General features: G+C 57.7%; 57 protein-coding genes, 1 tRNA gene and 2 pseudogenes (2 of these 60 cut by a window edge). 36 read left to right on the top strand and 24 right to left on the bottom strand.

What is annotated here, in order from left to right:
* The 6 genes from KTJ78_RS03310 to KTJ78_RS03285 form a co-directional block, all read left to right on the top strand.
* Positions 1-1,165 carry the 3' portion of a glutamate-5-semialdehyde dehydrogenase gene (locus KTJ78_RS03310; protein ID WP_217132546.1) on the top strand. 92 nt of this gene lie to the left of the window's left edge, so the window shows 1,165 of its 1,257 coding nt (coding positions 93-1,257); its start codon lies off the left edge, out of view; its stop codon occupies positions 1,163-1,165.
* Between the two features lie 79 nt (positions 1,166-1,244).
* Entirely contained in the window at positions 1,245-1,451 is a 207-nt protein-coding gene (locus tag KTJ78_RS03305) for a hypothetical protein (protein ID WP_217132544.1), read from the top strand.
* Positions 1,426-2,061, top strand: a complete 636-nt coding sequence (gene nadD, locus KTJ78_RS03300; RefSeq protein WP_270911952.1) for a nicotinate-nucleotide adenylyltransferase — start codon at positions 1,426-1,428, stop codon at positions 2,059-2,061. The genes KTJ78_RS03305 and nadD overlap by 26 nt, the downstream gene beginning before the upstream one ends.
* Positions 2,058-3,317 (top strand): hypothetical protein, encoded by a 1,260-nt coding sequence (locus KTJ78_RS03295; protein WP_217132542.1) that lies wholly within the window; start codon positions 2,058-2,060, stop codon positions 3,315-3,317. Before nadD ends, KTJ78_RS03295 begins: the two co-directional genes overlap by 4 nt.
* 22 nt (positions 3,318-3,339) lie before the next feature.
* A complete protein-coding gene (gene rsfS / locus KTJ78_RS03290; protein WP_369807954.1) occupies positions 3,340-3,723 on the top strand; it encodes a ribosome silencing factor in 384 nt (127 codons plus the stop codon).
* Positions 3,724-3,775: 52 nt separating this feature from the next.
* A tRNA-Ala gene (locus KTJ78_RS03285) sits at positions 3,776-3,848 on the top strand.
* Between the two features lie 120 nt (positions 3,849-3,968).
* Here the strand turns inward: KTJ78_RS03285 and KTJ78_RS03280 are convergent.
* From KTJ78_RS03280 to KTJ78_RS03265, 5 genes and pseudogenes are all read right to left on the bottom strand, one after another.
* Positions 3,969-4,664: pseudogene (locus KTJ78_RS03280) on the bottom strand (transposase); the annotation flags it as partial.
* Between the two features lie 152 nt (positions 4,665-4,816).
* Entirely contained in the window at positions 4,817-5,110 is a 294-nt protein-coding gene (locus KTJ78_RS14040) for a transposase-like zinc-binding domain-containing protein (protein WP_440137390.1), read from the bottom strand.
* A gap of 1,070 nt (positions 5,111-6,180) precedes the next feature.
* Complete coding sequence (locus tag KTJ78_RS03275) at positions 6,181-6,963, bottom strand: SDR family NAD(P)-dependent oxidoreductase (protein WP_217132541.1); 783 nt, start codon at positions 6,961-6,963, stop codon at positions 6,181-6,183.
* 36 nt (positions 6,964-6,999) lie between these two features.
* The gene (locus tag KTJ78_RS03270; RefSeq protein WP_217132540.1) at positions 7,000-7,782 is read right to left on the bottom strand and encodes a hypothetical protein; all 783 of its coding nucleotides are present in this window, start codon (positions 7,780-7,782) and stop codon (positions 7,000-7,002) included.
* A gap of 4 nt (positions 7,783-7,786) precedes the next feature.
* A complete protein-coding gene (locus KTJ78_RS03265) occupies positions 7,787-8,410 on the bottom strand; it encodes a TetR family transcriptional regulator (RefSeq protein WP_217132539.1) in 624 nt (207 codons plus the stop codon).
* Between the two features lie 591 nt (positions 8,411-9,001).
* Here KTJ78_RS03265 and KTJ78_RS03260 point away from each other — a divergent pair.
* The 4 genes from KTJ78_RS03260 (at position 9,002) to KTJ78_RS03245 (ending at position 13,650) form a co-directional block, all read left to right on the top strand.
* A complete protein-coding gene (locus tag KTJ78_RS03260) occupies positions 9,002-10,153 on the top strand; it encodes an IS30 family transposase (RefSeq protein ID WP_254259310.1) in 1,152 nt (383 codons plus the stop codon).
* 1,639 nt (positions 10,154-11,792) lie between these two features.
* Positions 11,793-12,452 (top strand): hypothetical protein, encoded by a 660-nt coding sequence (locus KTJ78_RS03255; RefSeq protein WP_217132538.1) that lies wholly within the window; start codon positions 11,793-11,795, stop codon positions 12,450-12,452.
* 33 nt (positions 12,453-12,485) lie between these two features.
* Positions 12,486-13,055, top strand: coding sequence for a hypothetical protein (locus KTJ78_RS03250; RefSeq protein ID WP_217132537.1), 570 nt, complete (start codon positions 12,486-12,488; stop codon positions 13,053-13,055).
* Complete coding sequence (locus KTJ78_RS03245; protein ID WP_217132535.1) at positions 13,033-13,650, top strand: hypothetical protein; 618 nt, start codon at positions 13,033-13,035, stop codon at positions 13,648-13,650. Before KTJ78_RS03250 ends, KTJ78_RS03245 begins: the two co-directional genes overlap by 23 nt.
* Positions 13,651-14,667: 1,017 nt before the next feature.
* Here KTJ78_RS03245 and KTJ78_RS03240 read toward each other — a convergent pair.
* A pseudogene (locus KTJ78_RS03240) lies at positions 14,668-15,833 on the bottom strand (IS3 family transposase).
* A gap of 40 nt (positions 15,834-15,873) precedes the next feature.
* Between KTJ78_RS03240 and KTJ78_RS03235 the strand changes: the two are divergent.
* Complete coding sequence (locus KTJ78_RS03235) at positions 15,874-16,131, top strand: NHL repeat-containing protein (protein WP_217132726.1); 258 nt, start codon at positions 15,874-15,876, stop codon at positions 16,129-16,131.
* Positions 16,132-16,330: 199 nt separating this feature from the next.
* Here KTJ78_RS03235 and KTJ78_RS03230 read toward each other — a convergent pair whose 3' ends face one another.
* Positions 16,331-16,582 carry a hypothetical protein gene (locus KTJ78_RS03230; protein ID WP_217132533.1) on the bottom strand — a complete coding sequence of 84 codons (252 nt, stop codon included), beginning with the start codon at positions 16,580-16,582 and terminating at the stop codon, positions 16,331-16,333.
* Positions 16,583-16,762: 180 nt separating this feature from the next.
* Here KTJ78_RS03230 and KTJ78_RS03225 point away from each other — a divergent pair, with 180 nt between their 5' ends.
* Positions 16,763-17,752, top strand: coding sequence for a hypothetical protein (locus KTJ78_RS03225; protein WP_217132531.1), 990 nt, complete (start codon positions 16,763-16,765; stop codon positions 17,750-17,752).
* Between the two features lie 162 nt (positions 17,753-17,914).
* Positions 17,915-18,316 (top strand): hypothetical protein, encoded by a 402-nt coding sequence (locus tag KTJ78_RS03220; protein WP_217132530.1) that lies wholly within the window; start codon positions 17,915-17,917, stop codon positions 18,314-18,316.
* Positions 18,317-18,328: 12 nt separating this feature from the next.
* On the opposite strand, the gene KTJ78_RS03215 is transcribed toward KTJ78_RS03220, so the two are convergent.
* Complete coding sequence (locus KTJ78_RS03215) at positions 18,329-18,826, bottom strand: hypothetical protein (RefSeq protein ID WP_217132527.1); 498 nt, start codon at positions 18,824-18,826, stop codon at positions 18,329-18,331.
* Positions 18,827-18,844: 18 nt separating this feature from the next.
* On the bottom strand, positions 18,845-19,087 hold the full coding sequence (locus KTJ78_RS03210; RefSeq protein WP_217132525.1) for a hypothetical protein: 243 nt from the start codon (positions 19,085-19,087) through the stop codon (positions 18,845-18,847).
* Positions 19,088-19,295: 208 nt separating this feature from the next.
* Here KTJ78_RS03210 and KTJ78_RS03205 point away from each other — a divergent pair, with 208 nt between their 5' ends.
* The 6 genes from KTJ78_RS03205 (at position 19,296) to KTJ78_RS03180 (ending at position 28,359) form a co-directional block, all read left to right on the top strand.
* Positions 19,296-20,741, top strand: a complete 1,446-nt coding sequence (locus KTJ78_RS03205; protein WP_217132523.1) for an Eco57I restriction-modification methylase domain-containing protein — start codon at positions 19,296-19,298, stop codon at positions 20,739-20,741.
* Positions 20,738-21,679, top strand: coding sequence for a BsuBI/PstI family type II restriction endonuclease (locus KTJ78_RS03200; RefSeq protein ID WP_217132521.1), 942 nt, complete (start codon positions 20,738-20,740; stop codon positions 21,677-21,679). Before KTJ78_RS03205 ends, KTJ78_RS03200 begins: the two co-directional genes overlap by 4 nt.
* Before the next feature lie 238 nt (positions 21,680-21,917).
* Positions 21,918-23,534 carry an ATP-dependent nuclease gene (locus KTJ78_RS03195; RefSeq protein WP_217132519.1) on the top strand — a complete coding sequence of 539 codons (1,617 nt, stop codon included), beginning with the start codon at positions 21,918-21,920 and terminating at the stop codon, positions 23,532-23,534.
* Between the two features lie 2 nt (positions 23,535-23,536).
* Entirely contained in the window at positions 23,537-25,219 is a 1,683-nt protein-coding gene (locus tag KTJ78_RS13850; protein ID WP_217132517.1) for a UvrD-helicase domain-containing protein, read from the top strand.
* 723 nt (positions 25,220-25,942) lie between these two features.
* Positions 25,943-27,721 carry an ATP-dependent nuclease gene (locus KTJ78_RS03185; RefSeq protein ID WP_217132515.1) on the top strand — a complete coding sequence of 593 codons (1,779 nt, stop codon included), beginning with the start codon at positions 25,943-25,945 and terminating at the stop codon, positions 27,719-27,721.
* A 38-nt stretch (positions 27,722-27,759) separates the two neighbouring features.
* Positions 27,760-28,359, top strand: coding sequence for a hypothetical protein (locus tag KTJ78_RS03180; protein WP_217132513.1), 600 nt, complete (start codon positions 27,760-27,762; stop codon positions 28,357-28,359).
* Here the strand turns inward: KTJ78_RS03180 and KTJ78_RS03175 are convergent.
* A complete protein-coding gene (locus KTJ78_RS03175) occupies positions 28,356-28,787 on the bottom strand; it encodes a hypothetical protein (protein ID WP_217132511.1) in 432 nt (143 codons plus the stop codon). The genes KTJ78_RS03180 and KTJ78_RS03175 overlap by 4 nt on opposite strands.
* 160 nt (positions 28,788-28,947) lie before the next feature.
* The gene (locus KTJ78_RS03170; protein WP_217132509.1) at positions 28,948-29,304 is read right to left on the bottom strand and encodes a hypothetical protein; all 357 of its coding nucleotides are present in this window, start codon (positions 29,302-29,304) and stop codon (positions 28,948-28,950) included.
* 347 nt (positions 29,305-29,651) lie between these two features.
* On the opposite strand from KTJ78_RS03170, the gene KTJ78_RS03165 reads away from it, so the two are divergent.
* The gene (locus KTJ78_RS03165; protein ID WP_217132508.1) at positions 29,652-30,182 is read left to right on the top strand and encodes a hypothetical protein; all 531 of its coding nucleotides are present in this window, start codon (positions 29,652-29,654) and stop codon (positions 30,180-30,182) included.
* A 27-nt stretch (positions 30,183-30,209) separates the two neighbouring features.
* Here the strand turns inward: KTJ78_RS03165 and KTJ78_RS03160 are convergent, their stop codons facing one another.
* Positions 30,210-30,719 carry a hypothetical protein gene (locus tag KTJ78_RS03160; RefSeq protein ID WP_217132507.1) on the bottom strand — a complete coding sequence of 170 codons (510 nt, stop codon included), beginning with the start codon at positions 30,717-30,719 and terminating at the stop codon, positions 30,210-30,212.
* Between the two features lie 338 nt (positions 30,720-31,057).
* On the opposite strand from KTJ78_RS03160, the gene KTJ78_RS03155 reads away from it, so the two are divergent.
* A complete protein-coding gene (locus KTJ78_RS03155) occupies positions 31,058-31,387 on the top strand; it encodes a hypothetical protein (RefSeq protein ID WP_217132506.1) in 330 nt (109 codons plus the stop codon).
* 45 nt (positions 31,388-31,432) lie between these two features.
* Here the strand turns inward: KTJ78_RS03155 and KTJ78_RS13495 are convergent, their stop codons facing one another.
* The gene (locus KTJ78_RS13495) at positions 31,433-31,900 is read right to left on the bottom strand and encodes a GNAT family N-acetyltransferase (protein ID WP_217132505.1); all 468 of its coding nucleotides are present in this window, start codon (positions 31,898-31,900) and stop codon (positions 31,433-31,435) included.
* A gap of 341 nt (positions 31,901-32,241) precedes the next feature.
* On the opposite strand from KTJ78_RS13495, the gene galE reads away from it, so the two are divergent.
* Positions 32,242-33,246 carry a UDP-glucose 4-epimerase GalE gene (galE, locus tag KTJ78_RS03145; protein WP_254259309.1) on the top strand — a complete coding sequence of 335 codons (1,005 nt, stop codon included), beginning with the start codon at positions 32,242-32,244 and terminating at the stop codon, positions 33,244-33,246.
* A gap of 119 nt (positions 33,247-33,365) precedes the next feature.
* The gene (locus KTJ78_RS03140) at positions 33,366-34,658 is read left to right on the top strand and encodes a CoA transferase (protein ID WP_217132504.1); all 1,293 of its coding nucleotides are present in this window, start codon (positions 33,366-33,368) and stop codon (positions 34,656-34,658) included.
* Between the two features lie 11 nt (positions 34,659-34,669).
* Here KTJ78_RS03140 and KTJ78_RS03135 read toward each other — a convergent pair whose 3' ends face one another.
* Complete coding sequence (locus KTJ78_RS03135; RefSeq protein WP_217132503.1) at positions 34,670-35,149, bottom strand: hypothetical protein; 480 nt, start codon at positions 35,147-35,149, stop codon at positions 34,670-34,672.
* Between the two features lie 314 nt (positions 35,150-35,463).
* Between KTJ78_RS03135 and KTJ78_RS03130 the strand changes: the two genes are divergently transcribed.
* From KTJ78_RS03130 to KTJ78_RS03105, 6 genes are all read left to right on the top strand, one after another.
* Positions 35,464-35,709, top strand: coding sequence for a PLD nuclease N-terminal domain-containing protein (locus tag KTJ78_RS03130; protein ID WP_369807953.1), 246 nt, complete (start codon positions 35,464-35,466; stop codon positions 35,707-35,709).
* Positions 35,710-35,797: 88 nt separating this feature from the next.
* A complete protein-coding gene (locus KTJ78_RS03125; protein ID WP_217132499.1) occupies positions 35,798-36,181 on the top strand; it encodes a PadR family transcriptional regulator in 384 nt (127 codons plus the stop codon).
* Positions 36,178-36,915: a hypothetical protein gene (locus tag KTJ78_RS03120; protein ID WP_217132498.1), complete on the top strand. Its 738-nt coding sequence runs from the start codon at positions 36,178-36,180 to the stop codon at positions 36,913-36,915. Before KTJ78_RS03125 ends, KTJ78_RS03120 begins: the two co-directional genes overlap by 4 nt.
* Positions 36,916-36,967: 52 nt before the next feature.
* The gene (locus tag KTJ78_RS03115) at positions 36,968-37,525 is read left to right on the top strand and encodes a TetR/AcrR family transcriptional regulator (protein WP_217132496.1); all 558 of its coding nucleotides are present in this window, start codon (positions 36,968-36,970) and stop codon (positions 37,523-37,525) included.
* A complete protein-coding gene (locus tag KTJ78_RS03110; protein ID WP_217132492.1) occupies positions 37,522-37,881 on the top strand; it encodes a DMT family transporter in 360 nt (119 codons plus the stop codon). Before KTJ78_RS03115 ends, KTJ78_RS03110 begins: the two co-directional genes overlap by 4 nt.
* Positions 37,878-38,192 (top strand): DMT family transporter, encoded by a 315-nt coding sequence (locus tag KTJ78_RS03105; protein WP_217132490.1) that lies wholly within the window; start codon positions 37,878-37,880, stop codon positions 38,190-38,192. Before KTJ78_RS03110 ends, KTJ78_RS03105 begins: the two co-directional genes overlap by 4 nt.
* Before the next feature lie 17 nt (positions 38,193-38,209).
* On the opposite strand, the gene KTJ78_RS03100 is transcribed toward KTJ78_RS03105, so the two are convergent.
* The 6 genes from KTJ78_RS03100 to KTJ78_RS03075 form a co-directional block, all read right to left on the bottom strand.
* Positions 38,210-40,303 (bottom strand): iron ABC transporter permease, encoded by a 2,094-nt coding sequence (locus KTJ78_RS03100; RefSeq protein ID WP_217132488.1) that lies wholly within the window; start codon positions 40,301-40,303, stop codon positions 38,210-38,212.
* Positions 40,300-41,358, bottom strand: coding sequence for an iron-siderophore ABC transporter substrate-binding protein (locus KTJ78_RS03095; RefSeq protein WP_217132487.1), 1,059 nt, complete (start codon positions 41,356-41,358; stop codon positions 40,300-40,302). Before KTJ78_RS03095 ends, KTJ78_RS03100 begins: the two co-directional genes overlap by 4 nt.
* A gap of 43 nt (positions 41,359-41,401) precedes the next feature.
* Positions 41,402-42,190 (bottom strand): ABC transporter ATP-binding protein, encoded by a 789-nt coding sequence (locus KTJ78_RS03090; protein WP_217132486.1) that lies wholly within the window; start codon positions 42,188-42,190, stop codon positions 41,402-41,404.
* 229 nt (positions 42,191-42,419) lie between these two features.
* Complete coding sequence (locus tag KTJ78_RS03085) at positions 42,420-43,253, bottom strand: helix-turn-helix transcriptional regulator (RefSeq protein ID WP_217132485.1); 834 nt, start codon at positions 43,251-43,253, stop codon at positions 42,420-42,422.
* Positions 43,250-44,134 carry a serine hydrolase domain-containing protein gene (locus tag KTJ78_RS03080; RefSeq protein ID WP_369807952.1) on the bottom strand — a complete coding sequence of 295 codons (885 nt, stop codon included), beginning with the start codon at positions 44,132-44,134 and terminating at the stop codon, positions 43,250-43,252. The genes KTJ78_RS03085 and KTJ78_RS03080 overlap by 4 nt, the downstream gene beginning before the upstream one ends.
* Before the next feature lie 60 nt (positions 44,135-44,194).
* Complete coding sequence (locus KTJ78_RS03075) at positions 44,195-45,241, bottom strand: Glu/Leu/Phe/Val dehydrogenase family protein (protein WP_217132484.1); 1,047 nt, start codon at positions 45,239-45,241, stop codon at positions 44,195-44,197.
* Between the two features lie 138 nt (positions 45,242-45,379).
* Between KTJ78_RS03075 and KTJ78_RS03070 the strand changes: the two genes are divergently transcribed.
* Positions 45,380-45,832: an Lrp/AsnC family transcriptional regulator gene (locus KTJ78_RS03070; RefSeq protein WP_217132483.1), complete on the top strand. Its 453-nt coding sequence runs from the start codon at positions 45,380-45,382 to the stop codon at positions 45,830-45,832.
* Here the strand turns inward: KTJ78_RS03070 and KTJ78_RS03065 are convergent.
* On the bottom strand, positions 45,801-46,307 hold the full coding sequence (locus tag KTJ78_RS03065; protein ID WP_217132482.1) for a winged helix-turn-helix transcriptional regulator: 507 nt from the start codon (positions 46,305-46,307) through the stop codon (positions 45,801-45,803). The genes KTJ78_RS03070 and KTJ78_RS03065 overlap by 32 nt on opposite strands.
* A 113-nt stretch (positions 46,308-46,420) precedes the next feature.
* Between KTJ78_RS03065 and KTJ78_RS03060 the strand changes: the two genes are divergently transcribed.
* From KTJ78_RS03060 to KTJ78_RS03045, 4 genes are all read left to right on the top strand, one after another.
* Positions 46,421-46,912: a PaaI family thioesterase gene (locus KTJ78_RS03060; RefSeq protein ID WP_217132481.1), complete on the top strand. Its 492-nt coding sequence runs from the start codon at positions 46,421-46,423 to the stop codon at positions 46,910-46,912.
* Between the two features lie 193 nt (positions 46,913-47,105).
* Positions 47,106-48,701, top strand: a complete 1,596-nt coding sequence (locus KTJ78_RS03055) for an amidohydrolase (protein WP_217132480.1) — start codon at positions 47,106-47,108, stop codon at positions 48,699-48,701.
* Positions 48,702-48,736: 35 nt separating this feature from the next.
* Positions 48,737-50,077, top strand: a complete 1,341-nt coding sequence (locus KTJ78_RS03050) for an MFS transporter (RefSeq protein ID WP_217132479.1) — start codon at positions 48,737-48,739, stop codon at positions 50,075-50,077.
* A gap of 38 nt (positions 50,078-50,115) precedes the next feature.
* Positions 50,116-51,078, top strand: coding sequence for a LysR family transcriptional regulator (locus KTJ78_RS03045; RefSeq protein ID WP_217132477.1), 963 nt, complete (start codon positions 50,116-50,118; stop codon positions 51,076-51,078).
* On the opposite strand, the gene KTJ78_RS03040 is transcribed toward KTJ78_RS03045, so the two are convergent.
* Positions 51,068-51,667, bottom strand: a complete 600-nt coding sequence (locus KTJ78_RS03040) for a TetR/AcrR family transcriptional regulator (protein ID WP_217132475.1) — start codon at positions 51,665-51,667, stop codon at positions 51,068-51,070. The genes KTJ78_RS03045 and KTJ78_RS03040 overlap by 11 nt on opposite strands.
* Positions 51,668-51,822: 155 nt before the next feature.
* Between KTJ78_RS03040 and KTJ78_RS03035 the strand changes: the two genes are divergently transcribed.
* Together KTJ78_RS03035 and KTJ78_RS03030 are read left to right on the top strand one after the other, a co-directional pair.
* Positions 51,823-53,541: an amidohydrolase gene (locus KTJ78_RS03035; RefSeq protein ID WP_217132474.1), complete on the top strand. Its 1,719-nt coding sequence runs from the start codon at positions 51,823-51,825 to the stop codon at positions 53,539-53,541.
* Positions 53,542-53,574: 33 nt separating this feature from the next.
* Positions 53,575-54,981, top strand: a complete 1,407-nt coding sequence (locus KTJ78_RS03030; protein ID WP_217132473.1) for an APC family permease — start codon at positions 53,575-53,577, stop codon at positions 54,979-54,981.
* 64 nt (positions 54,982-55,045) lie between these two features.
* On the opposite strand, the gene KTJ78_RS03025 is transcribed toward KTJ78_RS03030, so the two are convergent.
* A complete protein-coding gene (locus KTJ78_RS03025) occupies positions 55,046-55,795 on the bottom strand; it encodes an LmeA family phospholipid-binding protein (protein ID WP_217132472.1) in 750 nt (249 codons plus the stop codon).
* Between the two features lie 39 nt (positions 55,796-55,834).
* Positions 55,835-56,233: the 3' end of a helix-turn-helix domain-containing protein gene (locus tag KTJ78_RS03020; protein WP_217132471.1), read on the bottom strand. 1,185 nt of this gene lie beyond the right edge of the window; the window shows 399 of its 1,584 coding nt (coding positions 1,186-1,584); its start codon lies off the right edge, out of view — the gene reads right to left on this strand; the stop codon is at positions 55,835-55,837.

Below are 56,233 nucleotides of genomic sequence, written 5' to 3'. Positions count from 1 at the left end.
TGCGCTCGAGGCAATTGCCGAGGGGCTCGAAACGTCGGTGCCAGAGATCGTCGAGGCAAACCAGCGAGATCTGCAGCGTGGCGCCGAAGAAGGCATTGCGAGTGGCCTTCTCGACCGGCTTTTGCTTGACGAGAAGCGCATTATCGCTCTCGCGAGCGCTGTGCGTGATGTGATCGCGCTTCCAGACCCCGTCGGGCAGATCGTGCGTGGCAACACCCTCGCAAACGGTGTACGCATCAGTGAGGTGCGCGTGCCTTTCGGCGTGGTCGGCGCCATTTACGAGGCGCGCCCGAACGTGACCGTCGATATTCTTGCACTCGCCCTCAAGAGCGGCAATGGAGCGGTTCTGCGTGGCGGGAGCGCGGCGGCCCAAACGAACCAGGTGCTCGTCGCCGTCATGCAGCGAGCGATTACCGGGGCAGGGCTTCCTGGCGAAGCGTTTCTCAGCATCGACGATTTCGGGCGTGAGGGCGCGAGCGCGCTCATGAAGGCGCGCGGCTACATCGACGTGCTTATCCCGCGGGGCAGCGCCGACCTCATTCAGGCGGTCGTGCGTGAGTCAACCGTTCCCGTGATCGAGACCGGCTCGGGTGTCGTGCACGTGTACGTCGACGCGAGCGCCGAGAAAGCGATGGCTCTCGACATCGTGCGCAACGCAAAGACGCATCGGCCCAGCGTGTGCAATGCGGCCGAGACGTTGCTCGTGCACGAGGCCGCCGCCGAGCGATTGCTGCCAGCCCTCCTCGAGATGCTCACTGAAGAAGGAGTTGAGATCTTGGGTGACGAGACCGCGAGGTCGCAGCACGACGGCGTGCATGCCGCGAACGCCGAGACGTGGCGCACCGAGCACCACTCGCTCGCGATGGGCGTGCGGGTCGTAGCAAGCATGGACGAGGCTATTGACCACATTGCCGCATACTCGACCCACCACACCGACGCGATCGTGACCTCAGACTTTGCCAATGCCGAACGCTTCTTGACCGAGGTTGACTCAGCGGTCGTCATGGTCAACACGTCGACCCGGTTCACCGATGGGGGAGAGTTCGGTTTTGGCGCCGAGGTTGGCATTTCGACCCAGAAGCTCCATGCGCGCGGCCCGATGGGGCTCGCCGATCTGACGAGCACGAAGTGGCTCGTGCGAGGCACCGGGCAAATTCGCCACTAACAGTGTCAACACAATCTCTCTGGCTGAAAACGGCTACACTGGGAGAGATAGACCATTTACGTCACGAGGAGAATTTTCGATGTCATTGATCACTTCAGTCGCCGCTGCCAGCGAGACTGTTCATGTCGTGAACGAACTTCCGTTCCCCGCACCAGTGTTCGGTGCGATCACGCTCACCATCTTTGTCGTACTCGGGTTCGTGACCTTCAGCTTCCGTGACGTCGCAAACCGTCACTCAGACAAGGCTGAGGCATACGCGCGTGAGCACGGCTCAGAGACGCACTAATCCCGTCGATGCAGCCCGCCCGCGCCGAATTGGCGTCATGGGCGGGACGTTCGACCCGATTCACCACGGTCACCTCGTCGCGGCAAGTGAAGTTGCAGACAGCTTCAATCTCGACGAGGTGATTTTCGTGCCCACGGGCGAACCCTGGCAGAAGCTGAGGGTCACCGAGGGCGAGCACCGCTATCTCATGACGGTGATTGCGACAGCGTCGAACCCGCAGTTTCGGGTCAACCGCGTCGATCTCGATCGCATCGGCCCGACCTACACGGTCGATACGCTGCGCGATCTCAAAGCCCTGTACCCGCAGGCAGAGCTGTTTTTCATCTCGGGAGCCGACGCGATCGCTCAGATTTTCAGCTGGAAAGACGCTGATGAGCTGTGGGACCTCGCGCACTTTATCGGTGTTTCACGACCGGGCCACGAGCTTTCTCTGCACGGTATTCCCGAAGAACACGTAAGCTTACTAGAAATACCAGCCTTGGCTATTTCATCAACAGACTGCAGAAGCAGGGTGCGCTCGGGTAAACCCGTGTGGTACCTCGTTCCTGACGGCGTGGTGCAGTACATAGCCAAGCACGATTTGTATCACAACGGGGAAGGCGACGAATGAGTGACAACGCTCCAGAACGGCCGCTCACACGCAGAGAACGCCGTCAGCTCGAGATGGAACAACTCGCGCAAGAAACCGACACCACACTTCCGGTAGACGAGACCGAAGCGGATCAGGCCGCGGTTGAAGAGGCCGCTGCCGAGGGGGCCGAGACCCCCGAAATCGAGATCGACGAGTCACTCATCGAGGTTCCCACGGTTGACGCTGAGGGTAACCAGCTGTCACGGCGCGAAATGCGTCAGCTGCGCGAAGAGGCTATTGAGGCCCTGCGCCAGGAGAAGCTCGCAGAGCTCGAGCGTGAACGCGAGGCCCAGGAGACTGCCGAGGTTGAAGCCGCTGCCGAAGCGGCAGAAACCGCAGAGGCTGAGGCGGATCCCGTCGCCGAGCCCGAGGTCGAGGAGCAGCCGGCTGCAGAGCCCGTTGCTGACGACGAGGAGCAAAGCGACTTTGAGGCACATGAGGTGCCCACTGAAGCGCTGACGCTTGAAGATCTTCAGGACATGACAGAGGGCGACGCTGTCGAGGCTGAGGCTGAGGCTGAGGCTGAGGCTGTCGAGGTCGAAGTTGAGGTCGCTGATGAAGAAGCGCCCGAGGCTGAGCAAGAGGTCATTGTCGATGAGCCAGCGGAGGCGGCTGCTGAGACGCCCGCGACCACCGCAATGCCGGCGGTTGCTGCTGACGAAGACGGCTACACGTTCCCCGACATTAAGCCGCTCGAGGTTGACCGGCCGATCTTCGATGATCCATCGCAGCGTTCGGTAACGAATGGAACGGCTACCGGCACCGGCTTTGAAGACATGATCGAGCGCGCGGTTGCTGATGAAAATGCATCGGTGCACTCGGGTACTTCTTCGCTCATTCTGCCAACGTTGCCCGGCTCTGACGGCATCTCGGGAGCCATCGGCTCAACGGGTGAGCTCTTTGTCACCGGGTCGATTGAGCTGCCGAAGTCGATCGGCGAGACTGGCGGCCACGCGAAGCTCCAAGAGTCGGTAGACGGGGCAGAGGCGGCAGAGACCGACCCAATCGACATGCTCAACCTCTCTGACATTTACGAGACGAACGAGTTTGACTCGGCCCCGGTCTCGGCTAGCAAAGCGGTGAGCGCTCGATCGATCGAGAAGACCGGCATCACCGCACCCGAGGTGAAGCACAACAACAAGAAGTCGCTCGTGTACATGAGCATCGGCGGCGGTCTCATTCTCGTGCTCATCGGCGGCGGCATTTGGGCTGCTCAGTCGGGACTTTTTGGATAATAAGACGGTAAGGAACACTGGTTTGGCATTAGCCCCCGCAACACAGCCCATGTTAGAGATCGCGGCTGAAGCTGCCGACGCGATGGGAGCAGCCGATCCGGTCGCTCTCGACGTGTCAGAGCGCTTCCCGTTTGCCGACGCCTTTCTCATCGTGACGGGCGAGGTTGAGCGTAACGTTCAGGCGATCGCCGATCGAATCGAAAAAGAGATGAACCTTGGCGGTCACCGCACGAATCGCCGTGAGGGCCGCGAAGGCGGCAGGTGGATTTTGCTCGACTTCGGCGAGCTTCTCGTGCACGTTTTCCACGCAGAGGAGCGCGATTTCTACGAGATCGAACGCCTCTGGCGCGACTGCCCAACGCTCGATTTACCCACGCCGAGCGTCGGTTTGCCAGAGCGGGCATAAGTTCGCTAAGGTAGACGATGTTGTCGGGCGAGCATTCGCCCGACTTCGTTCAGGGCCTATGGCGCAGCTGGTAGCGCACCTGCATGGCATGCAGGGGGTCAGGGGTTCGAATCCCCTTAGGTCCACCCGCTGAAAGCCCCCAACTGCCGAACGTCGGGGGCTTTCGTTATGTTTACTTGCTTATAGGCCAAAACGTGGTGATAGCTCCGGGCGTGTCAGCTTCTTCCTGCCTATCCAGTTCGTAGTCAGAGCCCTTCTGTAGCGTCGAGGCCGGTGTCGTAGAAGGTAGGAGCCGGGTCTTCTTCTGGTTCCTCGATTCTTGGTTCAGTGGCTGGGCGTTGGTGGTGAATGAATTCATGTGCCCGGTCGAGCGGTACCTCTTTCAATGTAAGGAACCATTCTGCTGCGCGTTTCATGTGTACTTTGCTCATGCCTCGATGGTTGCGCAGCACCGTTCTGATGCTGTTGTTGATACCGCCCTCGAGTGGTGAGGTTGTGCGCGCGTTGCCAAGTTCGAGGTAGGTGAATAAGACCCGTTGCCGGTTGAGTGAATGGAGCAGGTTCCATGCTTTCCTGAGCCGGTCGTGTGTGTATCCCCAACTGCCGTCGCGGTATTTGGTGCGTTCTCGGGTGAGGTGCCCGTATGCTTGCCACCACACGTTGAGTAGCTGCTGCCACTGAATGGCGTCGGGAACTGTTGCGACGTTGGAGAGTGCTCGCCCGATCTCGGCAAGATGTTTTCCGGCTTGAGTTCTGGGGTTCAGCGTGAGGTGCCGGCGTAGATTCATGCGGATATGGAAGATGCAGCGTTGGGTGCGGGTGCCTGGCCATTGTTGACGGAGAGCAGACTTGATTCCAGCCCCACCATCGCAGACAGCGACCGTCGGGGCTGGAATACGAGTGAGCAGCGCGGTCCATGCGGCTGTTGATTCTCTCGCGCACCATTGCCAGGCAAGTGCCTATAGTGACTCGGTGACCGCGATGAAGAGGCACCAGGATCCGATATAGATACCGTCCACGAGGAATGTGTGGTGGTGACAGGGCCAATGCTGGGTGTGATGTCCCAGCACCAGGCAGTGTCTCGGCGAAACTGTCATGCGGCTGATGCGCCACCGAGGTCTGTCTCTGAGAGCTTGCCAAGGAGCCAGATGAGGAAGCGTTGGAGTTGATGTTTTGCACGTACATCGGGGCGTCGTCTGGTAGTTGATGCGCCACAGCCTGGGCAGCGCCAGCGTTGTGTACCCGCGGCGGTCTTCCCGTTCTTTACGAGACTGGTTTTGCATATCAGACAGTGGGTGGTGTTCGGGGTTGTTGGCACAGTTAAGGGTGTCGGAGTATGACGATCCTTGTTTTCCCGCGTAGTGGTGGGGCTGGAACAGGATTCCATCCACACGTTTTATCCTATACCCCCCCATTATGTTAAAGGTTTTATAAACGGGTGCTCACCGAAACTCGTTATCCGTGAGGACTGACCGAGTATCTCAATGCTGAGTAACTCTGAGAATTGTACCTGTCACGTTTCTCGTCAAGAAGTGGGAAATGAAATTCCCGAGTTAGCAGTATAGTAGAAAAGGACTTTGAGGGTTTGGTTGTTCTCTGCGGCCAGTGAGGAGGTTTTGCAGTTGCCGGAGGCTGTGCAGCGACACTGAAGAGATCGTTAATAGGCCAACGTAAGGCCTTGATGCATTCTCGAGCCCACATGACGAAGACGTATTTCCCGGCCATGGCTGAAGCAACGATTGAAGCTCTCAAACAGGCCGGGTTCACAGCAACGTTGGATAGTGAGGTATCGACTCACCTTTCCTCACGAATCTATGTTGAGTCTGTTTCAAGGCTTGGTATGCATCTTCGCTACGATTGGCGTGACTATGAGCCAGTAGAGAGTGGCTACGGGTCAGCTTTTTGGTTTTCGTGACTTTGGGGCCAGTAAAGTGAGTGCCTTGTAGACCTGGATGATCCCATTGACGCTCACGGACTGGTCACATCAGGGCACTTTAAAATGTTCTAGCTCCCTTGTTTGTCAAAAGACAATAAGGCAGGTTTTAATGAGCGGTACTTCCTGCAATGAATTAGAAATGTTTCCCAACACAAGGACGAAGAGCTTAAGGCATACAGGGTCTCTGTAATAGAAACACAGAAGAATGGAACCATGTTTGCTGAGTTGGCTAAGTACTTAGCAACGAATCCATCGCAGCATCAATTACCGCCACAGTCATCTTTCAGGGTTACAGATAATGAATTAATAAAAGCACGTGAAGGTTAAACGCATGTTGTTGTACTGAAAATTTTATAACGGTTACTCAAAGGGAATTATTGAGGATAGACGGTGAAGCAGAAAGGTCAGCCCACAACCAAATTTGAGATATCGTTACAAACTCGGAAAATGCGACATTGATAATGCCGACCAATCGACCTCAAGCGCTTTTTACGAATCAAGACAGGTGAAGAAAACCCAGTCTAAAGTAGTTCTTTCACAGAATGTTTTCGCCCAGCTCGTGCACCTAGTATGCTCCCTCCAGAAACATCGAGGAACGTGCCAGTTGTTCGTTTTGATTTATCTGAGGCTAAGAAAAATATCGCGTCAGCAACAGTCTCTGGCTCAGAAACTCCCCCTAGAACCGAAAAGGTTGACATGTACTCAAGAACAGGCTTCTTGTCGAAACCAGGATGTCCATTGTCAGTGAAACCTGGTATGACTGCGTTAACGCGAATACCTCTGGGAGCCAATAATTCGGCGAGATTACGCGTCAGAGACTCAAGTGCCGCTTTACTGATCGCATATGTTATGTCGCCAGGGCTTGAAAAATGAGCAGAGGCGGAGGACACATTCACGATGCAAGCCCCGGTCGACATGTTTTCAATCAACCCTTGTGTGAGAAAAAACGGAGCTTTCGTATTCACAGCAATATAGCTATCAAAATCCGAGTACTCAGTCTCAGCAAACGATGGGCTAAGCAACTTGGCTGCGTTGTTTATCAGGGTTGATAGATGGTATGTAGGATTCTCTGAAAGAATTTTTTTTACACGATCTATTAAGTCACTAACACCCGTGTCTGTGCTTAGATCGGATGAGACAAGGTAGCAGATACCACCTGAGGCCTCGATATCTCGCGCAACCTCATTTGCTTTCGAAGTACGAGAACCATAGTGGGCAATTATCACATATCCTTTCGCGCTAAAGGTTTTAGACACTGATGCACCGATACCACCGGACGCACCAGTGATCAATGCTACCTTCACTCTTTTAGTCTCAGCATGTAGCATTTTGAACCTTTCTCAATACGGGATAAAAGAACCAGAGAATTTGGTGCACATTCTGCCATGCTGTGCAACGGACCCATGGAATTCATCGGAACTGGCGCTTAGATTAAGCCGTGAAGGATAATGTTTCTCGATAAAGCCGGAAAAATTAATAGATAAACTTTGCAACCTAGCAGAAGGAACATCGCGCCGAAGAATCTCCTCGACGAACCAGACCACAGCCATTCCTGGAAGGTGGTCCACTTCATGGTCATCCAGCATCGGATTTCCACTGAATTCGCCAAGTGAGGCATTTACCTCTACCAAGGGCTCAGCTGATATTACATCCGTTATGTGTTGCGTCCCAATTAGTGAGCTTCTAAGCCGTTTATAGACGTTCTGAGGCAGGTATCGCCCCATGATATTGCCCCCAGCAATACGTTTACCAGCCTCGAAGAGGGTCACAAAATTCTTATCGGTTTTAGAGATGCTTTGGGTACCAGTGCTCTGCTCTTTAACAGTGACTATTCCTTCTCTGGGCAAATGTCTCGCCTGAGTAACTGAGGATGTCAATTCAATCGAAGTGTTTCTCATGATGGAGGCATAGTTCAGGGGAATGCTTAATATTGAGTGCGCAAATGTGTGGGTGGCTTGTCGCTGAACTTCGATATAATCTGCAACTCCAATATCGACGGACTCCGGTACCTTAAAAAGAAAGGAAAGCGCTCCTTCCTCTTGTCCGCTTACTTCTCGTAACCATAAATTTTCACGATTCTGTTTATGTGCTGACTCGGGGGAGAGCGCTGAAAATTCTGACATGAACTCAGATTTGAGAGTGTTCAGGAGATAAAAACTGGGTTATATGTGGCCGGGCCCGTTTTATCCGATCTGGCAGTGAAACCCAGTTATCTTTCATGCCAGCCATGACCTGAGCGCCTACGAACAGTTCATTAATAACCTCTGCCAGCTCTGTGGCTGAGGCTATAGTAGTAATTGAACCATCTTCTTGTCCGGTTTGGATCATTGTCTCGGTCACAGTTTGCCACTCTTCATAGGATGTATACCCTCTATTCCGCAACTCGTCTGGTAGCGATTGAACGAGGCTGATTCCAGCTTGTACTATCGTATTTGTTGCAATAAGCGTCGCCATTCTTTCCAGGAGCGTTAAGAGCTGCTCCAAATGTGGCGTCTCGGTCTGTACAACTTCAGATAAGACCCCGGTCATTGCTTCTTGCTGGGCATCGAGAACGGCTGCTGCGATGTCGTCTTTATTGCCAAAATGAAAATAAAGAGAGCCTAAGCTAATGCCAGCTTGCTCGCTTATAAATCTGAGTTTCGCCTTATCGTATTTCATTTGCGAGAATACGATGCCCGCTGACTCGAGCAGGGTTGCCCGGGTTTCAAGACCACGCTGCTGCTTATGAAAGGATTCATGGGTTTTGTTCATTTGAGGCTCCTTACCCGGAATAATTTAAGCTTAGACACTTAAATTAGATCCTGGACCTTTGATCCTACACCTTCGTGTTCCAATAAGGCCTTTGCTGTTGACTGCTAGGCGTCAGTGTCTTGGGTGACTGTTAAGTCGATGGTTCGGAAAGTGAAGTAGTGACGATCAGATGTGTAATTTCACAACATCGGAGACGCCGAATCTCATAGCATCGGTGACATCATGTCTCAACACATCGTGCACAGATTTTACAGCCGCCACCTGGCACAGTCCGGAGTGTGATAGCTCCCTTTGAAGTATGGGTAGCTCCGTCTTCACCAGGCCTCAGGCCCAAAATCATCAACTACGGCCGGGCTCAACCCAACGCGTTATCTGTGTCCCAGCTCTGTAAATCGATGAAGATCTGCAGGAGCGTCTTCTATAAAATACGTCTCCGGTGCAGTGCATGAATCCGCGGCTGCTCTTGGCCTCCTATCTAGCGACCCCAAGCAAGCGGTCAGGAAGAACGGGTGAGAAGTCGCGGGTTCTAACGGTGGGTGCAACACCCGAGACAATACAAGGGTGGACACTGACATGAAGTTCTCGAGGAACATGCTTGCTGAGCATGTGAACACGATCTGGGATATGCGAGCTGCTGGTTTCACCGCACGCTTGATTGGTGAACGGGTTGACAAGAGCGAGGCCGCGATCTTGTCGCATATTCATTCGCAGGGCGGGGTGCGACCACGAAGAGCAGCCCGGGTGTCGTCGTTATCGTTCGAGGAGCGTATCGAGATTCAGGCGTTATGGACGGCAAAGGCTGGGATTCGTGAGATCGCGAGGAAGTTGGGGCGTGCCCCGTCAACGGTGAGTCGTGAGATTCGGCGGAACGGTTTCTTTTCTTCTGAACGGGCTCGTAGGCCGAGGTATCGGGCAACACAGGCGCAATCGCAAACGTTTCAGCGTGCCCGCAGACCGAAACCGTCGAAGCTGGTAACGAACCCGCGGTTACGGCGTTTTGTGGAGGTTGAACTATCGTTGAAGCGGTCACCGGAACAGGTTGTGGGCAGGCTACATCGCGAGTTTCCGGATCAGCCGGAGATGCGAGTGTCACACGAAACGATCTATCAAGCGATCTATCTCCTTGCCAGGGGTGGGCTCAAACGCGAGCTTGAGGTTCGGGTTCGTACTGGGAGGAAGATTCGACACAGTCATCGTTCTGGCCAGTCTAGGCAAGGCCGGATTGCTGGGATGGTGAACATTGTTGACCGTCCCGCAGAAGCACTTGATCGGGCTGTTCCTGGGCATTGGGAAGGTGACTTGATTGTCGGGAAAGATGGCAAGAGTGCTATCGGGACGGTCGTTGAACGGTATTCGAACTATCTATTCCTTGTTTGGTTAGACCCTTCGTTACCGCGGGTAGAAGCGGTCACTGAAGGGCTTATCGCGAAGATGAAAGAGTTGCCTGATGTGCTTCGTCGTACCCTCACTTGGGACCAGGGTAAAGAGATGAGTAAGCATCAAGAAGTCGCTATGGGGGCTGATATTGATGTGTTCTTTTGTGACCCGCGCTCGCCCTGGCAGCGGCCGACGAATGAGAACACGAATGGGTTGCTGCGTGAGTATTTCCCCAAGGGCACTGATCTGAGTGTGTTCAGTCAGGCAGATCTCGATTATGTTGAGTGGGAGATGAATGACCGGCCCCGGAAACGGTTAGCGTTCGCGAAGCCGGCCGAGGTCTTAGAAGAGATACTGTTGCACTGACCGCTAGAAACCGACGTTATTAGTGAGCTCGTGCATATTCGCAGAAAACTGCGCACTGATTGATGGGATTACCGGCCGCGCTCATGCATCACGAAGTGGTCCTGCAAGATCATTTCCCCGGAGAAAGGATTCTCTCTGTCGCGACTATCGCGAGGCTTTTAGTCAGTCTCGGGCAAATTGATGCGTGTCAAAGAAACGCTCCAAGTCGTCGTATATTCCGTTCGTGCGGGTGACGGGATATCGTTATGGGAGTTAAGTGTAGCTGACAGATATGACAATGGTGACTATGTACCAGCTTCATTGATGATGCATCACGTTTCGATGTGGGCACTAAAGCGTGTGCACGTAGCGAGAATAGCACCGACGCAAAGAAGGTGCTCAAACGTGCCATGGATGAGTAGGGCCGACCGAGGAACTATTGTCGGATAAATCGTATGCCTTTAACCAACTTCGCCAGGACGCGATTGGAGCGGTCGATATATTTTAGCTTCGAAGGGGCAGGCGCCGATCACGGGAATCCCTTGACACCCCAGTACCAAAGGCAAAAACGAACGATCCAATCTGGCGCTCATCAGATTCCTAGATGCAAGCGCGTCGGCAACGCTAGCACAGTTACAGAAACGCATCAGTAAGTTTCGGGGAACATTGTAATCACCGTCTCGGCGCGATAAGCATTGTCATATACTACCCTGGGCGCGGCGTGGGAGCTACTGGAGCATGCGCCAGCTGTAGAAAGGATTCCGCTCATAGTACTGGAAGTGAGAGCTACACCCTAACTTGCTAAACGGGGCATACGGCTTCGGATGCTCATCGCTCTGATCTGGTGGTTATTAAGGACGGACGTGTGACGCACAGTGAGGCAGATGTTGAAATTGTTGAGCGGTGCCAGCGCGGAGTGACCGTGAAGCTGACACGGGAGAATCATCAACTGGACTTCCAGGCATCCATGTCGAAGCTCCCAATAAGTGTTGGTTGCCGTGAGCATTTTCCTTCGAATACCTGTGGCGAGTTCCTCCTGGCTGCTCCGCGTTCGGGCGGGGTGGTGTTCTCTTTCCTGCTGCCACTTGTCACGATCCGGGTGAGCGGCCGATATGTGAATTCTCAAGCAATCCATGGGTGCATCTGTCGAACCCGGACAAGTACTGGATATGCAAATAGTACGACAATCAGGCGTTGTTCTGGGGACGTGGAGAAGATGTCCCGGGGCTCTTCACTCTTGCAAGAGGCTAATGTTGTAGCCCGCTTTGGCAGCTGTGTACGAAGTCGTGAGAGCGACCGTTTGCGAAGTGATGAGGTCCGGTGCCTCCGATGCTATGGGGTTACACACCTGATCGTTGCATACCCTCTTTTCGAAAAGTCGGCTAAATAGATAGCTACGGAAGTTACTGATTTGAAACCTCTGTGGCTTCGATTGCTGTTCGGCTGATGATGGTTGTCGTAGTGGTTGAACAGGAAAAGATCTGTGGGCGTAGGACGCATTTGTAGTAGTGGCCCGTCGCGATATCTCATGGGGTTGTAACAAATGTGTAACGAGCGGGGCGAAGGGTGGTTACGTTGTCAATATTAAGTAAGCTTTCTTAACAACCTTCGAATATAAGATATCTCGGTTTTCGGGAGTTAAATAGATGAGGTGGGATAAATGAAGATGTTTTTTGTACAGAGGGATTTCCCCTCTGCTTTCCGAATGCTCTCGCTAGCTTTTGGTTTGGTCTTAATAAGTTTGACCATAAGCGCTACGTCTGCTCAAGCGGATGATGGCTCAAGTCACCGCACAGAAGCTTCTGTTGAGTCCGTTGAAGATGCTATTAATCTCATCAATGAAGACCACGTGCGTCTACATGCTCTAGAACGTTATGGTGAACTCTCGGAATCAGGTGAAGAAGTGATGTATCACGGATACGCCCCTTACCAGCCGGAGAGCGCTAGTCAATCAGAAGGTTTTGAACCATTCGCTTACCCCTCAAACTGTGGCATGCACGTTTGGATCACACGATCTGGTCAACAGATTAAAAACCACACCGAGACAACATGTAACAGTATGAATTTCAACCGGGTTGAACACAGAATGGATATCACCGCATACCACGGTGTTTTTGGATACGCCAACATGGTTAACTCTGGAGTTTTTTACCATTATCTTGGTGACTACGGGTACAACACTCTCAGCTGGACGTGTAAAAACAGTAATGCCACAGGGTACCGAGTTCACTCCTCCGGCCATATGCGCGTGGGAACAGCAAACTACAGCACGCCGATCATTTTTGACACGTTCGGCACAACGGTCAACTGTGGTTGGTAAATAAATAGATAGAAGCTATCGAAGGAGATGGAAATGAATATCGGAAGAGGCATCAAAGTCCTCGTCGTCACTGCACTGGCTTCGGCTTTTGCAATAACTGGGGTGAATGCGGCAAATGCAACCCCTATCCATGATTTCGAGATGCCAGAGACGGTTGATGAGAGCTACTTCTCTGGAAATTCGGAAACAGGTTTAGCTGAAGCCGAGAGTGAGGGGATTGGAGCTTTTAACATAGCTACTAATCCTTACAACTGCTGGGGGAGAACTCCATATGTACATCTCAGTGGCGGCACTAAGATGTCCGGACATGCAGATATCTATGACTGCAATGCAAAACCAGCCTATCTGGAAGCAATTGTAGGTATTTACAAAGAAGGTTGGTTCAACCAGTGGCACTTCCTAGGAAGCAATATAAATTCCAAAGTAAATCAGTTCGGTATCACCACGCATTTCAAACGAAACTGTGTCGATTTCTCCTCACAGAATTATTACTCTGTCGGGTCATTCCTAGTAGATATTGGAGGGAAACATTACACCGGTAGCACAACGAGCGTTTCTAATCGATTCAACTGTAATGTTCATGCTGGTCCGCATCAACCGTAATATGAAAAAACTACCTGCAACACTGATCATCGTTCTTCTGGCGGTCAGTGTTGCAGCGTGTACGAAGTACGTCGAGCCGGAGCCAGAACAAAGTATTGAACAGTCGGATGAAGAGCTGCTCCTGAGGCCTTTAGGGCAAACTCCCGAGGAGCCACCAGTATTAACACATGCATCGAATTCTGTCGAGCCATATTCAATTGACTGGCAAAACAAATCAGTTCACACTGTTTTCAATAACGATGGGAATCTCCCTCAAACAACGGTCTCTCTTTCCCAAGGGAATGAGTTGTTTATTGAGTCCCATTTTACTCCGAGTCTCCTAGTTCTCTCCTCCTATTCAGGAACAGTGGAATCTGTAGATCCGTTGAGTACGCCTCAGTTCACTAGTGAATGTAAATATGAGCAGCTAATTAGTAATTGCCCGTTCGCCTCTCTGGATTCCGGAGGAATTAGCATACCCATAGGGTTGCCAGAGTATGGATTGGAAGCGAACTCAGTGATCTCCCTCATGCTCTTTTACCCAAAACCAAGTGAAATAAGTAATGACCAATTTATGAATACTGTTGGGTGGGTCTTTGGAGTCATCCAGGAATAGTAGCCCTACGTAAAGGACAGGCAAGAATAAGGTAGAATTATGGATGATTGCACGTACTATGCTGTTAGGTCCCCTGACACAGCAGACTGGATCAAAGACAGACTACGTACGTCTCACACCCCAGGTGTTTTTGATCTGGGTTCTCTAATCCCGTCAGGATTTGATTCTTTAGTTAGAGTGCTGCACCCTTTCACACGACATGTTCCTGTGACTGGGCGAGTACGCACAGAACTCATAGAGCAAGAAAATTCCAGGATACCAGTCAAACACCAAAATGAATACGAAGAAGTAAGGTGGTCTGAGACCTCAGAAAAGTTTGGAACCGAGTTTAGACCTGCGATGAGCGCATTTGATGTTCTAGGGTTACGTGAAGAAAGTGTCGAGGCCGCAGACGGCTGGATATATGACGTTCCGTTAGAAGGCACGCTTCAGGCTTCTTATCTCTCGAGGATCTCGAATGTTCTGAAATTGCACACACGAAAGAGGAGCAAAGGTGTTGCAGCAGTTTGGGATGGCTTAACGAGTTCATTCGACCCCAGCCGACTTTCCTCAAGTGATGTGTTGGAAGTAGCCAATCTTCCTGACAGATCATACGTCTGTTTTGCTGCGTCTGTTTTAGACTTCTGCTCTCAGCGCTGGATTGCTAAAGCGCCTTGGACAAGGCTCACACCAGGCCCAGCAGCCGAGTATGTACAGACGCCGCACCTCTTATGGCCACAGGATAGAGCATGGTTGCTTGTTACTGATGTTGGGCTAAGTTCCACTCTAATAGCCTGCACAGAATCATGTGCTCTCGACCTATTACACACACCGGGAATAGAGACGGTCGTTATCACTAGAGACACAACTCTTTCTCTCTAGGTTCACTGATGCAGCAGAGTGATACGAGAATTTATCTCCCTGAAGGTACCGCCTCCAGTAGTTACGTTTCAGAAAATATATGCCACTCTCGATAATGCTCTAGCAGGTAACAAAATAACTAAAACGGGTCTGGTGCACGTTTAGGTGACAGTTTGGTCAGGCAGCGAGTGCGACCTGTTTGTTCATGATGGTCTCGTATTCGATCGGCGCCAAACGCCCCAACCTGACCTGTCTGCGGCATCGATGGTAGGTGCGCTCGATCCACGTCACGATCGCTAATCGGAGCTCGTCCCGGGTGGCCCAAGTCTTCCGGTTCAGGACGTTCTTCTGGAGCAGGCTGAAGAACGATTCCATCGCAGCGTTGTCGCCCGCAGCACAGACGCGACCCATCGAACCGGCCATCCCACGACCCGTGAGCGCGCGCTGGAGTTTCCGGCTTCGAAACTGCGATCCACGACCCGTGTGCAGCACACACCCCGCGACATCACCGCGACGAAGCACGGCGTGTTCAACGCGGTCACCGCAAGCAAGGAGGTCATTTGCGAGTCGATGGAGTAACCCACGATCCTGTTCGACCACACGTCTTTCACCGCGCACAGGTAGAGCTTGCCTTCAACAGTCCAATGCTCGGTGATGTCCGAAAGCCATAACTCGTTCGGCGCAGCTGCTGCAAAACCTCGTTGTACCAGGTCGTCGTGCACGGGTGGCCCGGGTTTTCTTCCCTTCCCTCGTGCCTTCTTCTTCCCGAACACTGACCACCAGCCCTGGTCTCGTCAGCGCCGCCATGCAGTCCGGTCGCATATCACTTCACTGAGAGTCTTCGCTTCGTCGGCGAGGAACCGATATTCGAACTCGGGGTCTTCAAGGTGAGCGTCGTGGAGCACGTTCGCTCGATACGCCTGCGTGAGGTCACGCGCGGTCACTGTGCTGCGTAGCCAGCGGTAGTAAGGCTGGCGGGAAAGCTTCAAGACCCGGCACGACACCTGGACGGGGATCCCGTCACAGGCGAGCTCTTTCACGAGCGGGTAGAGCCTTTCCCGGCAAGTGCGCCTGCGAGAGATACGCGGCCGCACGACGGAGCACCTCGACTTCTTGTTCGAGAAGCTTGTTCCGTTTGCGAAGCTCACGCAGCTCAGCATTCTCTGAACGCGTAACACCGGGTTTCTGGCCCTGTTCGACGCGTTCTTCTCGGAGCCATTTGTCGAGCGTGCCGACGTGGATTCCGAAGTCTTTCGCGATTTGCGCGAGTGTGATCTCGGGCCGCGATCCAACGCGATCCTCACGACGTCCTCGCTAAACTCTTTGGGGTAACGAGGGGGCATAGGTTCTTCCTTCCAGGCCAGCAGAAACTAGCCACATTGAATGTCACCTAAACCTGCACCAGACCCTCCGCTTGGCATCACCGTTGACACTACAGGCAACCTCTACGTCGTAGACAGTAGCAACAATCGCATCCGCAAGATCACCCCAGACGGCATGGTTTCAACCGTTGCAGGCACGGATATGGGCGGCTTCGCTGATGGATCTGCAGATCAGGCGAAATTTGCTGGTCCGGTTGGCATCAGCATCGACACTTCGGGCAACGTTTATGTCACGGACAGCGGCAACAACCGCATCTGAAAAATCACTTTCCCACAGGTTGAAAACCAGACTCCAGGTGAAACTACCCCAACTCCAGATAACAAAGCTCCAAACGCTCCAGACACGGGTGCCGCCGCTACAAGCGCACCACTGCCACCGCTGCAGGGCTATTGGCTGTTGCTATCCTCAGCGCTTTGCCTCGCGCGAATCGCAGCCGACGTTAAGCGCAGAGCTAGACCTATATTCGCGCCACGAGGTTCAGAGCGATCAGTTCCTCTAACGCACGATGGACAACCTCAGCAGGCTGCAACAGATCCTCAAACGGATTCACGGCTTCTCCGGCTTGCTCGGCAACCAGGGTGAACAGCCCCTTCGCTATAAGGGATAGACCTCGCCGATCCATCACAGCCTGGATCGTTGCATCCTTCTCGGCGCCCGAAGAATCGCGACCAAGCCCGACCGTCGTGATCGCATCTGAGTACATCTCCATGTTCAGAGCTTAAAGCAGTGGATCCGAACTTGGACATGAGGACGCTTCTGCCATGAGCTGGCTGCGTTCATTAACACCGTCGAGAGCTACAGAGCGACTTAATAATCCGCCAAGAGATTCTGGGCGTTGACTTGCTTGCGTTCCTTAGTAAGGTTCTTGCCTAGGATTCTGGCGCTTACGATGAGCCAGGAGCAAGATTGGGCTAAGCCTCAAATCTCTATGCAAAGAGGTGCGCATCACCAAGAAGGAGCAGCCGTGGCAGAAGAAAAACGAAGCACCATCGAATTAAACGATGCACAGATTGCACTCCTGAACTGGATCAAGAACAGCTGCCCAGACGGTGTCTATCCAACCGATACTTTCTCCCACCGCATCTCAGCTAAAGCACTCCAGTCTCGTGGCCTCGTGCAGGTGAGCGGTCATGGGAAAACGTGGAAAGCTGTCCCTACAGATCGGGGCAAGGCCTGGCCAGCTTGCACCGAAGCTGACGATGCTGTCCGGGCTACGCAGCAGAAACTTGCCCAAGTGGGAGCCATACCATCTCAGCAACAAGCGAAGACGCCGAAGCAGGCTCGGAAAGCCCCGAAGAAGCCGTCTGCCGCCGAGCTCGCTGCCCGAGAACTTGTTGCTGCCGAGGAACTTATTGGGCAGCTCCTTAAAGCAGAGAATGAAGAACTCCTCAGCACAGATCTCGACATTGGCCCTCGTAAGCCCCAGCGCTACATCGCGGTTGCACTCAAAGCGAAGAACTGCCCACATGGAAAGCAGCTCACCTCGCGACGCATCGGTGGCTATGGCAGCACCGAAGAGAAGATTTACTTCACCAACTACTTCCGCGACTTCGTCACGGAACAGCCAGTCCCGGTGCCGGAAAGGGTAGGGCGTTATCACCCGGCGGTCAAAAGTAACAAACAGTGGCAGTACGTCGCTAAAGAGCATGTCCCTAGAGCTGCCCGGATCTTGCAAGCCATCGCATCAGAAGCCGAGCGCCGTGGCATTGAGATCGTTGCTCCGTCGAAGAAGCCTGACGATCGCCGCTACCGCACCGCTAACGCCGCTGAACACGGCAATCTCTGGTTCGACACCGACTATGGCTACTACGGCATTGAGATCAAGGAGGCGGCAGGAACGGGAGCAAAGAAGTTCCGAGACCTCGGCCTGAGCTGGTAGCAGATCGACCGACTGCCCTCATGGATAGGTCGCCGTGGGTGGGAGTTCATAAGCACTGGACGCCTTCAGATCACGCAGGGCATACCGCTCGGCGGTTATGGCGAAACCCCCGTTGGTGATGCTCGTGGAACCACACTCGAAGAAAGGCTCCCTGAAGCGTTTATGCGCTTCGAGACGTGGTTGCTCGAGCAAGCCGAACATGCACGACTTGAGCAGCTGGCAGAAGAGAAGAAGCAGTGCGATTGGGAAGCCGCCATGGAGAACGTCAAAGCGGAGTACTACATTGCCGAGCGGTGGAAACATTTCGTGACGCTTGCCGAGCAAGACGAACGGTTTCAGCGATTCCGAGACTTCCTTGTTCGCGCCGAGGATGCCATCTCTGACTTGCCATCGGAGCAACGCTTCGCTGCCAGCAAGTTCCTCTCCGAGGTAGAGGCGACTATGCGTCGACACGACCCACTTTCTTCACCCGAGAAGCTTGTACCGCAGATCCCTCCGTCGAAGTCAGACGATCTCAAGCCGTATCTGCACGGGTGGAGTCCGTACGGCGCACACAGCTCCTGAGATAGATGGCGGTTAGTCGCTGCCAACTTCCTCAACAGCTTTACGCTCAAGACGCTCCGTGAGAACCTTTACGATCTTGGAGTCAAAGCACGACTCATAGCGATGCTTCGTACCCTTCGCGATTTCATCCAAATACTTCGCAACGGTTTCAGCGTGCCTGACTTTGCCACCGGCTGCGAAGTAGGCCGCGAGCCAGTCGTCTTTGCTCGCAGATACTCCGGCATCTCGGAATGCGTGAATGAGACCAAGAACAGCGCCCTTATCATTGCCGCTTCCGAGACCGTTGTACTCCTCATTTACCATCATGCGTGCTGCTTCCGCGAGAAGCGGGTCCGAGGGAGTATCTTTCTCATTAGCGCCGAGGCTGGTGGATTCGAAGCCCCGAAGCATTGCGCGCAGGACACTGCTCTCCGTAGAGATGATCACGACGACCTTCTCAAAGGTTCCGTCCTCGACAACCTGTCGGATGGCCTCAACTTCGACTTCCTTGAACGGGATGAAGGCGAGCAACGTGGCGTCGAGTTTCTTTCACTCAGCGTGCCGAAGGTCTGCGTACGTTGCCCTGATCGATTTGATCCTTGGAACCTCCAGGTGCTCGGTGAGGTCATGTTCCAGTCGGTGGCTCTTGGCAGTGACGTGTTCTTCTTTCTCTGCGTAAAAGAGGTATGCGGGAGTTGCCCCGATCCAGTCTCGGATGCGCTGGCTGCCCTCCGTCTTGTAAAGACCGCCATTTACCTGATCGAAAATCGTCATGAATGCTAGTTCGGTCATACGTTAATGATCTCCTCAGCCACCGACATTCACGCGCTATATTTTAATAAAATCCCTGTTCGTGAGAAAATTAGGTTAGATGCAGAGCCAATTATTGAGTCCAGCACTGAATCAGATCTCGCCGAATTTTCTCGGTGCTGTTCTAGTTTCCGGCCGTCGCAGGAGTGCCGACGGGCAAGAAGTCGGTGGCATTCGGTACTCTGCTGATATGAGTCTCATTGACCGTGCAGAAGCACGACGAACGGCTGCACTGGCATCCATTGCTGCGGATAGCCAAGCGGCGCTTGGACAATACTTCACGCCATACCAGGCCGCGATCATTATCGCTAGCCTGCCAAAGCTGCCATCGGGAACCTCCGTTCGCATTCTTGATCCTGGCGCTGGAAGCGGCATGCTGTCGGCGGCTCTCATTGACCGTCTGCTGTCGGACCGCCCCGACTTGGTCATCCATGTGACTGCTGTCGAGGTTGACGAGACGCAGAATCCATTACTGAGCGAGACTCTTTCGGATATAGAGTCGCTTGGAAATATCACTACTGAGCTCGTGAGCTCCGACTTTCTATCGTGGGCACTTTCAACGACGCAACAGTTTGATTTGGTGATCCAGAACCCGCCGTATGCGAAGTTGCCTACGGGAAGCGAGTCACAGCGATTGCTCCGAATGGCAGGTATTGATGTTCCTAATATCTACGCCGCATTCTTGGCGCTCGGCATCCGCCTTCTCGACGACGGCGGTCAGCAGGTTGCGATTACGCCCCGCTCGTGGATGAACGGCACCTACTACGCGAATTTCCGACATGAGTTCGTGAAGCTGGCGGGGATCGATGCCATTCACACTTTCGAAAGTCGCTCAAAGGTGTTCGGAGATACTGGGGTCCTGCAAGAAGCGATTGTCGTGTCCTCTACGAAGGGGCGTCACGCTGACGCTATTTCGGTCTACACCTCACACGATCACTGCGCTGAGGCGAGTTGCCGAACGGTGCCATACACCGATGTCGTGACTGATGACTTTATCCATGTTCCAGCAACCGAAGCCGATGCAGCAGCGGTTGCCTGGATGCAGCAGAACGCCCATTGCACATTGAGCGACCTCGGCCTTACGGTCTCGACGGGAAGAGTTGTCGATTTCAGGTCACGAGACATGCTCTTTATGGAGCCAGTTGAAGGTTCCTGGCCGATGGTAAACGCGAGTCACATAAAGCAAGGCGAGGCGCATCACCCCGTCGGAACTAAGAAACCAGAGTGGTTCCACACCGACGCGGTTCGTGAGTCAAAGCTGCTAGTACCTGCTGGCACGTATGTTCTGATCAAGCGGTTCTCCGCGAAGGAAGAGCGGCGACGAGTAGTCGCCGCTGTCTGGCAATCCGCTAGGGCAGCCGCGTTCGACAATAAGCTGAACTTTGTCCATAAGAGCGGGGCAGGAATCGACCCTGACGTGGCGCGCGGCCTCACAATCTTCCTGAACTCATCTCAACTCGATAAATACTTCCGAGTATTTTCCGGCCACACCCAGGTGAATGCGACTGACCTCAGGCAGATGCGTTTCCCCTCGTTAGAACAGTTGAAGGAACTCGCAGTCATCGATAGAAATTCACAAGACGATCTGGATGCAGCAGTCGAAAGAGTTCTTGCTCGAGTAGGAGTAGCGGCATGACCCGTTTAGAAGAAGCGCGAGAGATTCTGAAAACGCTTGGCTTTGACGCTGGTCGTTCTAATGAACGTAGTGCGAGGACGCTGCTTGCGTTGGCACAGTTGTCAGAGCAGAGTTTATGGATCGATGCGGTGAATCCTCGGCTTGGAGTACGCGCCATCCTGGACTGGATTAGAGAAGAACTCGACTTCCCGGTTGCGGAGAACACTCGTGAGACATATCGCCGCCAGACGCTGCATCAGTTCCGAGATGCAGGCTTAGTCATACTCAACGAGGATGACCCTGAGCGTCCGACGAACTCGTCTCATAACAACTACAAACTGACGGATAACGCGCTCGAGGTGCTTCATTCATACGGCACCGAGGGCTTTCAGAAGAAAGTCGACTTCTACCTCGAAAAGTTGCCAGGGCTCCTCACCATGTATCGTGCCGAACGAGAGATGGCACGTATTCCCGTGGCATTGCCTGGCGGTATGGAGTTGACCCTTGGCGCAGGTGGGCAAAACGTGCTTATCAAGCAGATGATCGATGATTTCTGTGCTTACTTCATTCCCGGTGGTGAGGTGCTTTATATCGGTGATGCTGACGACAAGCTCATGCACTTCGATGAGCAGAAACTGGCCGACCTCGGAGTTTTCGTAGACACCCACGGCAAGCTTCCGGACTTGGTCGTCTACCAAGAGGAGAAGAATTGGCTCTTCCTTATGGAAGCTGCGTCGACACATGGGCCGGTTGATGCGAAGCGGCACGGTGAGCTGAGCGCTTTGTTTGCTGGGTCTACTGCTGGTCTGGTTTATGTTTCTTGTTTCCCCGACCGCGCCGTCATGAGGAGATTCCTCGCTGACCTCGCATGGGAAACCGAAGCATGGTGCGCCTCCGATCCGACTCACATGATTCACCTCAATGGTGATCGATTCCTGGGGCCACACGAAGAGGCATAAGAACAATTACGCCATTCGGACAAAGCCTGTCCACGGATTCGTAACGGTAAGAAGGTTAGGCCGCCCAGATCCGCTTCTTGAGCGTCAGCGCTAAAGAATATCGGTAGTCACCGATACGGTAGACACATAACCAAGAAATAGCTAAACGTGTAGGTACGCAAAAGAGGATACGGCACCATGCATTCTGATGCTGTTGCTAACTCCTCTTTAAGTAGCACTTCGTGCAGGAGATCATGCAATGCGACTGAGCAACATCAAGTTTGAGAATTACGGCCGACTCCAGGATCGGGAGATTGAGGTGCGCGAGCATCTCGTTCTTGTCGGCGCTAACGACGTTGGCAAGTCTTCGCTTCTGCGGATGCTTGACCTCACCCTCGGCGCAAGCATGGCGCAACTGTATGCGAACTTGAGTGTTGAGGATCTACGCAAAGACAGCGATCCGCTCATTGTGGAGGTCGAGCTCACCGACTTCGATAAGGACGAAGAAGGGGCATTCTTCCCAGACGAGATCAAAGTTGATCCCGTTTCAGACACTGCAACGCTGACGGTGCAGCTTCGGGTCGAAGCGGATGAAAAGGGCTCCGTCACGATCCAGCGATTCGCACCTTCTGGCGGCACAAACAGACAGCTTTCTCGTGAGCAAATCGCTAGGTTGGGATGGAAATTCCTCGGCGCTACTGCGCAATCTCGCGACCTACGTGAGGATCGTCGTAGCGCTGTCGACGACATGCTCGAGGCACTTGAGCTTGGTGATGAGCAGGTATCATTTACAAGTCTGGCCGCGGACTTTCAGACCCGGCTGAACGAATCTCCGCTTCTTAGCGATCTTCGCTCACAACTCGCTGGGCAGCTGTCAAAAGCACTCCCTGAAAAGGTCGATGCTGATCACTTGTCATTCGTCAGTGGCGCCTCGGCTGACGATGACCCGTTGTCTGATGTGCGACTTCAAGTGATCAAGAGTGGCGAGACTCATAACCTCTCGGAACAGTCCGACGGCACACGGGCGCTCTATGCAATTGCTCTATACGACCTGATGAGCGTTGGGGCGAATATTGTTGCGATCGACGAGCCGGAGATCCACCTGCATCCGACCTCGCAGCGAAGCCTTGCGCGGCTCCTTCGTTCGAGCGCCAGCCAGAAGATTCTGGCAACCCATTCTCCTGACATTGTGAGCGCGTTCGATCCTGGGTCAGTCGTGGTCGTGCGTCACGGTGGCGAATTGGTGCAGCCTAAGGAGGATTTCCTCTCTGATGACGAAAAAATGCGCGTGCGCTGGTGGGTACGTGATCGTCTTGAGCCGCTCACTTCAAAGAGAGTGATTGCGGTCGAAGGCATCTCTGACCGGATCATCCTTGAACGCGCTGCGGAGGTGACAGGCCGAGATCTCGATCGTCTCGGGGCGTCTGTTGTTGAGGCGGGTGGTGCCAACGAAATGGCTCCGATCGAAAAGCTCTTCGGCGAGTCTGGTTTCAACATCCGACTCTCAGTGCTTGTGGATGAAGACGCTGAGGAGTCGACGGCCAAGAAGCTCGGCTTGAAGGTTGAAGACCTTGCTTCCAATTCGGTATGGGTATCTCGGAAAGATCTTGAAGATGAATACGTTGCGGCGCTAGGTGTTGATGCGGTCTGGAACGCACTCACGACGAGTAAGCAGTTCACGAAAAACCAGCTTCAGTTCTGCGAATCTACTGGGGAAGACAAGAAGCGAACTGCGGAAGACGTTGCAGCATTCTGCCGAAGAAACGCTGACTTCAAGGTACGCGCTGCCCTGTCGATCACCAACATTCTTACGGTAGAAAGCGCAGTCAAGATCACGAGCATCGAGAACCTGCTGAGTGAAATTGTGGTGAGCTAGGCGTGATTACCCCTACCGTTGCACAAGCTCAGATCCGTGATCATGCTGAGCCTGACCTGTTGGTTGTTGCTCCTGCTGGATGCGGAAAGACCGAGGCGCTCGCGCTCCGGGTACAGGGCATGTTGGAGCGTGGGGATGTTACTGCACCACGGAAGATTCTCGTCGTAACCTTTTCTAACCGCGCGCGGGATAACATCCGCGAACGACTCAAGAGCTACGTTGGCCCGACTCAACTACGAGACCGAGTCTGGGTAGTCAATTTCCATGGCCTGTCCGCACGAATCATTCGAGCTCATGCAAACGTTATCGGACTGTCAGCAGACCTTCCGATTCCAGAGCGAGACGTTACGGGCGATGCCTGCCAAAAACGTGACCTCGACTTTAATCTCACAGGTCGGGTGAAGGAAGCCCTCCGAGACGCAAAGTTGGAGCCACGAACTGATGCAGAGGTTGATGCGTTCCTCGTTGCACAGCGCGAAACCGATGCGCTCGAAATCGAAAGGGAACGAGTGGCAAACAGCCTGCTCGCCTATGAGGATTTGCCTCGTTTGGCTGAACTCATTCTCGCTAACGACACCGTCGCACGACTTTACCGAGCGCACTTCGGTGCAGTCATCGTGGATGAGTTTCAAGACCTCACACCACAACAACTTCGAATCGTAAATCGCATCGGGTACAAGCGCACAACATTCGCCGGTGATCTCGCTCAGGGTATCTATAGCTTCACGGGAGCAAAACCTCTAGAGGTCAGTGCGGCAATCGAGACGGAATGCTCAGAAAAGATTACGTTTGCTGACTCACATCGATCATCTCCAGCAGTCCTTGCAGCCGTCAACGCTCTCGCTCCACTTACTAATGGCGTTGAACTAACCGCAGCCGCGCCCGAGTCCTGGCCCAGTGGAGGGATGCTGGGGATAGCAGCATTCGAAGATGTGCAAGCAGAAGCAAACTGGGTGGTGTCGATCGCAGAGGCAATTCTCAATCACTCGGCCACGCAGCGAATCGGCATTATGGCGCGTACTGCTGGCCGCCGTCGCTTTATTGAAGAAGTTCTGACGAAACGTGGTACCGAGTTCATGCGCTGGGATGATGGCGTACTCGATACCGATACCGCTCGAATGATGCGTGCGATGTTGAGCCAGTTCGACTTGAACGGGTATCAAAAGGCCATGGATAAGCCAGCGTTCTTACGCCAGATATCTGGGCTTGAATCGCTCCTCGAAACCGACAGCCGGAAGAACTTGGCAGACGCATTGAGCTGGTGTGGCGATCTCCTGCGGGAGGGTGTATCCCCAGCAGAAATACGTGGCCGAATCCGAGTTGGTGACGACTCAACTTTGATCACCCTGCCGGGAATTCACCTCCTTACCGGGCATGTCGGCAAGGGGCAACAATTCGATTGGGCCATGGTGGTTGGAGCAGAAGACGGAGTGCTTCCGGATTTCAGGAGCACTACTGATGAGGAGCGTGCTGAAGAAGCTCGTGTGTTCTCGGTGATGCTGTCACGTGCGCGCCATGGAGCGATTGTCAGCTATTCGGCAACAGTTCCTACATGGGCAGGGGATCTTAAAGGCAAAGCTCCATCACCGTTCTTGAAGTACCTCGAGAGGGCCAATCCGCTCGCTGGAGACGCATTGATCCAGTGGTTCAAAAACGTCGACTGGGAACAAATCGCGGCCAGGTAGGAGGCGTCCGATTTAGCAGGTGCAATCAGGGCTATCGTGTCCGTATCTTCACTCCGTGCTTGCGAAGATACTTCGACACCGTTGTGGGCGACACGTCATAGCGACTCCCGATCGTCGCCAGAGATTGGCCAAGCTCATACATCTCGACCATCTGCTTTACTACGGTCTCGGTGGGGGAGAAGGTCCTCATTTCTACCCTGTGGCGCTTGAGCACGAGGCCGACTCCGTTCCGACTGCGACCGATACGTTTCGCGATGCTTCCGGTTGATTCGCCAGCTTTGTAAGCCGTGATGATCTCTGTTGCTTCACCTTTGGTGACAATCCGGTGTTGACGCTTATGCTCGGATGCCTCATAGTAAGGGGCAGGTCGGCCAGAGACCTCATCGTTCTGGCTTGAGGGTATCGCTCGAAGGTACTCGCTTAGGCGTTGTAACTTTTCTGTCTTGCAGGAGAACAGTGCCACCAAAACGATAATGGTTATCATTATCGCAGGTATTTACTAGAGGTCAAGGCCCCCGATGGGGTCTTTTTTAGTAGTAAGTTCCGTACCGAGCTGACTGTTCTTGTTCGAATTAATTCCTCTTACCTCTGTTGGCATTTTGTTCGGTACGGCGATAGGTACGTATTTTATGAATCTCCCTGACCCCTGTCGTGATGTACCGATGGGGTTGTGCAGATAACAACATTTGACCCATTTGTGGTTCCTGTCATAATCAAGTCAGTATGAGTAATCGAATCAGTCTGAAGCAGGTCGTTCTCAGGTCGGGAGATACAGTCGAGGTCTCTGATGGGGTGACAGCGATCGTCGGACCGAACAATACTGGCAAGAGTTCATTGCTTCGTGAGGTGAGGGACTATCTATCCTCAGAGCCATATCATCTCGAAGCCTTGAGCCGAAAAGTGATCGATCGCGCAGTCCTTGTATTTGAAGGTTCGCCCGACGACTACTTCAATGACTTGGTCGCAGCATATGGGCGCAGGGAGCCGGGGCACTATAACTACGGAATGGTTATGAATCCGCACGTTGTCTTCAACGGAAGTGCTTATGTTGAGTTGACGGATTTGCAGCAGTTGTGGTCCACTGGGACTTCCTTGGGTGGTCGTCTCTCGCAATTTCAATTGCGTTATCTAAACGCGGAAGAACGGCTTGGGCTGACGAATAACGCTCCCGCCATCAACACCTATAACGAGCTTCCGAGCATGCCTCTACAGATTCTCTTTTCGAAGCGGGAACTTGAGCAAAGACTGAATGACCTTTCATCTGAAGCATTCAAGACCGGAGTAGTGGTAAATCGCTACGCAGGCGGGTCGATCAATCTTCATGCTGGGCGAGTTGCTGCTGAGGAAGGGCCGAGCCCGCAGTCGGCTGAATATCAGGCGGAGATTAACAGTCTCCCGCTTATGCATGACCAAGGAGATGGCATGCGTGCATTCGTTGGAATGGTGATGTCGATTATCACGAGTCAGACCCCATTGGTCCTAATTGATGAGCCGGAAGCCTTCTTGCATCCTCCGCAGGCACGAATGTTTGGAAGATTCCTTGCAGATTTTGCAAAGCAGGGCACTGGTGTGCAGGTAATTATCGCTACGCATAGTGAAGACGTGATTGCAGGTCTAACCTCTACGGTTAGTGGCGATACTCGCATCTCCATTGCTCGGCTTACGCGAGATCAGGATCGAAACCACGTAGCGCAGCTTCCGGCGAGTGCAGTTCGTGAGCTGTATGAAGATCCGCTTATGAAGCATTACGACATGCTCAACGGCTTGTTCTCCACTGGAGTGGTGCTCTGCGAAGCAGATTCGGACTGTACCTATTATCGAGCTACTGTCGATGAACTTCCTTCTGATGAGTACGGCTACATCCAGGAGGCCCACTTTACTCACTCAAGTGGGAAGGCTCGTATTGCACAGGCAATTAAGACGTTCAAGCAGACTGCAGTTCCGGTTGTGGCAATTTTTGACATCGACATTCTTCAGAACGACAACGAATTTTGGAGGCTTGTTGAGGTCGTTGGTGGCGACCGGTCAGTAATTGAGCCGTTGAGGAATATCGTCGTGAACGCAGTCGGCGGACGATCGGAGTCGCCAAGCAGGACCGCAGTAAAAGCGCAGATTCTTGAGATTCTTGAAGGCAAAAACGTTTCCACTCTCAGCGGTGGGGAAGTCGGTCGGATTCAGGGGATTATCTCGAGGAAGAGTGGCTGGAAAGAATTCAAAAATAGTGGACGTTCGATGCTTTCGGGTGGTGCAGCACAGGCTTTTATTAGCTTGACCGGGCAGCTCGAGACCCTAGGCGTTTTCGTACTTGAACAAGGCGAGCTGGAGCGACTCCATTCAAGTGTGGGTCAGAGTAACAAAGCCGCCTGGCTGCGAGAAGTAATTGAGGATGGCCTATATAGAGATTCACCTGCCGCTCCCTTACTGAAGCGAGTTTCTGAATATCTTGGTCAAGCGCAAACCCAAACTGTAGCTGAGGGCGAAGAAACTGCTATTGACGCTTGATGCCTTCTAATTCATAGTCATATGCATACATGCCGCGTTTGACGAATCAGGATTTCCTTAAACGTCATCACTTCCTTGTACTGCTCTGGGAAGATCAGATCCTGCGGTCACTATTCAGTGCACTTGAGCCCATGGAGCAGCTCCAGCTGCACCAGTATTACCAAACATTGAACTACGGTGACGACGCAGAAGTAGTCTCAACTCGCACCACCGTGAACCGTAACGATTCACCACTTACGCAGCAGGCTGGCCGTGCTTGGAAGCAACTGCTAGCTACCCTCGAGCGCGGCTGCGTTCAGTACTCGATTCACTATGATCCGAAAGATCTGCATCGCTGTGCACAGAAGTTATCGAAAGCGATCAGGAAGGCGATCCGGCCCAGCCCGGCGAACCAGAAGGCGAAGGCAAAAGCAAAAGCCCCAGTAGCTAAACGCAACTTCAAAGGTATGAGTCATCATTCGGTGCGACCGATCATGCGGCCCGAGATAGATATGAAGCAGCTCGCACGAGCCACACTGCTGCTTGCGCATCACCTCAAACGTGAAGAGCTTCTCGAGTCTGGTGAGATCGACGAAGAAGGCGAAGATGCGTACATACTGAAACGGATCGATTCGTTCATGGATCGGCTTCGCGACTAACGGGTTCGAATTTTCACGCCCTGCTTCCGCAGATGCAGCGACACTGTCGTGGGTGAGATGCTGTAGCGCTTCCCGATGGTGGCGAGTGATTGGCCGAGCTCATACATCTCGACCATCTGCTTCACTACGGTCTCGCTGGGGGAGAAGGTCCTCATTTCTACCCCGTGGCGCTTGAGCACGAGACCGACGCCGTTTCGGCTGCGTCCGAGCCGCTTCGCGATGCTTCCGGTCGATTCACCAGCTTGGTAAGCCGCGATTATCTCTGTTGCTTCACCTTTGGTGACAACTCGGTATTGACGCTTATGCTCGGATGCCTCATAGTAAGGGTCAGGTTGGCCAGAGACCTCATCGTTCTGGCTTGAGGGTATCGCTAAAAGATGCTCGCTTAGGTGTTGTAATTTTTCTGTCTTGCAGGAGAACAGTGCCACCAAACTAGTCTTATCAAAAGTTCTTTGAGGCTCTAACCTCGCGTGGGAACTCGCTATTGTGTTGGGAATAGCGTGACGGCAACGTTACTTCTACTCTGTCTCCACGATTGTGTGAGCGTCGACCAGCTTTTGATAAGGCTCATTCACATCGGTCCGGATTTCACCGAAGCCAAGCAAGATTCTTGCGAATATCGCCTGATTGAGTTGTTTCTTGATTTCTGGAGGTTGCTGCCTCGTAGGTGGCTTGCACATCCTGCAAAAGCTCAAGTGATTCTTGAATACGCTGTGTAGCCGAGGTTCGGACGATGATGGCGACGGCGAGTTTTCGTTCGACTTGTGTGAGTAGGATGCAGAGACGTTGTTGCTCGCGTTCAAAGAGTTCCTTCGAGATGACATTCTCGTAGTAGACACCGATGAGCTTGTCCTGCTTCTCGGTGATGTCTTCCGCTTCGCGTTCCAACTGCTCGACCTGTTCCTCCCGGAGGGCGAGCACGCGGTGCAGGGATGCGAATGCCACCTCCTGGATGCGTTGCCGGCGTTTCGGGGTAAGCGTGAGGGGCGTTTGGTGCAGACGAAGTGCTGGTAGATGCGTACACTCTTCGATTTCGTGTTCTGTGCGATCAGCCTGCGTCCGCACGCGATGCAGAACACGCTGCCCTTGAGATAGTGATCATGTACTCGCGAACGTTCCGCGTTACGGCGGGCGGTGAGCATGTCCTGCACGTCCGCCCAGGTGACCTGCTCTGGATAGGGTAAACAACCAGAAGATCTGCTCTAGGTTTCCCCGTCGAGCATTTTCCGCGAGAATCGACCCGCTTCCCATGTGGGAGCCTTCACCGCATATGAGGTTGTTATAGTACCGAGATGGGTGAGGACATGCATCTCGTAGAGACGACGATTGCGCGTCGGCCTCTCAACCGGTCGAAGGCGCTGATCGCCTTGACGCTTTCTGCCGCCGCGATCCTCGCACTGCTTGGGGCAGTGAGCCTCGCCTGGAACTTCATCGTGTACACGCCGACTGAACGCGGTTCTTGTCTCCCAGTCAACTCTCAAGAATGCAAAAGCCTCACTCAGGGGGCGATCGAAGACATAGCCCAGGTTTCATTACCTGATGATGCCCGGGTGCTTCGATCCGGTTCGAGTAAGACCCTGAAGTCTGCAAGTGCGTACGCTGTTATCGAACTTCGAGGGACCTCAGAGTTGACCTTGAATAGCAACTATCGCGAAACCAGCACGGGCGGGACCGCTCCTGGATACGTTCATGATGCCGGGCTTGCCTTCGTGGATTCTGTGGCTACGTTTACGGAGAGCGCAAACGTGATCCGCAAGGTGTTTCTCGGTAGCGGTGAAAGCGGGACTCGGTTGGCCTACATCGAGGAGTGGCGAGACTTCTGATCCGGCTAGACACCGAGCTGTCAGCGTTCAGCTTCGCATGAGGAGCCTGGTGGCCACGATCGCCAAGCTATAGGCGATCGCGGCTTGCACGAACGCTGGGACCGCGAATGCAAAGACTCCTGCGGTGATCATGCCGGGGCCATTTTCGCAATACTGACCCGGCTCACAGGGTTCAATGATGGCTCCTACGGCCCAGAGAAAAGCGAACAGCACCACCATGACCGCCGCGAGCATCGTCCCGAATAGCAAGGCCTGTACGAACCAAGGGAAGAGCCTTAGCCACGTTCCGAACACCAGGGAGACGACAAAGCCGAGTAGTAGGAACCCAGGACCGTAACTCATTGCGAGCATGAACGTGCCCGTGGGCAAGTTCCCATTCAGGATCGCAAGCAGCGATAAGAGGCACACGGTAGCGATCCCGACTCCTGTGAGCGAGAGCGTGACCCGCCAGACGATTCCCCAGCGGGTGAGAGCCGCCCAGGGATCTTCCTCGTACAGCTCGGCAACAAAGCTCTCTGGCTCATCCTCAGCTTGCATAACCACAGACTACACTGATAGCAGCTCCGCCAATCAACGAAGCACCGAAAGCGATACGCATGAATGGACGCATACTGCGGGGCGCACCGACAACATCGAGCTTCGAGCATTTTCCGCTTCTCGCGTGCCCGCTTTGAAAGTTCTCACAACCTAGCCCCGCCATCAACCGGGTGCCAAGCACGCGGCCAGCCTCGCAGGTCGCAGCATGACTTCGCCGCGCGGGGGCTTTTCCTGTGTGCTTGGCACCCGCCTGTCGGTGTGGCTTGCCTGCCCTCACATTCACCGTCAACCCGCGAAGTAGTTGAGAGGAACACGCCATTTTGGCTTCTCCAGGGTCATTGCTTGTGTTGTGGCTGTCGGCATTGGTGCGCATGCCCTCGCGGATGATCCTCGTGAACGGTTCCGCGAGCTGTGAGCGCAGCTCCTCTTCTTTGGTGATGGAGTCGCAGGCTGTCGTGCAGGAACGTGCGTCAGCCGCGCTGGTGCTCATCGTGCTCGGTGAGCTTCTGGTTCACGTTCGCGAGCCCTACCCGGAAGCGGCCTTGGTCGGCGATACGAACCCGACCGCGCGCATGGGGGAGCTGGGCCGCGTGCCGCTCTCGACCGCGCAAGGCTGGGTCGCCCGAGCAAGATGCAGGGGGGCTGGCCGCCGAGGTCGCGCCGGGTAGCCCGGCGATACCCAACGTATTACCGCCACGGTCATAATAAAACGGCTAGGTGAGACTGCGGACCCAGACGCGTGCCACGCTTTTCACGAGGTCTCCTTCATAGATGGCTGACTCTCCGGTCGGTTCATACCCAAGCGTCGTCCAGAACCCATTTGCGGTCTCGGCGTTCGTGTTCACGATGCTGATGCGGAGGCTTGATATTTCAAGCCAGCTCTTCGAAGCCTCAAGAATAGCTTTGTGCATTTGCATACCGAGTCCCTGACCATGCTGGTCGCCGTGCGTCATGAGCAGCCCGATGTGCGCAACCTCGGGTGCTGGCCAGCCGCGAATGACATCGGCAAAGGCGACAAGCTCTCGTTTGTTCCATAGCCCTAGCCCGTACTTCTGAGACTTGGAGACCCCCGGCGGAAGCGCGACAAGTGCTGAATCAGCGTCGCCCTCCCTGTGTGAGCGACCGCTGACACGCCTCGTGTAGCCATCATTTGATTCAAAGAGCCGCGCTAGCTCTCCCACGTCTTCCTAGCGAACAGCTCGAAGTGTTAGTTCTAGCATACGTTCAGTCTAATAAGTCGACGTAGGTCAATTCGGGCAATCGCTCCCTTTGTTCTGAATCTCTCGCGCTGTCGTCGCCCCTTTCTCTTCTGAACGAACGCATACTCAGTGCCTTAGTTGCCAGTACGCTCGGTTCGTGAATTGAGTCGAGGAGGTGAGTCGGGTGCATGGCGGCGTGATCCCGTTCCGGGGAACCAGGGCCGACTCGCTGCGCTATGTCGATGCCGGCCGCTCCCGTTGTATCATGACAAAGACAGGTGTTGCGTGGAGGCAGCAGACGCAGATAATGGCTGGAGGCTAGTTTGAAGGTCCTCATCACTGGTGGAGCAGGGTACATCGGTTCAACCATTGCGGCTTGTTGCTCAGACAGCGATATCACGCCCGTCATCCTTGACGATTACAGCAAAGGGCTGAGGGAATTCTCGCAGCCGTATGCGAACTACGAAGGCGACATTGCCGATGTCTCTCTGCTCCAGTGCATCGTGTCTGAGCACCCTGACATCGACGCGGTTATCCACTGTGCAGCGAAGATTGTCGTGCCCGAATCTGTGTCGGTGCCACTCGACTATTACGAGAACAACGTTGCCAAATCGATCACCCTTCTGCGTGAGCTTTCACGGCTTGGGGTGCGCCGTTTCATCTTGAGTTCGACGGCCTCCATGTATGAAGCCGGCGATGACTATATGGTCGATGAGTCTGGCGCGGTCGCTCCTCAGAGTCCGTATTCAGCCTCGAAATGGATGTTAGAGCGGGTGCTCCGTGACTTCGCAGCAACCGGGGCAATGAACTCGATTGCGTTGCGTTACTTTAACCCGATTGGGGCAGACCCGAGTATGCGGAGCGGTCTTCAAGACCCGCAGCCTACCCATGCCCTTGGCAAGATGATCGAGGCGTATCGAAGCGGCGGTGCCTTCACGGTAACCGGTGTTGCTTGGCCCACGCGAGATGGTTCAGCGCTTCGTGACTATGTGCACGTGTGGGATCTCGCACGTGCCCACGTGGCGGCGCTTCAAAAGTTTGATGAGGTCATCGCTCAGTCTGAGGTGGCCGGGTTCGACGTCATCAATCTCGGCACCGGAACAGGAACGACGGTGTTTGAGCTCGCCAACGCATTTGGTGACGCGACAGGCAAACCCTTGGAGGTGCAGACAGCTGCTCCTCGGCTTGGTGATGTTGTGGGGTGCGCGACGCTGACGGCGAAGGCGGCACGACTTCTCGCTTGGAACGCCGAGTTGAGCATTGCTGACGGGGTAAAGGACTCTCTCGCGTGGGCCGAGAAGCTTCCGGCCGTGCTTCACCGAGAATGAAGAGGCGCTCGATGAATGGAGACCTGCAGACGCCGTTAGCCCGCTTATGGCGTGAGACCGGGTCACCTGGCTTCGAGGATGATCGGGCTTTAGGCGCAGTAACGTTTACGGGACCGCGCGTGGTGCTGCCCTCGGAGTTCGACGTGACGGGGCTCGCAACGGGTGCAGTGGCGGCTGCGACACTCGCGGCCGCGCAATTGCACGCTGCGAGGCGTTCGACGGTTCTCGCTCCCGTTGCGATCGACAGCGCCGAAGCCTGTGCGGTGTTCGAAGCCGAAAAGCTGTTCACCCCGGTCGGGTGGGCTCTGCCGTCGCTTTGGGATTCACTTGCCGGCAACTATCGCGCCGCCGATCGGTGGATCAGGTTGCACACCAACTATGCTCACCACCGTGCCGTCGTGCATGACGTGCTGGCGGCAGAAGATCGTGAGGGGGTGCGGGCGGCTGTTGCAGGCCGATCCGCTGAAGAAATCGAGAGCGCGATCGTTGCGGCCGGCGGAGCAGCCGCTGTCATGCGCAGCCGAACCGAGTGGTTGGCGTCAGCTGCGGGGCAAGCCACCGTGGCCGAGCCTGTGATGATCATCGAAGAACAGGGCAGCATCGCGCCGGTCGGCTGGAAAGATGCGCAAGCAGATCTGCCGTTCAGCGGTGTACGGGTACTCGACCTCACTCGCGTGATCGCGGGGCCGGTGTGCACCAAGTTTCTTGCCTGGCACGGTGCTGATGTGCTGCGTGTCGACCCACCTGGCTTCGAAGAAGTAGCTTCTCTGTTGCCTGAAACTACGGTCGGGAAGCGCACCGCAGCTGTTGATCTTGCCACCCCTGATGGGCGTGCCACGTTTGAACAACTCGTCAAGCTCGCCGACGTTATCGTTGTTGGGTATCGGGCCGACGCGCTGGCGAAGTATGGTTACGACGATGCGCAGCTTGCCGCGCTCAATCAGGCCCTGATCATCGCCCGCATCAACGCGTATGGTTGGGAAGGGCCGTGGCGCAGCCGGAAGGGCTTTGACAGCCTCGTGCAGATGAGCTGCGGAATCGCGGCTGACGGTGCGGCTGCTCGCGGTCTCGACGAACCGATGCCGCTACCGGTACAAGCGCTTGATCATGCGACGGGCTGGCTTCTCGGGGCGACCATTGCCCGCTCACTGACCCATCAACTTATGACCTCGGCCACTACGCACATCAGAGGGTCGCTCATTGGCACCGCGAACCTCCTTTACCGCATGAACCCGCCCTCGAGCCCGCCGAAAGCTGCCAAACCTCGAGCGCTCACCCTGGAAGAGAGCCATACGGAATGGGGACGTGCACGGCGGGTAGCGATGCCCGGAACGATAGCTGGTCTACACACTCACTGGGCGCAACCCGCGGGTCGACTCGGGCGCCACGCCGCGTGCTGGCGGGATCGATAGGCGAAGCATGCTCAACGAAGCGACAGCAGCGTGACGACGGCGATGATAGCGAAGGCTATGAGCGGAAGAATGTTGAGCGCGAGAAGTGCCACACTTTTCGTTGTCTTTGTGAACTGAGGAGAACGATAAACAAAGGCAAGGGGGTAAGCGAGCAGCACAATGCAGTACATGCTCAAGGTGGTATTGAGATAGACGCTCTGAATGCTGTGAAGACCGTGCACCCAATAGGGGAGCAACAGGATCCCAACAAAGATGCTGATTTTTCCGAGAACGTCGATGGTTGCACCAGACATGAACCAGTCACCGTTTCCATTGTGAAGTGTTATTGCTGACACGGTTGCGGCGCCTAAGAGTGCGAAAGCGAGTGGCATCACGGCGATGTATGCCTCATCGGTATTGAGCAGGGGGAGCAGCGGCAAGACGAAAACGATGAGACACAGCGCTACTAGGTAGACGAACCCTTTGAGTACCTCAGCGGTGATCTTCATCAACGTCAAACGTGTCCTTTGGTCTTTGTGGTCACCTCGGCTGCAAGAAATGTTCTGTTGTGGTTAGCCACTGATTCGTGCCTAGCGTTGGACATCTGCTTCCCGCGTTCAACATTTTCAAGGAACCTACGTATGGTTGAGCCAAGTGTATTCGAGGGTCTATGCGTCTTCAAGGGGTGGGGCTCCCGCCCGGCCCGTTGCTGAGAAGCCGCTGTTTCGAACTGGGCAATCAGAATGGGCAGTAAGAAAAACGTTGCCAGCAACTCGCTCCGTGCAATACTGGCACTTGAGAGCATTACCCGCCTGAGCAATGGAGAATGGCAATGGACGCTAACCCAAACCCCCTTATGTCCACTGGATATGACGTTGTGTGGATCGCTTTCGTGGCTTGCGTGGTCGTTCTGATCGCTATTGCACTTGTCTCTATCAGAAGAAATCGCCAAAGTCTTACCTCGTGGCAAGCGTTGATCTGGGGTCTGGTCGTGATTTTTGTGCCGATCTTCGGGCCAGCCGCATGGTTGTTTGCCGGGCGCCCCGTGCGTTTGCCTGCAGCGACGGAGTAGCCGCGCGCTTTCTTCAGCTGCTTGAGCGCTGCCGTGTTGCAGTACTGCAGAGGTTGACAGCATCACTAGTTAGAGAGACCATCTAGTTATGCGCGGAAAGCCCAACGTTGACGACGCACAGTCGCCGGAATGGCCGAGTGACTGGATGCGAGCGGTTCTTGGCTTACTGACGCTCCAAGCGTTGGAGCCCGGACCGTCGTACGGGTACGCCATCATCGCCGATTTAGAAGCCAACGGTATGGGCTCGGTGAAAGGCGGCACTCTGTACCCACTCTTGACCCGCTATGAAGCGGCGGGACTCGTGGCCGTTGAATGGCGGCCAGGAACAACTGGCCCCGGGCGCAAGTACTTCTCGCTCACCCCTCTCGGGCACAATGAGCTAGAACGCATGCGTGCCGATTGGTCGCTCTTCGCTCGGCGCACCAGCGACTATCTCGACAGTACGAAGATGAGGAAAGAAGTGCGCTCATGAACGCAACGATGACTGACCAAGACTGGATCGATCTGTTGATTGTCGAGCTGCGCATGCGTCGAGTTCCCGGCCCGGTGATCGGCGACGCGGTCGCCAGTGTGTGGGAGTTTATTGCAGACTCGGGGCAGGGCGCTGAAGAGGCCTTTGGGTCGGCCCGTGAATACGCCGCCTCGCTTGAGCTCCCCACGAGAGGGGCGGGTTGTCAAGCGTTGAGAATGCTCTTCTTGCCGGCAATGGGCCTTTTGGCGTTCCTCGCCTTCGCGCTCGCAAGCAGTGCTTGGTTCGACAGAAGCCCCGTGTTGCTTTCGGTACCCCAGGCAGTTCTGATGGCTGTTCCTGTGCTGCTGGTCGTGCTCTTTTCGTTCCCGTTCTACGCCCGGGCAGTGTTTCGAAAACGCTGGCTTCTCGCAGTGCTCGCTCTCGGTATCGCTGCCACGAGTGCAACAGCGAAGCTGGTTGCGCCAGAGGCGGAAGCCGAGGCCTGGCTTGTGCTGTCGCCGCTCGCTATTCTGGTGACCTCCGGTGCGGCGATCGTCATCTTGGCCATCACCGGCACCATTGCGACGCTGCGCGGCGGTGATGAAGACGAGGTCGTCGATCCGCTTGAGGCGCAAGGTGTGCCGGCGAATGGGCGCAAGAAGAAATCATTTCCGCTCTTCGTCAACTGGATCTTCGTGTTCTTTGCGATTGGCATCTTCGGTATTTCTTGGATTGCCAGCCTCGCGACGGCGTGAGTGTGACCCGTGCGAGTGTCACACTTTACCTTCCGGTTGGTAAAGTGGAGAAATGACCGCTGATACCCCCGTACGAATCATGCAGGCCGCGAAAGAGATCGTGGCCGAGCACACGAAGCTCGAGGGCGTTGCGCTCTCGCTTGATTCGGTTGCGAAACGCGCCGGGCTTACGAAGCCTGGCTTAATGTACTACTTTCCGAACAAGCAAGCCCTGATGGTGGGACTGGTCGAATTTGCGGCCCAGCAGTGGCACGACATGCTGCGCGAGCACGCGGGAGCAGAGCCTGCAGAGCTTACGGTGTTCGCCCGGTATCGAGCCTACGTTGAGGTTGCCACGACGGCCGAGGTGTCGCGTGCAGACTACTGGATCTTTTCTGACGCGCTCTACCATCCCTCGCTATCAGGGGCGTGGCAAGAGTGGCTTGGTCCTTGGTTCACGCTTGAGGGGGCACCTGAGGGTGCACGAGGCCCACTGACCGCGGCCCGGTTCTGCGCCGACGGGGCGTGGATGTCAGAGGCGACAGGCGTCATGCAGGCTGACGACCTCGGGCCTGTTCGCGCTCACGCGCTGCAACTCATTGCGGTTGCCGAGGGGAGGCCCACTCGATGAGGGCCTGGTTGTTGCTGTCGGGATCGATTGTCTGTGAGGTGACCGGCACTCTTGCGCTGCGAGCGGCGGTTGAGAGCCCTGGCTGGGTTGTGCTGACCGCTGTCGCCTACCTGGCAGCGTTTATGCTGCTCGGCTTTGCGCTGCGGGCGGGCATGCCGATCGGGGTCGCCTATGGAGTGTGGGGTGCCGTCGGGGTGGCGTTGGTCGCGCTTCTTGGAGCGATCATGTTCGACGAGATGCTGAGCGTTCAAGCGGTCATCGGAATCGCGGTCATCATTGTCGGGGTGTTCCTGATTGAGGCCGGGTCGCGGCCTGAGCCCAGATCAGATGGCGGATCGGAGCAGGTGCTGACGTGAGCTGGTTGTGGTTAAGCACCGCTATTGCGTTTGAAGTGGTGGCAACGCTGAGCCTGCGCGCTTCGAATGGGTTTCGTCGCAAAATCTGGCTCGTGCCGGTTGTGGCGGGGTATGGTCTCGCGTTCACCGCTCTCGGTTTTGCCCTTGCCGCGGGTATGCCAGTTGCCGTCGCTTACGGTATCTGGACGGCCGTTGGTATCGCCCTGATCGCGGTTCTCGCCCGAGCGATTTGGCGTGATCCGCTCACCAAGCGAATGCTTGTCGGTATCTGTCTGGTCATCGCGGGCGTGATTCTCGTCGAACTCGGATAAGTACTTTCGAGTTTGGCTCACCCGCGCGACCTGCGCAGCAACCAGACGAAATAGGGCGCACCGACGAGCGCGACCATGAGGCCGGCGGGCAGCTGTGCCGGCGAGATGAGCGTTCTGCCGAGCGTATCTGCGACGAGTACGAGCAGCGCGCCGAGCAGCATCGCGACGGGTATCACACGGGCGTGGCGGGCACCAACGAGGGTGCGCGCGAAGTGGGGCGCGACGAGTCCCACGAAGCCAACGACGCCGACCGCGACAACCGAGACCGCTGCGAGAACCGCGGCGATAGTGAGTACCCACAGTCGCGTTCGTTCGAGGCGGATCCCGAGAAGTCTCGGGGTGTCGTCATCGACCGAGAGTAGGTCAAGCTCGCGGTGCTGCGAGGCGAAGAAGGGCACCGCGAGGGCGAGCACGGCAGCGCCGGGCAGCGCATCCCAGAACGACCTGCCGTAGGTCGTGCCCGAGAGCCAGGTGAGAATGCGCGGGGTCTGCCACGGGTCTGAACTCAGCAGCATGAATGTGGTCACGGCGGTCAGCGCGAAGCCGCAACCGATGCCAATGAGCACAAAGCGATCGGGAAGAAGGCCGCCGCGCCATGACAGCAGCGTCACGAGCGCGAAGGTTGCGAGCGCCGCGAGCACGGCCATCACGACGAGGGGCAGTCGCCCACCGCCCGCAAACCCTGTGGTCACGACGAACACGGCGCCCACGCCGGCACCTGCCGAGATGCCGAGCAGGCTGGGCTCTGCCAGCGGGTTTCGGGTGGTGCCCTGCACGATGGTTCCCGCGAGGGCCAGGGCCGCGCCGCCCACGAGCGCCGCCGCCACCCGAGCGGCTCGCTCGTCGAGGGCCCTGCGAACGAGGTCGGGGGCGCTCGACTGCGCCCACAGGCTGAGATCGCCGAGTCGCAACCACACGTTGCCCGCGAGCATGCCGACAACGATCGCAGCGATGAGCAGCGAGGCAACGATCACGAGAACCGTGACGAAGCGGCGATGGATGCGGATCGACGACGCACTCGATGCGACGCGTGCCGAACCCGCGTCGCGTAGTCGCATGGCCAGGACAATAATGATGATGCCGCCGATGAATGCGGTGGGAATTCCGGTGGGAATCGTGGTGGCGCCCTCCGGTGTGAGTGCGGCCCTCAGGAGCGCATCGGCGAGCAGAATGAGCAGGGCGCCGAGGAGGCCAGAAGCGGGAATGAGGAAGGCGTGTTTGCGCAGCGCCGCGACCCGGTTTGCGAGGAGCCGGGCGAGCACGGGGCCACCGAGGCCGACAAAGCCGATGGGGCCGGCGAGCGTGACCGAGGTGCTCGTGAGCAGAACGGCGCAGATGACCGCGGTCATGCGGGTTGATCGCACCGAGACCCCGAGCGAGGCGGCGGCGTCGTCGCCGAGGCCGAGGGCGTCGAGCCGGCGGGAAAAGAGGAGCGCGAGGGTCAGTACAACGGCGATGAGCGGTGCCGCGCGAACCGAGGCGTCGATGTTGAGCTGCGCCAGTGAGCCGTTGCCCCAGGCGAAAAGCCCCTTCGTGCTTTCCTTGAAGAGAATGAGCAGCATGGCCGTGCCGGCGCTCAGCGCCATCGAGATCGCCGAACCCGCGAGAATGAGGCGGGTGTTTGCCGAGCCTGCAGCGCTGCCGGTGAGCCCGAGCACGAGCGCGGCGGCGAGCACCCCGCCGAAGAACGCCACGCCACTCGAGGCCCAGAAGGGAACCGACACGTTGAAGGCCGCGACCGCGGCCAACGCGAAGTACGAGCCAGAGGTGATGGCGAGGGTGTCGGGCGAGGCGAGAGGGTTTCTCGTCACCGACTGCAGGAGCGCGCCAGCGACGCCGAGCGAGAAGCCGACGGCAATGCCGGCGAAGAGACGGGGGAGTCGTGAGCCGAGAAACACGGCATCGACCGAAACGCCGCCCACGTGAACCGGCTCGCCGAGGAGCCCCCTGAAGAGGTCGGCCGCGGTAAGGCCGGAGGTGCCCTGCGTCAGGTGCCAGATGCCCACCGCGGCGATGATGACGACGAGCCCCGCGAGTAGCACGAAACCGCCGGCCAGACCCCTGCGTTCAGGAGCCCGGCCGGCAGCGCCGCGGGTAAGGGTGGTTGTCACCTGCCGGTGATCACGTCGACGAAGGCGTCGATCGCCTGCTCGTTTGAGCGTGGACCGCCGGCTCCCCAGATGCCGGGAGGGAACTCGAAGGCGCGCTCGTCTTTTACTGCCGGCAGCGACTTCCAGATCGGGCTCTTTTCGAGCTCGAGCACATAGCTGTCGGGGGTTCCGTCATTGGCGAAGATGAGGTTCACGTCACCGACGCCAATGAGGCCCTCGATGTCGGTCTGCGCGAGGCCGTAGGCGGGGTCGACCCCGCCGCTTCCGTAAGAGGCGTCAACTGAGTCGGTCCATGCCCCGGTGAGCCCGAGCTCTTCGCCGAGTTCGGTGAACAGGGCTCCCTCGCCATACGGGCGAATGACGACGTTGCCTGATTCGATCCACCCGTCAAAAAAGACGAAGTCTGTGGTCGGCAACGAGGCCGTCGAGACCTCGGTCTTCGCCTTCGCGAGGTGCTCGTCAAACTCGCCGATGACCTGTTCGGCGCGCTCGGTGCGTCCGGTTGCCTCAGCGATGAGCGAGAAGACCTTCTTCATGTTGTCGATCTGACCGCTCGTGTCGGTGCCCACGGTCGCGAGAACCGGCACGTCGCCCTTTTCGAGCTTCTTGAGCAGTTCATCATCGGGGCTATTGGCCTCGATGATGATGAGGTCGGGATCGGTCGCGTAGATGGCGTCGAGATCTGGCTCGCCGCGCTCGCCGACGTTCACGACCGACTCGGGCAGGGTCTCGGCGTTGATGTAGGTCGCGAAGCCGTCGATCGAGGCCGCGCCGACCGGGGCAACGCAGAGCGTCAGCAGGTCTTCGGTTTGCTGCCACTCGAGCACGACGATTCGCTCTGCCGGCTTGTCGAGCTTGATCTCGCGACCGTGGCTGTCGGTCATTGAGACGGGGTCGGTCGAGGTTTTGGTCGTGTCTGCGGCGCAGCTCTGCGAGATTGCCGCCTTATCAGCGGTCTCTTCGGCTGCATCAATGTTGGTCGTGCCGCACGCTGAGAGCGTGAGCGCGACGATTCCCGTGACAGCGACGGCGGTAACGCGCCTGGGGGTCTTCATATGGTGTCCTTTCGACTGAGAGAAGTGGGTAACGATGATTGCTCTAGCGCGGCACGCGAGCGGCATGGCGACTGAGCGGATCGATGCGCAGCCTGCCCGCTTGCTCGTCGACCGTGACCGACACGCGAATCTCGTAGGCCGCAAAAATATGCGCCTCGGTCAGTACCTCGAGCGGGGTGCCCTCTGCGACGATACGGCCGGAGTGCAGGAGCACAAGGTCGTCAGCGACGCTCGCCGCGTGGTCGAGGTCATGCAGTACGACGCCGACCGCGACACCGTAGTCGTCGGCAAGGTCGCGAATGAGGTCGAGCGTTTCGGTCTGGTACCGCAGGTCGAGGTGGTTTGTTGGCTCGTCGAGCAGGACGACGCCGGTCTGCTGTGCGAGACACGCGGCGAGCCAGACCCGCTGCAGTTCGCCACCAGAGAGCTCGCCCGTTGCTCGGTCAGCCATATCGGTGAGGCCGGTTGCTCGGAGAGCCTCGTCGATGGCACCGCGGTCTTCTGCAGTGAATCCGGCGAACCGTCGGCGATAGGGGTGCCTGCCGAACGCGACGACCTCTCGCACGCTGAGCCCCTGCGGTGCCATACGTGACTGTGCGAACAGGGTGACCTCTTGTGCGAAGGCACGGGCAGGCATGCTCTGAATTGAGATGGCTTGTTCTTCACCGCCTCGCTCGAGAACCGTCGTGCCTGCTGCGGGAGTGTGCAGTCGCGCGAGGCTGCGGAGGAGCGTCGACTTGCCCGAGCCATTTGGGCCGATGAGTGCGGTGACGCGGCCTGGCCTCAGCGAAACCGAAACGTCATCGATGGCTTTGCGATCCCGAAAGCTCATCGTGAGTCCCTCGGCGAGGAGGGAACTCGCTGCGCGCCCGGGGCCACCGAGCGAGGGTGATGGCTCCGCTGACTGGGCAGAAAGAAATGGGGTAGTGATGAGGGGCTCCTGCGCTCAAAATGTTGGCACGAAACAGGGCCCAATGCATCATGCGTTAAGTCTGATGTGAATTAGGGCAGCCTTGCTTCACCAAGAGTAGCCGCGCTCAAATCAATGCGCAATCAAGTAATCACGACATGGAATGTGGCGAATCAGACACTGTTGAAGTGTAGGAGCCAGGGGTCGTACCCAGCACGCGCTTGAACGAAGCGATAAAGGTGCTCGGCTGAGAGAAACCGAGCCGCTCTGAAGTCTCGTTCACCGAGAAGCCTTCGCTGAGGAGTGCGACGGCGTGGTGTATGCGAAGCACCTGGCGCCACTGCAAGAAGGAGAGGCCCGTGTGCTTGCGAAAGAGTCTCGCCACGGTTCGATCACTGATGCCCACTTGCTCGGCCCACTCGGCGAGAGATTGGGTATTGGTGGGATCTTGCACGAGCGCCTCGACGATCACGGTGATATGCCCTTCGCCCGGAAGCCTGAGGCTCAGCTGGTGCGGTGAAGGCTCGACAACGTCGAACACGACGGCCTCTGCGCGCTGTCTCTCGTCGGGCGAGAGATCGGCCTGCTCGAGGTGCGTGAGCAGGCTCGCAACCAGGGGAGTGATGTGCACCGCAGCCGGCTCGGCAAAATCGAGTGGCGATCGGGCTGGTTCGAAGAGGGCGTCGATGAGTGAGGCCCCCGCCGTGACACGACCTGAGTGCACGGTGTGCGCAGGGATCCACAGCCCTTGGCCCTCGGGAATCGTGACCACGCGGTCGGGCAGCTTCACGGTCATGGTTCCGTTGCACACCCACACAAGCTCGTGCAGTCGGTGCGAGTGGGGCTCAAACTCGAGGGGTACCGGAATGAAGGCCCGTTCGACGGCAATGCTGAAAGGGGGCTCGACGCTCGTGGGCGAGTCAACCTCGTCGACGATGAAGGTGTGGGGCTCGCGAGCCCACGCCCCGCGGGAGGGTGTCGTCATGCGGCGGGCCTGACCGCGTTCACGATTCGTTCGCACATAAGGTCTGCGCCCTCGTGGTCGTCGGCCGTTACGGTGATGACCGCGTCGCCTGTGAAGAGCACGAGCTGGCCATAGGCCCCGTGGAGCCGCCACGCCGCTCCGGGGCCGTCCCAACCCGCGAGCGCGTACCGCTCGTAACCACGAGGGCCCTCGCAGGCTGTCCAGTTCGAGTGCATCGCCGTGATCCACTTCTCGTCAACAAGGCGAGTGCCCTGCCACGTGCCACCGTCGCGAATGAGCCGAGCAAAGCGCGCGAGCTCTTCGAGACGCAGATGCAGCCCGCCTCCCGCGGTCACCCAGCCGCCCGGGCAGCGATCCCAGTGCGGCTCCTGAATGCCAAGTGGCTCGAAGAGGCGTGAGTTCACCCACGTCGAGACGTCGCCGACCGCCGTTGCGAGGGCTCGCATTGCCGTGTACGTGCTCGCGTTCGAGTACTGAAAGGCTCTGCCCTGCGTCGCTCGCGAGAGGAACTCGTGTGCGAGGTCGGGCCAGTCGGTCATGAGAGTTGGCGACCACGGCAGGTCGATTCCACTCGTCATCGAGAGCAGGTGCCGTACCGTGACGTGCTCGACGCCCTCGCCGAGCGTGACGTTCGGGAAGTACTGCGACACCGGGCCGTCAACATCGAAGATTCCCTCGTCGGCAGCCATTGCGGCGGCGATGACGCAGACGGCTTTTGCGACCGACTGCACATCGCGGCGTGTGTCGTTGTGCCACAGGTGCGATGCAGTGTCGTCGCCCACGAGCACGTGCATGCCTTTCGCGCGAAAACCATCGGTCTCTGCCGCGTCGATGAGTGTGTCGAGAATGTCTTGCGCGCGGGCCATCTCATTATTATGCACGAAGAGCGTTGGAACCCTCGATCACTCATTGCCTGGCGATGCCGCCTCAGGAGTGATTGACTACGCCGTCACCACCGCCTGGAGACGCTGTTGCACGAGGCGGTCAGCGGCCTCGATCGTGGTGATGCCCGAAGCCTGAGCCTCATCGAACACCTCTGAGAGTGTTTGGCCGATGGCGTCGATGCGCTCGATTTTCTCATCGATCGACGCGTCTTCGGCGCCGAGGTAAATCACGCCGCCAGCATTCACGAGGTAGTCGGGCGCGTAGAGGATTTCGCGCGCTGCGAGCGCCTCGGCGCCTGAAGGCTCTGCGAGCTGGTTGTTTGCGGGGCCGACGACGGCGCGGGCGTTGAGCTCGCTGATGACCTTTGCGGTGAGCATTCCGCCAACGCCCGCGGGCATGAATACATCAGCCTCGACGGTGTGCGCATTATCGGGCGAGACCCACTCTGCGCCGAGTTCGTCGGCGAGTGACTTCTTCGCGGTGTTGATGTCTGACAGTGTGAGGCTTGCGCCTTCTGAAGCGAGCTGGGTCGCGAGTGCCGAGCCGACGTGGCCGAGGCCAACGATTGTGATGCGCCGGCCGTTCGCCGAAGCGTCGCCAGTGAGTCGGCGCAGTGTCTCTTGCAGTGCGGCGTGAACGCCACGAGCCGTGTATGCGCCGGGGTCGCCGAGCCCGCCTTGGCCCGCAGGCAACCCGACCACGTGCTTGGTGCGCTCAGAGACGCTTGCCATGTCGGCCGCAGTGGTGCCGACGTCTTCTGCCGTTTTGTAGAGCCCGCCGAGCTTTTCGATGATGTCGCCCAGGTCGAGGAATGCTGCGTGGCGTTCTTCGGGGCTCAGCGTCTGCCCTGGCGCGAGAGCGATAACGGCCTTGCCGCCACCCGAGCTGAGGCCTGCGAGCGCGTTCTTCGAGGTCATGCCGTCGGCGAGGCGCAGGGCGTCGGCCACGGCATCGTCACGGCTGTCGTAGCTCCACAGTCTGCAACCGCCAAGCGCGGGGCCGAGGGTCGTGCTGTGAAGGGCTACGGCGATGGTGAGACCCGAGCGGGTACCCGTCGCGACCGTGAGCTGCTCGTGATCGAACGTGGCAAAAACTGACTGCATAGTGACCTATTCCTCTTCGTTGATGGTGGTGTGCCTACCGACGATCTCAGTACCTTTTTACGTTTTGTGCAAGAGGTCAACTTCTTATTGATCATAATGATCAATCTATTCGGGGTTTGGGGCGCTATTCTGATCAGTATGAGTGAACTCGACGCCACTGATCGCCGTATTCTTGCTGCCCTCGAACATGACCCAAGGGCCACGGTTCAAGCACTCTCACAGCGCCTCGGTCTTGCGCGCGGCACGGTGCAAGCGCGAATCGAGCGGTTGCAGAACGCCGCAACGCTGCGGGCGCACTCGCTACGCATTGACCCGACTGCCCTGGGGTGGCCGATGCGGGCGAAAATCACGGTCGAGACCGATCAAGAGTTGCTGAACCATATGATCTCCGACCTCGAGCAGATTCCCGAGATTATCGAGTGCCTCGTGGTCTCCGGTGGCAGTGACCTCGCCCTCGAGGTTGTCGCCCGTGATTCAGACGACATTTACCGCATTACCCAGAAAATACTCGATTGTCGCGGAGTGATTCGTACTTCAACCTCGATTGTGTTGCGAGAACTTATTGAACGGCGGCAGCATCAGCTGCTCTAGTCTCGGCGCTACCTGATATCAGCGCTCCCGGCCCAGGTGCCGCCTTGCCTTCGTGAGCGGCGGCGATCGTATGGCCGTTCTCGCACTGCACGGCGCTTGAAAGCGGCGATCCGCAGCCTCGGTGCGTGACGGTGATCGCGGGGCCAGCCTCGTCAGCGTAGTACTTGTCGCCCCAGGTGAGCAGAGCGATGATGACGGGAAACAGGTCGCTGCCCTTGGGGGTGAGCTCGTACTCGCGGCGAGCGCGCATGCCGGGCTCCTGGTATTCGACGGCGTGGAGGATGCCGGCGGTGACGAGCTTGTGCAGGCGGTCAGCCAATACCGAGTCTGAGACCCCTAGGTGGTCTCGTATTTCATCGAAGCGATGAATGCCGTTGAATGCTTCGCGCAAGATGAGCAGCGTCCACTTCTCGCCAACCATTTCGAGTGCTCGCTTGACCGAGCAGTTTGAGGCGTCGTAGTTGAGCCACTGCATGGTGCTCCTTTGGTTGACACGTGGTAGCCGAACTGGCTAACTTTGATTATACAAGCCAGCTAGGGATGAAGCCAGCAACCGCTGGCAAGCCGGCCTTGAAACGAAGGATTGCGATGACGCACCGTGAGAAAACCATTACCTGGCAAGACCCCACCGAGGCCCTCGAAGCGATGCCTCGCCTTTCGGGTATCGACTACCTGCGCAAGATGCAGGCGGGCGAACTGCCCGGGGCGCCGATTGCCGCCCACGCTGCGATGCAGCTCACCGAGGTGGGCGAGGGAACGGTGACCTTTGTGAGCGAGCCCGATGAGTCGCACTACAACCCGATTGGTGCGGTGCACGGTGGCCTTGTCTGCACACTGCTCGACTCGGCTCTCGGCTGCGCGGCCCACACGACGCTGCCCGCGGGGGTCGGCTACACCTCAATCGAGATCAAGATTAACTACCTACGCCCCGTGACGAAAGAGAGCGGGCCCCTTACCATCAATGGGAGGGTGACGAAGCCGGGACGGCGCGTGGCCTTTGCCGAGGGCGAAGTGCTCGACAAACAAGGCAAGGTCGTCGCGACGGCGTCGAGTAGCCTGCTCATCTTCCCGCTGGGGTAAGGCGGCAGTGCGGACACGCCACCGGCCGGTGTGAAGAAAGCTCCGGCGTGCTCTATGCCGTTTCGGCAACGAGTCGCCCAAGACTCGGCAATATCTCTCTCTGAAGCTCCGCAATAGGGTGAAATCATCACGTTTTAATGGAGAAACAGGGGTCGATATGCGCTGTGATGTTCGCTTTGAAAATGCTCATTTTGTGGGGCTTGGGGCAGACGCTGCGACAGACCAGGTGGCGGTGAGCGGGGGCCGTATCGTCGCGATCGGCGAGGCAGCCCAGGCGCTCGCCGCAACCGAGGTGGTCGACCTCGGCGGGGCGCACGTGGTTCCTGGGCTCAACGACGCACACTTTCACCTGAGTTACTACGGTCGCCAGCTCGAGTCACTGTACCTGGGGCCAGGGCGCATCTCGTCGCTCGAAGAGCTTTACCTTGCGATCGAAGAGCGGGCGAGGGTGGTGCCTGAGGGCTCATGGATTCTCGGCCACGGCTACTACTCGCTCGATCTCGGCGCACACCCCGACCGGCGTGAGCTCGATCGCCGGGCAAACGGCCGGCCGGTCTTTCTCTCTCACCAGTGTGGCCATCTTGCGGTCGCGAACACTGCCGCGTTTATCGCGGCTGGCCTCGATGTAGAGCACCCCGGACAAGCGCCCGTTGGCGGTGAAATTGCGATCGATGGGAGCGGATCGGCGACGGGGCTTCTCATCGAAACCGCTCGCGAACTCGTGACCGGCGCGCTTCCCTCCACCACGCTTGAGCAGCAGACCACAGCAATCGGTGCAGCGAGCGCTGCCGCTGCCGCGATGGGGCTCACGAGCATCGCGGAGCCGGGCATCTGCGCCCCAGGGGCACTGCCGGGGTCACGTCACGATGATCTACTGGCATATCAGCGCGCCCGCGAAGCGGGAGCGCTGCGGGTGCGGGCAACCGTGATGCCGCTCATCGATGGTCTGAACCGCGTCGAACAGGCTCCCGGGGTGTGGGCCAGAGCTGGTGGGCTTGGCGCGCGCACCGGGTTTGGCGACGAGCGGCTTCGGCTTGGCCCAGTCAAAATCATTGCCGACGGCTCGCTGTCGGGCCGTTCGGCCTTCGTGAGCGAAGATTACGAGCACGAGCCGGGCAACCGGGGGCTCTTGCAGTACCTTCCAGACGACCTGCGGGACATGATGTTTGAGGCCGATCGTGCCGGGTGGCAACTCGCGATTCACGCGATGGGCGATTCGACGGCCGAGCTCGTCATCAAGATTCTCGAAGAGCTTGCCCCGGTCAGCACCCTCGTGCAGTTCAGACCCAGAATCGAGCACTTCTCGCTCGTCGAGCCGGGCCTTGTCGCAAGAGCCGCTGCGCTCGGGGTCGTGCCGGTGCCACAGAGTCGCTTCATCGGTCAGTTTGGTCACGGCTACCGCAGGTGTCTCGGCGATCATCGGGTCGATCAGGTGTTTCCGATCCGCTCGCTGCTCGATCTTGGAATGGTTCCCGCGGGCAGCTCTGATGCTCCGATCAGCGACGGCGATCCGCTCAAGGGCATTGCCGACATGGTGCGCAGAGTCGCTCCTGACGAGCGTACGGTTGCTCCCGAAGAGCGGGTCACGGTTGAGCAGGCGCTGCTGTCGTACACGCAGGGAAGTGCGTACGCAGAAGGCACCGAAGGGTGGAAGGGCAGGGTTCGCGAGGGATACGTCGCCGATTTCACCGTGCTCGACCGTGACCCGCTCACGGCTCCGGCCGAGTCGTTCGGTGACATGACGGTTGAGGCGACGATCGTCGGCGGCGCCTTCACCCACGAGAAGTGACAGAGCACGACTTCACACTGCACGAAAGGACAACGATGTCTGCATCAACTGAGGCCCCAGCGGGGGCCGTTTCAGAGGCGAGTGTTCGCCGAATCGCCTGGGCCGCCTTCGTGGGCAATGCCCTCGAGTGGTACGACTTTTTCTTGTACGGAACGGCTGCTGCGGCCGTGTTTCAGCAGGTCTTCTACGCGGGAGATGACCTCGCTCATGCGACAACGCTGTCGCTGCTCACTTTCGCCGCGGGCTTTCTCACGAGGCCACTCGGCGCGATCGTGTTCTCTCACATCGGTGACCGCTACGGGCGTCGCACCGCACTGCTCATCACCCTCATTCTCATGGGCGTGTGTACGGGCGGAATCGGGCTCTTGCCGAGCTACGCCGCAATCGGGATCGCGGCACCCATCATGCTGCTACTCTTCAGGATTGGGCAAGGGCTCTCGGCCTCGGGTGAGTGGACCGGGGCGACACTGCTCGCGATCGAGTACGCGCCGCCGCACCGTCGTGGCTTCTATGCGTCGATCGTGCAGCTTGGCTCGCCCGCTGGCACAATCGCGTCGTCGGGCGCTTTCATGCTCGTGATGCTTTTGCCGCACGAATCATTTGTCTCTTGGGGCTGGCGGCTGCCGTTCCTCGCAGCGTTCGTACTTGTGGCCATCGGCATCTGGATTCGCCTGCGCATCGAAGAGACGCCCGAGTTTCAAAAGCTCGTCGTTGAGGCCGAGGTTGAGAGCTACCCAGCGCTGCAGATCTTTCGCGAGGCTCCGGGCCGTGTGCTGCTCGGCGCCGGAGTCTATCTCTTTGGCATGGCAGGTTACTTCTTCATGACGACCTTCATGATCGCCTGGGTGGCATCGAAGGGGCAGGACCCCGCTCCCATCATCGGGAGCTCGATTGTTGGTGCGACCATTCAGCTCGTCGTGACGCCCTGGTATGGGCGCCTCGCCGACCGGTTTGGTTCGGCGCGTGTCATGATGATCGGTGGCTTTGTGACGCTCGCGTATGCGCCGCTGCTGTTCATGCTCGTCGACACCGGGGTTCCCGCGTTCATGCTCTGCGCGCTCGCGATCGCTCCGATATTCGGGGTGACAATGTACGCTCCCGCAGGTGCGCTCTTGAGTGACCTCTTTCCGCCTCGCCTGCAGTACAGCGGCCTTGCGCTCTCGACCAACCTCACGAGCGTTGTCGCGGGCTTCGTGCCGACGATCGGTTTCGCGCTCTGGAACGCGAGCAACGGTTCATACTGGCCGCTCGTTGGCTTCTATATGCTGCTCATCGCGTTGACGATTCTGAGCGTGTGGATCTCGTCGCGCTCCCGAAACCTGCGCACGGGTGCCGAGACCGCTGGCATCGCTGTCGTCGGGGAAGACATCGGGTAAAATCTAGGCAGGTATTGTCTCATTGGTGGGAGGGCCCGGTGCAAATCAAATTGCTCAGTTGCTTCGAGGCCGTTGCTCGGCTGGGGTCGCTATCGGCGGCCTCGGCCGAGTTGCACGTGACGCAGCCGGCCCTCTCGCGCCAGCTCAAAGAGCTTGAACGAACGACCGGGGTCGAGCTCTTCGACCGTAGCGGGTACCGCCTCACGCTCACGCGGGCCGGGCGTGACTTCTTGCCGCACACCCGCAAGGTGTTGCTCGCGACCGCGCAGCTCGAAGAGGTCGTGCGCACGCAGGTCGCGAGCCCTGAGTCGCAGCTCGTCATTGCCTGCCCTCCAGAGACCGCGAGGCACATCATCGCACCGCTCATCGCTGAGGGCAAGGTGGCGACTGCCCGTATCGTCACGGCCCCAGCCGATGAGGTGCTTGAGATGCTGCGGGAGGGGGCGTGCGACATCGCGATCGGTACCGCGGTGCCACCGCAGGAGCTCTCGCACACGGTGCTCGGCACGATCCCGCTGACGGCTCAGTTTACCGAGGCAACCGGCGACCTTCTCGCTGATCATGGGGTCGGCGAAGCTGGGGCCCGGCACCTCGACGTGAGGGTGCTTGAGTGGGCGCCAGTCGTTGCCGTCGAACACTATCGCGGGGTGCGAGGCGCCGTTGAGGTCGCGTGTGTTGCCGATGGTGTCGCGCCGCGGTTCGGAAGGGTGTTCTCGTTGCCAGAGGTGGCCCAGGCTTATGCCGCAAAGCACGGTGGGCTCTGCATGCTCAGCGGTGAGCCCGCGCTGTTCGGGCTCACGAGTAAGCCACTCTCGTGGCGAGGGCGAGAGCTGCGCATTCCCCTGCACGCGGCGTGGATCGCGGGAGCCGCGCTCGACGTGCACATTCGCCGCGTTGTGGCGCAGTTGAGTGAGAGTGGCACCCTCGATGCGCCCGAAGCGGTGTGGCCTGCGCCTGCTGCCGAGGGCGGCAACGTTTCGGCTCCGGTCGCTAGCGACTGACTCGCGCGCCGACCTGCTCGGCAAAGAGATCGATGGCGCCGAGCGCCTCGGCGACGGTCACGCTGCCACCCGCCACGATGTGCAGCCCGTAGGCGTCTTCGAGTGCCACGAAGTTCATCGCGATGGTGTCGAGCGGCCCTGTGAGCGTAAAGCTGCCGTCGGCAACACCCTCGACGAGAATGTCCCGGTAGAGCTTCAGCTGTGCGTCGTAGAGCTTGCGCACGAGCTCGTCGTGCAGCTGCGACTTGCCCGCGAGCATGTCGAATTCGTAGAGCAGGCGCATGAGCGCGTCGTCTGGCCCGTGGGGCAGGCCCGCGTGAATTGCGACGGAGAGCTTCTCGGTTGCGCTCTGTTTTTCTTGAACGAGCACCTCGCGTTCGGTGACGACGCGCTCCATGCCGGCGGCGTGCGCCTCGACGAGAATGGCCTCGAGGTCTTGGTAGTAGTAGAGCAGCGCACCGCGGGTGACCCCGGCCTGGTTTGCCACGTCGGTGAGTGAGAGTTCACGCAGCCCGTGCTCTGAGGCGGCGGCGAGCGCCGCGTTCACCACGTCTTGTCTGCGCTGCTGCTGGGTGCTCGGTCGTGCCATGCCAACAGTATCTCACTGCCCGAGGGCAACCTCAAAAGAGTTTTTTGACATCTGAGTAAAATAACTTATTCTTGTGTGGGTACGGTGCCAAAAGCGCACCATAGATTTCTCGGTTCGCGGCGAGACCGCGGGCGATAACACCAGGAGTGGCGACGATGCTCGATACCTTGTACACCGGCGGCAAGATCCGCACCTTTGATCCCGAACAACCGTGGGCCGAAGCTCTCGGCGTGACGGGCAACACGATCACCTACGTGGGGCCGAACGCCGATGCGCCAGCCGCCCGACACACGGTGCAGCTTGAGGGCCGCCTCGTGACCCCGGGCGTCGCCGACACCCACAACCACCTGCTGCTCGGTTTCGACGACCTCGCGGTGAGCCTCGACCAGGTCGAGAGCCTCGACATTGTGCGCTCGCGCATCGCCCAGTTCGCTGAAACGCACCCCGAACTCGAGTGGATCTGCGCCGAGAACGCGCTCTACTCGGTCGTCGAGGGGCGCCGGCCGAACGCCGACGATCTCGTGGGCGTGACCGACAAGCCAGTGTTCATCACGACCTACGACCAGCACTCGGTGTGGCTCAACAGGCCAGCACTCGCGAAGCTCGGCATTCTCAACGGGGCCGAGATCGCGTGGGGCAAGCCCGAGCGCGACAGCGTGACGGGCGAGCCCACGGGGTGGATCACCGACTTTTACACGAGCGCCATGACGATCTCGGGGCTCGCAGAGTTGCAGCGGGATATTCCCATATACTCGCCAGACCGCCGCTACCGCAAGGTGACGAACAGTCTCGACATGGCCGCCCGCTTCGGCATCACGACGGTCGTTGAGCCGCAGGTGCCCCTTGCCGAACTCGATCTGTTCGCGAGAGCAAACGACGAGGGTAAGCTGACCTCGCGCACGATCGCCGCGATCTACCACCCGGTTGGCGCTGACGGTGATTTTCGTGCACGCATCACTGAGGCGATCGCCGAGACCCCTCAGCACGAGCGCTTCAAGCTCGGGCCAGTGAAGCTCTACGCCGACGACGTGATCGAGCCGCACACCGCGGCGATGCTCGAAGACTACGCCAACCGCCCGGGGCACAGGGGGCACACGAGCCTCGAGCCGACCGAGTTCACGAAGCTCTTCATCGAGCTTGACCGGCTCGGCTACCTCGTGCACACCCACGCGATCGGCGACTGGGGCACTCGCCTCACGCTTGACTCGATCGAGGCCGCACAGCGCGCGAACGGCACCCGCAGCCGCCACGGCATCGTGCACGTCGAGTGCCTCGCCCCCGACGACCTTCCGCGCTTCGCAGAGCTCGGTGTTGTCGCGGCCATGCAGCCCCGCCACGCGTCGCCTGACCTCGTCGCCGGTACCTGGATGGAAAACGTGGGCGAGCAGCGCTGGGACAGGGCGTGGCGGTACCGCTCGCTCATCGAGTCGGGTGCCAGGGTGACCTTCTCGAGCGACTGGCAGGTCGGCGAGATGGATCCGCTGGTTGGGGTCTACAGCGCGATGACCCGAGCACGGCTCGACGGCAGTGACGGGTGGACCCAGGGTGAACGGCTGGACCTTGACCGCACCCTGCACGCCTACACGCAGGCTGGCGCCTTCGCCTTTCACCAGGAGAGCAAGCTCGGCATGCTGCGCGCCGGCTACCTCGCCGATCTTGTCGTGTGGTCGGGAGATCTCTACGCGATGGAGCCCGCTGAGATTCTGCAGCAGTCGGCCGACCTCACGGTTGTCGGCGGTGAAGCCATTCACGACAGCCACGGCGAACAGGGCGGGCCCAAGGCGGCACCGCACGCGGCAAATGCCAGCGACTGGAGCGCGGGCGAGAGCTCGTGCGGTGACGTCACCCAGGGCGCACACCACCACACCTCATAGCCGAGAACCTCAGACAGAAAGAAGTGATCATCGATGTCAACGTTGCCATCAGCACCCAGTGCGACGGGCCAGGGCGCAACACCCTCAAGCGGCAAGGGGCAGGAGGGGCTGAAATGCACGCTCAAGCTGAGGCACCTCGTCTTTATCGGGCTCGCCTACATGGCTCCGCTCGCGGTATTCGACATGTTCGGTATCGTCGCCGAAGAGACGGGTGGCCATGTGCCGCTCGCGTACCTCGTGGTGATGGTCGCGGTGCTCTTCACCGCGTACAGCTACTCGAAGATGGTGAAGTTCTTTCCCATCGCGGGTTCGGCCTACACCTACGCCAAAGAGGCGATTAACCCGCACCTAGGCTTCCTCGTGGGGTGGGCTGCAACGCTCGACTACCTGCTCTTGCCCATGATCAACGCGATTCTCTCGGGAATTTACATGGGGGCGATCATGCCCGATGTACCGTTCGGGGTGTGGGTCGTCTTGACGATCGCGATTTGTACGGTGATGAACCTCGTCGGGGTGAAGCTCGCGGCGAGCATGAACATGATTCTCGTGGGCATTCAACTCGTGGTCGCGGTGATCTTCGTGGTGCTCACCGTGAAGAACATTATGAGCGGTGCCAACGACGCGGCCTTTACGATTGAGCCCTTTTTCTCGAGCGATATTCAGGTCGTCTCAATCGCAGCCGGCGCCGCGATTCTCGCGCTCTCGTTCCTAGGGTTTGATGCGGTTTCGACCCTCGCCGAAGAAGCCGAGAGGCCGACCCGAGATATTCCGCGAGCAATCTTCATCATCATCGCGGTCGCGGGGGCCTTCTTCATCACCGTCACCTACGTCATGCAGGTGCTCTTTCCCGATGTGACCGAGCTTGGTGACATCGTGGGCGCCTCGCCCGAGATTGCCCAGTACATCGGCGGTGCCGCGTTTCAGGCCATCTTCGTTGGCGGCTACATGATGGCCGTGCTCGGCTGCGGCATCACGCAACAGATGAGCGCAGCTCGCCTGCTCTACGCAATGGGACGCGATGGCGCCCTGCCGAAGAAGGTCTTTAGCTCGATCAACACACGCACTGGCGTTCCCGTGGGCAACGTCATGATCGTTGCCGCGATCGCGCTCACCGCGCTGTTCGTTGACCTTGATCAGGCAGCCTCGATGATTAACTTTGGAGCGTTTATCGCCTTCACCTTTGTGAACCTCTCGGTGATCTTCGTCTTCTTCAAGTTCTTGCAGCGACGAGACCTGAAGAGTTTGCTGCTGTTTGTCATCGTGCCCGGAATCGGGGCGGCGATTAATATCGGGCTCTGGGCGAGCCTCGACTCGCTCTCGATGATGATTGGAGGCGGGTGGATCATCGCCGGCTTCATCTACTTGCTCGTGAAGACGCGCGGCTTGAAGAACCCGGCTCCTGATCTCACCGGCCCCATCAACATCGGCATGTACGAGTAAGCCGGCTTAACCGCGAATCCGAATCTCTTCGGATGAGGCGGGCGTGAGTGTGTTCATGCCCGCCTCACTCGCATGAGCCCCGCCGCCGCATGTCTGGGTCTGAGATAAGCCGCTCGGCGAGATTGCCCGTGAAGGTGACGGCCCCGCTTTCTGCGACCTCGACGCCGGTGAGCGTGAGCCCCGCGGGCAGGGCATCTGCGATGCACACGGGGCGCTGCTCGCTCATTGCTGACTGTAAGAAGCTTGCGACCGGGCCTTCTCCCTGCACCGTCACGTCGTGAGGCGTGACGAGCACATCGCCATTCTCGGCTTCGAGGTCAACGGGCGCCTCGTACGAGATCTCAAAAGGAGGGCTATGGGGCAGATCGAAGTGCTCGTCGGTGAGCACCCCGCTCGTCACGAGCTGCCCCTCGCGCATCTCGCCGTGATCGGCGAGGCCCCGGCTCACGATCGTGACGATACCGTCGAGATCATCGGCATGGGCGGCGAACTCTGCCGTGCCGTCGTGCAGCTTACCGAAGGTCGGCAGGAGCGGCATGCGCCCAACCGTGAGGGTCACCGTAGCATCGACCTCGGAGGTGAGAGGCACGCCGGTGGCGGTCACCGTGACATTGCTGATGCGCCAGGCGAGTGCGTTGAGCAGGAGAGAGCCGCGCGTCTCAACCGTGACGGTCTCGGCTTTCGGCACGCGAAGGGCGAGCCTCGCGCCCGTCTCGACGAGAGACGGCAGAATCGCGCGAAGGCAAAGTTCAAGGAGTACGCCGAGCACCGCGAGCACCCCGAGGGTAATCGCGAGGCGCTGAAGAGTCTTCATAGATGTGAGATTAGCCGAGCCGTGGCTCAGGCAACAGGGCTATCTCGTGATCCACGTTTCTCGAGAATGGTGCCAACCCGATCGCTGGTAGCTTCCCGGCGGCATGCCGTGCTCTTTGCGAAACACTTTTGAGAGGCCGCTCGGGTGGGCGTAGCCGAGCTTGCGCGCTGTTTCTTCGACGCTCCAGCGGCCCTCAAGGTGCTCCCGTGCGAGGGTCATGCGAAGCCCCACCCTCCAATCGGCGAAGTGCTGCCCAGTGCGAAGGGCAAAGGTGGTTCCGAGCACTCCGGCCTCAATGCAGAGTTCGTCAGACCAGGCAGCGAGCGTGCGATCGTCACCGGGATTCTGGTGAGTGTGGGCGATGATGCGGTCGATCGCCCGCTGTGTCGGATGCTGCTGAGCGTGCCTGGAGCGCTTCGTCTCGCGTGCGTGATCGGC

Source organism: Leucobacter chinensis, from assembly GCF_019049105.1.
GTDB lineage: Bacteria > Actinomycetota > Actinomycetes > Actinomycetales > Microbacteriaceae > Leucobacter_A > Leucobacter_A chinensis.
The sequence above is the reverse complement of the archived record's forward strand: the minus strand, read 5'-3'. Positions and strand labels throughout refer to the sequence as shown.

Coding starts and splice junctions, on each gene's coding strand:
- KTJ78_RS03305 (WP_217132544.1), top strand. CDS start 1,245: ATGTCATTGATCACTTCAGTCGCCGCTGCCAGCGAGACTGTTCATGTC.
- KTJ78_RS03295 (WP_217132542.1), top strand. CDS start 2,058: ATGAGTGACAACGCTCCAGAACGGCCGCTCACACGCAGAGAACGCCGT.
- KTJ78_RS14040 (WP_440137390.1), bottom strand. CDS start 5,110: ATGGAATCCTGTTCCAGCCCCACCACTACGCGGGAAAACAAGGATCGT.
- KTJ78_RS03270 (WP_217132540.1), bottom strand. CDS start 7,782: ATGTCAGAATTTTCAGCGCTCTCCCCCGAGTCAGCACATAAACAGAAT.
- KTJ78_RS03265 (WP_217132539.1), bottom strand. CDS start 8,410: ATGAACAAAACCCATGAATCCTTTCATAAGCAGCAGCGTGGTCTTGAA.
- KTJ78_RS03260 (WP_254259310.1), top strand. CDS start 9,002: ATGCTTGCTGAGCATGTGAACACGATCTGGGATATGCGAGCTGCTGGT.
- KTJ78_RS03255 (WP_217132538.1), top strand. CDS start 11,793: ATGAAGATGTTTTTTGTACAGAGGGATTTCCCCTCTGCTTTCCGAATG.
- KTJ78_RS03250 (WP_217132537.1), top strand. CDS start 12,486: ATGAATATCGGAAGAGGCATCAAAGTCCTCGTCGTCACTGCACTGGCT.
- KTJ78_RS03245 (WP_217132535.1), top strand. CDS start 13,033: ATGCTGGTCCGCATCAACCGTAATATGAAAAAACTACCTGCAACACTG.
- KTJ78_RS03235 (WP_217132726.1), top strand. CDS start 15,874: ATGTCACCTAAACCTGCACCAGACCCTCCGCTTGGCATCACCGTTGAC.
- KTJ78_RS03230 (WP_217132533.1), bottom strand. CDS start 16,582: ATGGAGATGTACTCAGATGCGATCACGACGGTCGGGCTTGGTCGCGAT.
- KTJ78_RS03225 (WP_217132531.1), top strand. CDS start 16,763: ATGAGCCAGGAGCAAGATTGGGCTAAGCCTCAAATCTCTATGCAAAGA.
- KTJ78_RS03220 (WP_217132530.1), top strand. CDS start 17,915: ATGCGCTTCGAGACGTGGTTGCTCGAGCAAGCCGAACATGCACGACTT.
- KTJ78_RS03210 (WP_217132525.1), bottom strand. CDS start 19,087: ATGACCGAACTAGCATTCATGACGATTTTCGATCAGGTAAATGGCGGT.
- KTJ78_RS03205 (WP_217132523.1), top strand. CDS start 19,296: ATGAGTCTCATTGACCGTGCAGAAGCACGACGAACGGCTGCACTGGCA.
- KTJ78_RS03200 (WP_217132521.1), top strand. CDS start 20,738: ATGACCCGTTTAGAAGAAGCGCGAGAGATTCTGAAAACGCTTGGCTTT.
- KTJ78_RS03195 (WP_217132519.1), top strand. CDS start 21,918: ATGCGACTGAGCAACATCAAGTTTGAGAATTACGGCCGACTCCAGGAT.
- KTJ78_RS03185 (WP_217132515.1), top strand. CDS start 25,943: ATGAGTAATCGAATCAGTCTGAAGCAGGTCGTTCTCAGGTCGGGAGAT.
- KTJ78_RS03165 (WP_217132508.1), top strand. CDS start 29,652: ATGGGTGAGGACATGCATCTCGTAGAGACGACGATTGCGCGTCGGCCT.
- KTJ78_RS03160 (WP_217132507.1), bottom strand. CDS start 30,719: ATGCAAGCTGAGGATGAGCCAGAGAGCTTTGTTGCCGAGCTGTACGAG.
- KTJ78_RS03130 (WP_369807953.1), top strand. CDS start 35,464: ATGGCAATGGACGCTAACCCAAACCCCCTTATGTCCACTGGATATGAC.
- KTJ78_RS03125 (WP_217132499.1), top strand. CDS start 35,798: ATGCGCGGAAAGCCCAACGTTGACGACGCACAGTCGCCGGAATGGCCG.
- KTJ78_RS03120 (WP_217132498.1), top strand. CDS start 36,178: ATGAACGCAACGATGACTGACCAAGACTGGATCGATCTGTTGATTGTC.
- KTJ78_RS03115 (WP_217132496.1), top strand. CDS start 36,968: ATGACCGCTGATACCCCCGTACGAATCATGCAGGCCGCGAAAGAGATC.
- KTJ78_RS03110 (WP_217132492.1), top strand. CDS start 37,522: ATGAGGGCCTGGTTGTTGCTGTCGGGATCGATTGTCTGTGAGGTGACC.
- KTJ78_RS03095 (WP_217132487.1), bottom strand. CDS start 41,358: ATGAAGACCCCCAGGCGCGTTACCGCCGTCGCTGTCACGGGAATCGTC.
- KTJ78_RS03090 (WP_217132486.1), bottom strand. CDS start 42,190: ATGAGCTTTCGGGATCGCAAAGCCATCGATGACGTTTCGGTTTCGCTG.
- KTJ78_RS03085 (WP_217132485.1), bottom strand. CDS start 43,253: ATGACGACACCCTCCCGCGGGGCGTGGGCTCGCGAGCCCCACACCTTC.
- KTJ78_RS03075 (WP_217132484.1), bottom strand. CDS start 45,241: ATGCAGTCAGTTTTTGCCACGTTCGATCACGAGCAGCTCACGGTCGCG.
- KTJ78_RS03070 (WP_217132483.1), top strand. CDS start 45,380: ATGAGTGAACTCGACGCCACTGATCGCCGTATTCTTGCTGCCCTCGAA.
- KTJ78_RS03065 (WP_217132482.1), bottom strand. CDS start 46,307: ATGCAGTGGCTCAACTACGACGCCTCAAACTGCTCGGTCAAGCGAGCA.
- KTJ78_RS03060 (WP_217132481.1), top strand. CDS start 46,421: ATGACGCACCGTGAGAAAACCATTACCTGGCAAGACCCCACCGAGGCC.
- KTJ78_RS03050 (WP_217132479.1), top strand. CDS start 48,737: ATGTCTGCATCAACTGAGGCCCCAGCGGGGGCCGTTTCAGAGGCGAGT.
- KTJ78_RS03040 (WP_217132475.1), bottom strand. CDS start 51,667: ATGGCACGACCGAGCACCCAGCAGCAGCGCAGACAAGACGTGGTGAAC.
- KTJ78_RS03035 (WP_217132474.1), top strand. CDS start 51,823: ATGCTCGATACCTTGTACACCGGCGGCAAGATCCGCACCTTTGATCCC.
- KTJ78_RS03030 (WP_217132473.1), top strand. CDS start 53,575: ATGTCAACGTTGCCATCAGCACCCAGTGCGACGGGCCAGGGCGCAACA.
- KTJ78_RS03025 (WP_217132472.1), bottom strand. CDS start 55,795: ATGAAGACTCTTCAGCGCCTCGCGATTACCCTCGGGGTGCTCGCGGTG.